The 56,318-nt window shown below is 65.0% G+C and carries 50 protein-coding genes, 10 pseudogenes and 1 other annotated feature (1 of these 61 cut by a window edge); of the genes and pseudogenes, 38 read left to right on the forward strand and 22 right to left on the reverse strand.

The genetic code is table 11. The features are described 5' to 3' along the window. Together LH62_RS25800 and LH62_RS25805 are read left to right on the forward strand one after the other, a co-directional pair. Window positions 1-219 carry the end of a hypothetical protein gene (locus tag LH62_RS25800; protein WP_144404698.1) on the forward strand. It extends 375 nt beyond the left edge of the window, so only the last 219 of its 594 coding nucleotides appear in the window; its start codon lies beyond the left edge, outside the window; the stop codon is at window positions 217-219. A gap of 388 nt (window positions 220-607) precedes the next feature. After that, on the forward strand, window positions 608-1,510 hold the full coding sequence (locus LH62_RS25805; RefSeq protein WP_201445659.1) for an IS5 family transposase: 903 nt from the start codon (window positions 608-610) through the stop codon (window positions 1,508-1,510). Between the two features lie 14 nt (window positions 1,511-1,524). Here the strand turns inward: LH62_RS25805 and LH62_RS25810 are convergent, their stop codons facing one another. Next, window positions 1,525-1,794 (reverse strand): hypothetical protein, encoded by a 270-nt coding sequence (locus LH62_RS25810; protein WP_160299894.1) that lies wholly within the window; start codon window positions 1,792-1,794, stop codon window positions 1,525-1,527. 47 nt (window positions 1,795-1,841) lie between these two features. Between LH62_RS25810 and LH62_RS25815 the strand changes: the two genes are divergently transcribed. Continuing rightward, entirely contained in the window at window positions 1,842-2,552 is a 711-nt protein-coding gene (locus tag LH62_RS25815) for an IS6 family transposase (RefSeq protein WP_043366669.1), read from the forward strand. Between the two features lie 101 nt (window positions 2,553-2,653). On the opposite strand, the gene LH62_RS32475 is transcribed toward LH62_RS25815, so the two are convergent. Both LH62_RS32475 and LH62_RS25820 read right to left on the reverse strand, forming a co-directional pair. Then, entirely contained in the window at window positions 2,654-2,779 is a 126-nt protein-coding gene (locus LH62_RS32475; protein ID WP_255360032.1) for a hypothetical protein, read from the reverse strand. Window positions 2,780-3,166: 387 nt separating this feature from the next. Further along, window positions 3,167-4,474 (reverse strand): annotated as a pseudogene (locus tag LH62_RS25820) (IS701 family transposase). A 163-nt stretch (window positions 4,475-4,637) separates the two neighbouring features. On the opposite strand from LH62_RS25820, the pseudogene LH62_RS25825 reads away from it, so the two are divergent. Both LH62_RS25825 and LH62_RS25835 read left to right on the forward strand, forming a co-directional pair. Next, window positions 4,638-4,793 (forward strand): annotated as a pseudogene (locus tag LH62_RS25825) (IS6 family transposase); the annotation flags it as partial. A 98-nt stretch (window positions 4,794-4,891) separates the two neighbouring features. Further along, window positions 4,892-5,703 (forward strand): annotated as a pseudogene (locus LH62_RS25835) (IS3 family transposase); the annotation flags it as partial. Continuing rightward, window positions 5,119-5,235 (forward strand) — a sequence feature (AL1L pseudoknot). It overlaps the preceding pseudogene by 117 nt. A gap of 85 nt (window positions 5,704-5,788) precedes the next feature. Here LH62_RS25835 and LH62_RS30625 read toward each other — a convergent pair. Continuing rightward, window positions 5,789-5,902: pseudogene (locus tag LH62_RS30625) on the reverse strand (transposase); the annotation flags it as partial. A 55-nt stretch (window positions 5,903-5,957) separates the two neighbouring features. Then, window positions 5,958-6,612: pseudogene (locus LH62_RS25840) on the reverse strand (IS6 family transposase). Between the two features lie 1,051 nt (window positions 6,613-7,663). Here LH62_RS25840 and LH62_RS25845 point away from each other — a divergent pair. From LH62_RS25845 to LH62_RS25910, 13 genes and pseudogenes are all read left to right on the forward strand, one after another. Beyond that, window positions 7,664-7,933 (forward strand): hypothetical protein, encoded by a 270-nt coding sequence (locus tag LH62_RS25845; RefSeq protein WP_043366672.1) that lies wholly within the window; start codon window positions 7,664-7,666, stop codon window positions 7,931-7,933. 203 nt (window positions 7,934-8,136) lie between these two features. Further along, window positions 8,137-8,550, forward strand: coding sequence for a hypothetical protein (locus LH62_RS25850; protein ID WP_043366673.1), 414 nt, complete (start codon window positions 8,137-8,139; stop codon window positions 8,548-8,550). Between the two features lie 36 nt (window positions 8,551-8,586). Then, a complete protein-coding gene (locus LH62_RS25855; RefSeq protein ID WP_043366675.1) occupies window positions 8,587-9,198 on the forward strand; it encodes a TrfB-related DNA-binding protein in 612 nt (203 codons plus the stop codon). 106 nt (window positions 9,199-9,304) lie between these two features. Beyond that, window positions 9,305-9,628, forward strand: a complete 324-nt coding sequence (locus LH62_RS25860) for a hypothetical protein (RefSeq protein ID WP_043366676.1) — start codon at window positions 9,305-9,307, stop codon at window positions 9,626-9,628. Window positions 9,629-9,730: 102 nt separating this feature from the next. After that, a complete protein-coding gene (locus tag LH62_RS25865) occupies window positions 9,731-10,171 on the forward strand; it encodes a hypothetical protein (protein ID WP_043366678.1) in 441 nt (146 codons plus the stop codon). Window positions 10,172-10,278: 107 nt separating this feature from the next. Continuing rightward, window positions 10,279-10,770, forward strand: coding sequence for a hypothetical protein (locus LH62_RS25870; protein ID WP_144404700.1), 492 nt, complete (start codon window positions 10,279-10,281; stop codon window positions 10,768-10,770). Window positions 10,771-10,868: 98 nt separating this feature from the next. Beyond that, window positions 10,869-11,327, forward strand: a complete 459-nt coding sequence (locus LH62_RS30630; protein ID WP_144404701.1) for a hypothetical protein — start codon at window positions 10,869-10,871, stop codon at window positions 11,325-11,327. Window positions 11,328-11,437: 110 nt separating this feature from the next. After that, complete coding sequence (locus LH62_RS25880) at window positions 11,438-11,707, forward strand: hypothetical protein (RefSeq protein WP_043366684.1); 270 nt, start codon at window positions 11,438-11,440, stop codon at window positions 11,705-11,707. A 110-nt stretch (window positions 11,708-11,817) separates the two neighbouring features. Then, a complete protein-coding gene (locus LH62_RS25885; RefSeq protein ID WP_043366686.1) occupies window positions 11,818-12,135 on the forward strand; it encodes a hypothetical protein in 318 nt (105 codons plus the stop codon). A 486-nt stretch (window positions 12,136-12,621) separates the two neighbouring features. After that, window positions 12,622-13,221 carry a hypothetical protein gene (locus tag LH62_RS25895; protein ID WP_043366687.1) on the forward strand — a complete coding sequence of 200 codons (600 nt, stop codon included), beginning with the start codon at window positions 12,622-12,624 and terminating at the stop codon, window positions 13,219-13,221. A gap of 101 nt (window positions 13,222-13,322) precedes the next feature. Next, on the forward strand, window positions 13,323-13,511 hold the full coding sequence (locus LH62_RS25900) for a hypothetical protein (RefSeq protein WP_043366689.1): 189 nt from the start codon (window positions 13,323-13,325) through the stop codon (window positions 13,509-13,511). 77 nt (window positions 13,512-13,588) lie between these two features. Then, window positions 13,589-14,038: a hypothetical protein gene (locus LH62_RS25905; RefSeq protein ID WP_043366691.1), complete on the forward strand. Its 450-nt coding sequence runs from the start codon at window positions 13,589-13,591 to the stop codon at window positions 14,036-14,038. A 47-nt stretch (window positions 14,039-14,085) separates the two neighbouring features. Continuing rightward, a pseudogene (locus LH62_RS25910) lies at window positions 14,086-14,280 on the forward strand (GNAT family N-acetyltransferase); the annotation flags it as partial. A gap of 5 nt (window positions 14,281-14,285) precedes the next feature. Here the strand turns inward: LH62_RS25910 and hfq are convergent. Next, window positions 14,286-14,600, reverse strand: a complete 315-nt coding sequence (gene hfq / locus LH62_RS25915) for an RNA chaperone Hfq (RefSeq protein ID WP_043366695.1) — start codon at window positions 14,598-14,600, stop codon at window positions 14,286-14,288. Between the two features lie 770 nt (window positions 14,601-15,370). On the opposite strand from hfq, the gene LH62_RS31660 reads away from it, so the two are divergent. Together LH62_RS31660 and LH62_RS25920 are read left to right on the forward strand one after the other, a co-directional pair. After that, window positions 15,371-17,599: a hypothetical protein gene (locus LH62_RS31660; protein WP_201445660.1), complete on the forward strand. Its 2,229-nt coding sequence runs from the start codon at window positions 15,371-15,373 to the stop codon at window positions 17,597-17,599. A gap of 341 nt (window positions 17,600-17,940) precedes the next feature. Next, window positions 17,941-19,308: an ISKra4 family transposase gene (locus LH62_RS25920; RefSeq protein ID WP_043366696.1), complete on the forward strand. Its 1,368-nt coding sequence runs from the start codon at window positions 17,941-17,943 to the stop codon at window positions 19,306-19,308. Between the two features lie 106 nt (window positions 19,309-19,414). Here LH62_RS25920 and tnpC read toward each other — a convergent pair whose 3' ends face one another. From tnpC to tnpA, 3 genes are read right to left on the reverse strand one after another with little or no spacing between them, the layout of a single operon-like run. Then, complete coding sequence (gene tnpC / locus LH62_RS25925; protein WP_043366697.1) at window positions 19,415-21,031, reverse strand: IS66 family transposase; 1,617 nt, start codon at window positions 21,029-21,031, stop codon at window positions 19,415-19,417. Window positions 21,032-21,079: 48 nt separating this feature from the next. After that, window positions 21,080-21,427, reverse strand: a complete 348-nt coding sequence (gene tnpB, locus LH62_RS25930; RefSeq protein WP_043366699.1) for an IS66 family insertion sequence element accessory protein TnpB — start codon at window positions 21,425-21,427, stop codon at window positions 21,080-21,082. Then, complete coding sequence (gene tnpA / locus LH62_RS25935) at window positions 21,427-21,816, reverse strand: IS66-like element accessory protein TnpA (RefSeq protein ID WP_043361366.1); 390 nt, start codon at window positions 21,814-21,816, stop codon at window positions 21,427-21,429. Before tnpA ends, tnpB begins: the two co-directional genes overlap by 1 nt. 192 nt (window positions 21,817-22,008) lie before the next feature. On the opposite strand from tnpA, the pseudogene LH62_RS25940 reads away from it, so the two are divergent. Then, window positions 22,009-23,354, forward strand: a pseudogene (locus LH62_RS25940) (IS5 family transposase). Window positions 23,355-23,776: 422 nt separating this feature from the next. Here LH62_RS25940 and LH62_RS25945 read toward each other — a convergent pair. Both LH62_RS25945 and LH62_RS25950 read right to left on the reverse strand, forming a co-directional pair. Beyond that, window positions 23,777-24,028 (reverse strand): hypothetical protein, encoded by a 252-nt coding sequence (locus tag LH62_RS25945; protein ID WP_043366700.1) that lies wholly within the window; start codon window positions 24,026-24,028, stop codon window positions 23,777-23,779. 13 nt (window positions 24,029-24,041) lie between these two features. After that, entirely contained in the window at window positions 24,042-25,028 is a 987-nt protein-coding gene (locus LH62_RS25950) for a DNA/RNA non-specific endonuclease (RefSeq protein ID WP_082012924.1), read from the reverse strand. A gap of 159 nt (window positions 25,029-25,187) precedes the next feature. Here LH62_RS25950 and LH62_RS25955 point away from each other — a divergent pair, with 159 nt between their 5' ends. Both LH62_RS25955 and LH62_RS30640 read left to right on the forward strand, forming a co-directional pair. After that, window positions 25,188-25,892: a hypothetical protein gene (locus LH62_RS25955; protein ID WP_043366701.1), complete on the forward strand. Its 705-nt coding sequence runs from the start codon at window positions 25,188-25,190 to the stop codon at window positions 25,890-25,892. A 57-nt stretch (window positions 25,893-25,949) separates the two neighbouring features. Next, the gene (locus LH62_RS30640; RefSeq protein ID WP_144404702.1) at window positions 25,950-26,456 is read left to right on the forward strand and encodes a hypothetical protein; all 507 of its coding nucleotides are present in this window, start codon (window positions 25,950-25,952) and stop codon (window positions 26,454-26,456) included. 913 nt (window positions 26,457-27,369) lie between these two features. On the opposite strand, the gene LH62_RS25960 is transcribed toward LH62_RS30640, so the two are convergent. Then, window positions 27,370-28,230 (reverse strand): alpha/beta fold hydrolase, encoded by an 861-nt coding sequence (locus tag LH62_RS25960; RefSeq protein WP_043366703.1) that lies wholly within the window; start codon window positions 28,228-28,230, stop codon window positions 27,370-27,372. Between the two features lie 165 nt (window positions 28,231-28,395). After that, the gene (locus tag LH62_RS25965) at window positions 28,396-29,133 is read right to left on the reverse strand and encodes an MOSC domain-containing protein (RefSeq protein ID WP_043366705.1); all 738 of its coding nucleotides are present in this window, start codon (window positions 29,131-29,133) and stop codon (window positions 28,396-28,398) included. Between the two features lie 525 nt (window positions 29,134-29,658). Between LH62_RS25965 and LH62_RS25970 the strand changes: the two genes are divergently transcribed. The 3 genes from LH62_RS25970 to LH62_RS25975 all read left to right on the forward strand — a co-directional run bounded on the left by LH62_RS25970 (window position 29,659) and on the right by LH62_RS25975 (window position 33,051). Next, on the forward strand, window positions 29,659-30,558 hold the full coding sequence (locus LH62_RS25970) for a tripartite tricarboxylate transporter substrate binding protein (protein ID WP_160299895.1): 900 nt from the start codon (window positions 29,659-29,661) through the stop codon (window positions 30,556-30,558). Between the two features lie 217 nt (window positions 30,559-30,775). After that, window positions 30,776-30,943 carry a hypothetical protein gene (locus LH62_RS31320; RefSeq protein ID WP_160299896.1) on the forward strand — a complete coding sequence of 56 codons (168 nt, stop codon included), beginning with the start codon at window positions 30,776-30,778 and terminating at the stop codon, window positions 30,941-30,943. Between the two features lie 56 nt (window positions 30,944-30,999). Then, window positions 31,000-33,051, forward strand: coding sequence for an ATP-dependent helicase (locus LH62_RS25975; RefSeq protein WP_255360034.1), 2,052 nt, complete (start codon window positions 31,000-31,002; stop codon window positions 33,049-33,051). A gap of 126 nt (window positions 33,052-33,177) precedes the next feature. Here LH62_RS25975 and LH62_RS32790 read toward each other — a convergent pair. The 6 genes and pseudogenes from LH62_RS32790 to LH62_RS26000 all read right to left on the reverse strand — a co-directional run bounded on the left by LH62_RS32790 (window position 33,178) and on the right by LH62_RS26000 (window position 38,252). Continuing rightward, window positions 33,178-33,668 (reverse strand): annotated as a pseudogene (locus LH62_RS32790) (DUF72 domain-containing protein). Window positions 33,669-34,260: 592 nt separating this feature from the next. Continuing rightward, window positions 34,261-35,235, reverse strand: a complete 975-nt coding sequence (locus tag LH62_RS25980; protein ID WP_043366793.1) for a replication protein RepA — start codon at window positions 35,233-35,235, stop codon at window positions 34,261-34,263. Window positions 35,236-35,672: 437 nt separating this feature from the next. Further along, window positions 35,673-36,398, reverse strand: coding sequence for a hypothetical protein (locus tag LH62_RS25985; protein ID WP_043366708.1), 726 nt, complete (start codon window positions 36,396-36,398; stop codon window positions 35,673-35,675). Then, window positions 36,395-37,087 (reverse strand): ParA family protein, encoded by a 693-nt coding sequence (locus LH62_RS29625; protein ID WP_082012927.1) that lies wholly within the window; start codon window positions 37,085-37,087, stop codon window positions 36,395-36,397. Before LH62_RS29625 ends, LH62_RS25985 begins: the two co-directional genes overlap by 4 nt. Before the next feature lie 67 nt (window positions 37,088-37,154). Next, a complete protein-coding gene (locus LH62_RS31665) occupies window positions 37,155-37,700 on the reverse strand; it encodes a hypothetical protein (protein WP_201445661.1) in 546 nt (181 codons plus the stop codon). A gap of 84 nt (window positions 37,701-37,784) precedes the next feature. After that, window positions 37,785-38,252: a hypothetical protein gene (locus LH62_RS26000; protein WP_201445662.1), complete on the reverse strand. Its 468-nt coding sequence runs from the start codon at window positions 38,250-38,252 to the stop codon at window positions 37,785-37,787. A gap of 263 nt (window positions 38,253-38,515) precedes the next feature. Here LH62_RS26000 and LH62_RS26005 point away from each other — a divergent pair, with 263 nt between their 5' ends. From LH62_RS26005 to LH62_RS26015, 3 genes are all read left to right on the forward strand, one after another. Further along, the gene (locus LH62_RS26005) at window positions 38,516-38,746 is read left to right on the forward strand and encodes a hypothetical protein (protein ID WP_043366710.1); all 231 of its coding nucleotides are present in this window, start codon (window positions 38,516-38,518) and stop codon (window positions 38,744-38,746) included. Between the two features lie 136 nt (window positions 38,747-38,882). Beyond that, window positions 38,883-39,932, forward strand: coding sequence for a GlxA family transcriptional regulator (locus LH62_RS26010; RefSeq protein WP_052215102.1), 1,050 nt, complete (start codon window positions 38,883-38,885; stop codon window positions 39,930-39,932). Then, the gene (locus LH62_RS26015; RefSeq protein WP_043366711.1) at window positions 39,929-40,645 is read left to right on the forward strand and encodes a DJ-1/PfpI family protein; all 717 of its coding nucleotides are present in this window, start codon (window positions 39,929-39,931) and stop codon (window positions 40,643-40,645) included. The genes LH62_RS26010 and LH62_RS26015 overlap by 4 nt, the downstream gene beginning before the upstream one ends. Window positions 40,646-40,757: 112 nt before the next feature. On the opposite strand, the gene LH62_RS26020 is transcribed toward LH62_RS26015, so the two are convergent. Next, complete coding sequence (locus LH62_RS26020) at window positions 40,758-41,375, reverse strand: TetR/AcrR family transcriptional regulator (RefSeq protein ID WP_236552700.1); 618 nt, start codon at window positions 41,373-41,375, stop codon at window positions 40,758-40,760. Window positions 41,376-41,466: 91 nt separating this feature from the next. Here LH62_RS26020 and LH62_RS26025 point away from each other — a divergent pair, with 91 nt between their 5' ends. From LH62_RS26025 to LH62_RS29630, 3 genes are all read left to right on the forward strand, one after another. Next, on the forward strand, window positions 41,467-42,474 hold the full coding sequence (locus LH62_RS26025) for a hypothetical protein (RefSeq protein ID WP_043366712.1): 1,008 nt from the start codon (window positions 41,467-41,469) through the stop codon (window positions 42,472-42,474). Continuing rightward, a complete protein-coding gene (locus LH62_RS26030; RefSeq protein WP_052215079.1) occupies window positions 42,474-43,664 on the forward strand; it encodes an alpha/beta fold hydrolase in 1,191 nt (396 codons plus the stop codon). Before LH62_RS26025 ends, LH62_RS26030 begins: the two co-directional genes overlap by 1 nt. A gap of 386 nt (window positions 43,665-44,050) precedes the next feature. Beyond that, window positions 44,051-44,671: a LysE family translocator gene (locus LH62_RS29630; RefSeq protein ID WP_082012928.1), complete on the forward strand. Its 621-nt coding sequence runs from the start codon at window positions 44,051-44,053 to the stop codon at window positions 44,669-44,671. A 41-nt stretch (window positions 44,672-44,712) separates the two neighbouring features. Here LH62_RS29630 and LH62_RS26035 read toward each other — a convergent pair whose 3' ends face one another. Next, window positions 44,713-45,522 carry a type 1 glutamine amidotransferase domain-containing protein gene (locus LH62_RS26035; protein WP_043366713.1) on the reverse strand — a complete coding sequence of 270 codons (810 nt, stop codon included), beginning with the start codon at window positions 45,520-45,522 and terminating at the stop codon, window positions 44,713-44,715. 115 nt (window positions 45,523-45,637) lie between these two features. On the opposite strand from LH62_RS26035, the gene LH62_RS26040 reads away from it, so the two are divergent. The 5 genes and pseudogenes from LH62_RS26040 (at window position 45,638) to LH62_RS29640 (ending at window position 54,277) form a co-directional block, all read left to right on the forward strand. Beyond that, the gene (locus LH62_RS26040; RefSeq protein ID WP_043366715.1) at window positions 45,638-46,597 is read left to right on the forward strand and encodes a LysR family transcriptional regulator; all 960 of its coding nucleotides are present in this window, start codon (window positions 45,638-45,640) and stop codon (window positions 46,595-46,597) included. A 367-nt stretch (window positions 46,598-46,964) separates the two neighbouring features. Further along, window positions 46,965-47,900, forward strand: a pseudogene (locus tag LH62_RS26045) (IS3 family transposase); the annotation flags it as partial. Between the two features lie 67 nt (window positions 47,901-47,967). Further along, a complete protein-coding gene (locus LH62_RS26050; RefSeq protein ID WP_043366656.1) occupies window positions 47,968-49,002 on the forward strand; it encodes an IS110 family transposase in 1,035 nt (344 codons plus the stop codon). Between the two features lie 249 nt (window positions 49,003-49,251). Continuing rightward, window positions 49,252-49,515, forward strand: a pseudogene (locus LH62_RS26055) (transposase); the annotation flags it as partial. 118 nt (window positions 49,516-49,633) lie between these two features. Beyond that, window positions 49,634-54,277, forward strand: coding sequence for a methyltransferase domain-containing protein (locus tag LH62_RS29640; protein WP_160299900.1), 4,644 nt, complete (start codon window positions 49,634-49,636; stop codon window positions 54,275-54,277). A gap of 178 nt (window positions 54,278-54,455) precedes the next feature. Here LH62_RS29640 and LH62_RS32795 read toward each other — a convergent pair whose 3' ends face one another. Then, window positions 54,456-55,235, reverse strand: a complete 780-nt coding sequence (locus LH62_RS32795; RefSeq protein WP_369796836.1) for an IS6 family transposase — start codon at window positions 55,233-55,235, stop codon at window positions 54,456-54,458. On the opposite strand from LH62_RS32795, the gene LH62_RS29650 reads away from it, so the two are divergent. Further along, window positions 55,154-56,211, forward strand: a protein-coding gene (locus tag LH62_RS29650; protein WP_369796837.1) for an IS630 family transposase whose coding sequence is annotated in 2 segments (ribosomal slippage) — window positions 55,154-55,640 and window positions 55,640-56,211 — 1,059 coding nt in all. Because the reading frame shifts where the segments join, the coding sequence is not laid out codon by codon here. The two genes, LH62_RS32795 and LH62_RS29650, sit on opposite strands and share 82 nt — an antisense overlap. Window positions 56,212-56,318: the final 107 nt, after the last annotated feature.

Consider the following 56,318-nt stretch of genomic DNA (forward strand, 5'->3'; position numbering starts at 1 on the left):
TGGGACATGGCGGCCGGCGAAGCGCGAGGCACTTCGTGCATCACCGACGATGGTGTGCTGCTGCGCACAGTTTCCACGGCACCAAACGGCGCTGTTGTGAGGATGGAAGCCACGCAGATCACCTATGGCCCGGTGGAGGCGGCCAAGCTGACCGTGCCGCCTGGCTACACGGCCATGCAGGCACCTGCAGGCGTACCGGGCGCAGCGGCGCCGCGCTAAGCGAAGCTCAATGACGTCGCACTGGTAAGCTATCACCGCGATCGTCAAGGCCATCGGCCGGATTTTCACGAATGACGGACCTGCGTGGATCGATAAGCGCGTCAGAGCCTTAAATGCCAAGAGTCCCGTGACCTCGGGCTGAGGCCATGGAGCTCTTGGTCAGCGAATACCATGCCGATCGCCTCTCATCTGCGTGCGACGCCCGGCCATCCTGCTGAAATCGTTGAGCCGCCCGGTCCGCCGCAAGGCCACCGGAAGCGGCTATCGACATTCCGGTATGGGAGGCTTCAAGAGCCCGGTTAAGAGTCTGAACGCGAAATAAGCCGGGCGCTTCGGCGGCTTCGATACGTAGGGCAGTGCGTCGGCATCGCCTCACCATGTTGGGCCGATGTCTCGCACCAGCCTACGCAGCAATGTCGACCTGCCTCCGCCTTCGGCTCGCCGTGTTCCCCGACCCAGCCGTGGCGACGGCTGGAACGCCCTGACCGACATCGAAGTCTTCGTCTTCGCGGTCGAGGCGGAACTGGAGGCCATGGACCGCGAGCGGGTCGGCGTGCATCGCCGCGGCCGTAAGCCGGACCTGACGCTGCGGCGGCGCCTGATCGGGCTGATCTGGACCCTGACCTTCGGCGGCCTGCAGTGGCGCATCGCCGGCTGGCTCTCTGGTGTTCCCTTCACCACCCTGCACAGCAGCTTCGCGCGCTGGACCCGCCTGGGCCTGTGGCGACGGCTGGGCCAACGTCTCGCGCTCGATTGGCGACTGGCCTGCGGCGACGAGGTGCTGCCCTCGGCAGTGGTGGCCGACAGCCGCTCCCTGCGGTCAGCCCCAACCGCCTGGGTACGCGGCATCGATGGTAGCAAGCTGGTCAAAGGCGTGAAGCTGTTCGCGGTCTGCGACAAGCATGGATCGCTGCTCGATCTCGAACTGCAGCCGGCCAACACAGACGACCGCGCGGGCGTTCTGCCGATGCTGCCGCGGCTGGCCGCGCTCGGCTTCGAAGGTGACCTACTCGGCGATAGTGGCTTCAAAGGCGCGCCCTTCGCCGCGGCAGCGCTCGAGCATGACATCCATGTCTCGGTCTCGCCCGGCGGCACGCGCGACGGGCGCTTCCTGCCGAACGGGATCAGATGGGTTGTGGAGCGGTTGTTCGCCTGGCTCAGCCGCTACCGGCGGCTCAATATCGTGTACGACCGCGCCGCGGATCTCTTTGCCGGGCACATCTGGAATGCGATGATCTCCATCATCGCATGCCGTCTCGTCGCCCAAACCCAGGCGCAGCAAGGAGTTTAATCGCGTACAGCTTCTTAAGGGCGTGCCAACCGCTTTGCCACCGAGCAACCCAGGTTGTCGATCAAGATGCCCGCCCGCTGCACCTCGACCAGGTCACGGCTGTTGAGCAGCGCATCAACGGCCCGGTCGCAAGCTTTGATTTTCTCGCTGGCGGTGGGGGAGGGCTCGGCTTGGATGACGAAAATCATCAGTAAGAACGCGGGGACGAACACGAACGGGAAGATGCCGTGGGAATGCCACAGCCACCTCCACCCCCGAAAGATCTGAGCCACTGGCATTGGCAACTTGATGGCTCCTGGCACCGCCGAGGGGAACGGGCCAGGATGGCGGGATGACGTCCGAGCCTGCGACCTACCCTGGTTACCGCTTCCCGGCCGCGATCATCAGCTACGCCGTCTGGCTCTACCATGTCTTCGGCTTGAGCCTGCGCGAGGTGGAGCTGATCCTGGCCGAGCGCGGCATCGGCGTCACCCACGAGAGCATCAGGCAGTGGTGCCGCAAGTTCGGCGCCGACTTTGCCCGCAAGCTCCGTCAGCGCAGACCGAAACCGGGCGACACCTGGCATTTTGATGAGGTGTTCCTGAAAATCGGCGGCGAGCTGCACTATCTCTGGCGCGCGATGGACCAGCACGGCGTCGTGCTCGACATTCTGGTGCATGACCGCCGGAATGCCACGGCGGCGAAGCGCTTTTTCAAGCGCCTGCTTGTCGGCCTGAAGTACATCCCGCGGCGCCTCGTCACCGACGGCCTGCGCAGCTATGGGGTGGCGCACCGTGAGGTGCTGCCCGAGGTGAAGCATCGAACCAGTCGGTACCTGAACAATCGCGCTGAGAACTCGCACCGGCCAACGCGGCGCCGAGAGCGGCAGATGCAGCGGTTCAAGTCGTCCGAGCAGACGCAGCGCTTCCTGTCGTGCCACTCGATGATCTACGGCCACTTCCGTCCACGGCGGCATCTGATGACCGCTGATCAATATCGTCGTGCTTGTGCTCAAGCCTTCCAGGTGTGGCGGGAGGAAACGCGCGTCCAGACCGCAGCGTGAAAGAGACGATAGCCATGGCCGTGCTCGGCGCGAGCGTCGGCTCAACAACCTGACAATGCCCGCAGGGCTTATCGTGCGCGGCATCCGGCCGCCTGCGGCGGTCAGGCCTTCGGCTGTCGCGTCAGATCCCGGATCGTCTTGGCCGACAGCACGGCCATGCCGCCCAAGGCGGTGCCTGCACTGAAATGCAGGGCGGCAAGGACCGGCAGGTAGAGCAGCGCGATCATGAGCGAGCCTTTCCCCTTAAGGCGCCGACCACAAGCGCCGCGCTGGCCAAGCCCGCGCCGAAGGCGACGCCGCCGGCCACGGATAGCATCACCACAAGCCCGGTGACGATGCCGGGTGGCGAGAGCAAGCGGACCATGAGCGATCTCCATCCAAATCAGCTCATAGATGGCGGGACGCGGCCATCCTGTAAGTAGTCCGACCTCACCTTGGCCAAAGACCGCCGCGGCGGCACAGCTAGAGGCTGTTATGAACCGCGGATAAGTTATTGAGACTCAAGGCTTTTCTGACCCAATCTCTTGAGCAAAAGCTGAACGAAATCAGTGGGTTGGGTTGAGGTCCATAACAGCCTCTAGCACTACCTGGGCAGTCTGAAGTCAGGTGGGGGCCTAAGCTTGCGCCGGCGGTGCGGACATCGGATAGGGGTGACGAGGTCGGCGAACAGCCGCGTCATGATGGCGCGACGCACTGCTGGCAGGCTCGGCGATGGTGGCGGTCCCGGAACCTGACCTGGCATTTTTCCCCGGCCCCGCCGAGCGCTGCCCGGCGAGGCGGAGGTGCTGCAGCCAAGCAAAGGCGATGCAGGTCATCAGCGCGTGTCGGTGCAGCCCAGTCCAGGACCGCCCTTCGAAGTGGCCCAAGCCCAGCTCTTGCTTCAGCTGCTGGTGAGCCTGCTCGCAAACCCAACGCGCCTTGATGGCTGCGGCCAGGGCGCGGAGCGAGGTTCGGGGTGGCAGGTTGGAGAGGTAGTACTTGCGCTCGCCGCTCGAGCGCCACTCGCCCACCAGCCAGACCTCGTCGCCCGGCAAGTGCCGGTTGTTGGCCCAGACCGCGCCATCGCCGACCCGCACGCGCGCAGCCGCGAACTGGGCAGCGAGTGGGCCCTTGGTGCCGTGCCGCCAGGTCACCCGGCGCCGGGGCAGCCCAGCCAGCACCGCCTCCGTGTCCCGGGGCTCCTAGTCCGGCACCAAGCGCCGTTTGCGTCCGCCGGGCGGGACCAGCCGGACGTCGGCACCGTAGACCTTCTGGTTGGGCAGGATGCCCACCGCCCAGGTCAGGCCCCGCTCGCTCAAGCCGGCCCGGAACGCCGCGCTCGCGCCATAGCCCGCATCCGCCAGCACCATGCCGAACCGCACCCGGGCGACAAGTAGCCGGTCCAACTCGGCCAGTGCGATCTCGCCCTTGCTGCGGGCCACCACCTCCGCCTCCGGCACGCCAGCCGCTGTGCAGCGCTCTCGGTCGCCGACCCACTTCTCCGGCAAGAACAGCCGCAGCCCCACGGGCACCGGCACTTCCCTACCGGCCAGCGTCAGCGAGACCAGCGCCTGGCAGTTCGCCCGCTTGCCCAGCTGGCCGCAGTATTGCCGCTCCACCCCGACCGAGAGCGTGCCCTTCTTCGGCAGCGCCGTGTCGTCGATCACCAGCGCCGACTTCGCCCCACCCACCAGCCGATCCGCTTGCCCCGCCAGCACCCGCCAGAGCGGGGCGTCGTCCCAAGCCGGGCTGGCGATGAAGTGCTGCAGCTGGTCATGCCCGCTCAGCCCCAGGCGCGCCGCCATCGGCTGCAGGCTCTTGCGTTCGCTCGGACCCAGCAGCCCGCGCAGGTAGAGCGGCGCCCAAAGCCGCCGCTTCTTATGCCCGAGCGCGGCCAGGAACGGCTCCAGCCAGCTGTCCAGATCCGACATCGTGAGGCCCATCGCACGCCTCCCTAAACCAAGCCGTCTCAGCCCAGCTCAGACAACGCAAGTCAGCCAAAACAGTGCCCAGGTAGTGCTAGGTCGGGCATGGCTTGGCGGGCTGGGGGCCTTGCCAACTTTGTGGTCTGTGGCCGGAATGAAGTGGCTGGGGCATGCTGGCGGTATGACGTCCGAGTTCGCCACCTATCCCGGATACCGCTTCCCGATTGAGATCATCAGCCACGCGATCTGGCTGTACCACGTCTTCGGCCTGAGTTTCCGGGACGTTGAACTGCTCCTGGCCGAGCGGGGCATCGCGGTCACCCACGAGATGAACCGCCCCGGGTTTGCCGGAGGCCCCAACCGTTGAGAGGATGGGGCAATGACCAAGAGACGTCGAACCGATATTCGCCTGAAGTCCGGCAGCGTGCGGTGCGGATGGTGCTGGACCATGGAGGCGACCACGCCTCTCAGTGGGCCGCGATTGGGTCGATCGCGGCCAAGATCGGCTGCACGGCGGAGACGCTGCGGAAGTGGGTGCGGCAGGCCGAGCGCGATGCGGGCCAGAGGTCTGGCGCATCGACGGAGGAGCGAGAGCGCATCAAGGGGCTGGAGCGCGAGGTCCGCGAGCTACGGCAGGCCAATGAGATCTTACGCAAGGTTTCGGCGTATTTTGCGATGGCGGAGCTCGACCGCCGGTCGAAGCCATGATCGCCTTCATCGACGCTCACCGCGAGGTCTACGGTGTCGAGCCGATCTGCAGGGTGCTGCGGATCGCTCCGTCGACCTACCATGCCTATGTCGCGCAGCGTGCTGATCCGACGCGGGCCTCGCCTCGCGCTCGGTAGGACCTGGTGCTCATGGCGCAGATCCGGCGGGTGCATGCGGCCAACTTCGGAGTCTACGGCGCCCGCAAGGTCTGGCGGCAGCTGGGCCGGGATGGCACCGTGGTAGCCCGCTGCACGGTGGAACGCCTGATGCGGCGGATGGGGCTCCGTGGCGTTGTCCGCCGCAAAGAGACCAGCACCACGATCGCCGACAAGGCCTCGCCTTGCCCAGCGGACAAGGTGAAGCGCCAGTTCCGGGCGCCGCACTCGAACGCCCTGTGGGTGTCGGATTTCACCTACGTGGCGACCTGGCAGGGCTTCGTGTATGTGGCTTTCGTCATCGACGTGTTCGCCCGCTGCATCGTTGGCTGGCGGGTGTCGAGGACGGCACATGCGGACTTCGTCCTCGATGCCCTTGAGCAGAGGGACTGTCAGGAATTCTGTGTAGGGCCGCGATGATCAGGTGATGGCAAAGCGGTCCTCGAAGAGGATGGCGAACTGGGCCTTGGCGGCGGTCCTTGTAGGAGACGTAGTCCAGCGAGGTGCGCAGCAGGTGGACAATACAGGCCTGCACCTGGGTCCGCGGGAACACGGCGGCGATCGCCTCGGGGAAGCCCTTCAGGCGGTTGTGTTGCAAAGTTTGGGATGGATTGCGAATAGCCCTGACAGGCCCCGGATCAGGCGGCGACCTGGAACAATTTGGCGACGAAGGTGGCTTGGGTCCGCATGTCTCGACCACCAACCTTTCGTACCTGCCCCTTCCTGATCATCGCCATCGCCTCGTAGCCTGCCAGTGTTCGCCGTGCCGTGTGGAAACCACCGAAGCCAAGCCCTGGTATGACCAGGCGTTTCAAGCGCCGGTGGTCTTGTTCCACAATGTTATTGAGGTACTTACATTGTCGTAGCCGCAAGCGTCGCCACAGCTCGGTGTCCGCCTTCATCTGCTCGACAGCGCAGGGATAGGCCGGGTTTCTGTCCACCGTGATGGTGCGCGGGTTCACCGTATGCGGCTGCCCAAGAGCCTTGCGGAAGAAGCGCTTTGCAGCCTCGGAATCCCGCTTGGCTGAGAGCAGAAAGTCGATCGTCTGGCCGCGGCTGTCCACTGCGCGATACAGGTACAAAGGTTTCATCCACGTGCCAGCGTCGGCCGCGGGCGCCGCCCTTGCCGTGCCGGCGTCGACGGAGCTCGTCGGCCAGCACCGATGCGAGCTTCGCCTCCCAGTCACGGACGGCTTCGTGGCTGAAGATGATGCCGCGCTGGAGAAACATCTCGGCCAGATCCCGCAGGGTCAGGCGGTAGCGCAGCCGCCATAGAACTACCAGCGCAATCACGTCGGACGGGTCTGGGCGTGGTTCAGCACGCCACCACTGCGCTCATTGTACTGCTTGCCGCAGTCTCGGCAGCGGAACCGACGGTAGCCCCGGGCGGTGCGCTGCGGCCGCTCCGTCATAGCAGCGGAGCTGCAGGCCACGCAGTCCATTTTCGGCTCCCATTCCGCTGACCCAGGAGCCTACCAGCCCCACGCCGGCCCGCCAAACGGACCTTCTGGCGCGAGATCTGACAAAACCCAGCCGAGCGCCAGCTTGGTACCTGCGATCGGCTGGCGGCGCTGATCTCCGACCCACGCGACCCGCTAAATTCCGGCCCAAGCCGCAGCGAGCTTGGACCTTCGGTTGCGCTGTAGGCTGACCACAGCATTCGAAAATCACGTTTCCGACAACGATGCAGCATTTTTGTCGCATTCAAAACATGAAATAGAATGCAAACACGAAGACTTGCGGAATTTGAAATCGCTCCGGAGATAAATATTGGAGATAAGTCCTATTTTTGGGTTTAGAGTCTCTAAGCTTCGCAAAGGCTTAATCAAAGCACGTATCAGCAGCTTAATTCCCCGCTGCACAATACTTTTCCGCTAGGCGCTAGCACATGTCGATAGGTCGGATTTAACGATTTCGCGCCAAGTATGGTTTCGCATCTTGATGCATTGGTGTGCTGTCCTTACTTTTCGCTACCCCCTGCTGTTTCGGAATTGTCGGGTTGCCGGGAGGCTGCGGCCGAGGTGCAGCCTCGCTGCCGGCACCCTGCGGGGCGCCTGGCGTCCGCCTGATGCCGCGAGGCTGCCAGATACATGCGTTGATATGCAATGGGAGTCTGCCGAGCGGCGTCAGCCGGATCTCGAAGTCAGTCCCCGTCACCCCCGGTGCGCCGGATCCGGTGCACCGCCATGGGAGCGATCAGCCTAGCACTCGCTGGCCGTCTCTCGCACGCCCAATCGACCGGCGGCGCCAGCCGCCTGCTTCCGTCAGCCCAGTCCATCCGCCCAGGTGACCCGACCTCCGGCCAGCCTGGCGCAGCCCCTTCCCCCAGCCCGAGACATCACCGATGCCCCACCCGAAAGACCCGACCGACCCGACCGACCCGACCACCGCGCTCCGCGAGGCCCACGCCCGCGCCATCCGCCATACCGGCCAGACGGCTGACATGGCCGAGCAGTGGGAGACCGTCCTCGGCCGCCACGCCGCCGCCGGCAACCTGTTCGCGCGCGCCCTGCTGGGGTTCGCGCGCTGGGCGCTGCGTCTGCATGAAGGGCACGAGGCCGAACTCCGCGCCGCGGCGCGAAAGACCTACGCGGTGCCAGCTCGCCGGGTCTGACCCGAGCTTGGACTCTGCTCACGCCAGGGCGCACCGCCGCATCGTGGATGCATGTCGCCGACCGGCTTCTTTCTGGAAAGTCGTCGAGCGGCGACACCCGACCAATCCCCGCACCGATGAGGCGAGCTCGCCGGACTTCGGGAGGCTGCGAATGGCCGGTACCGCCCCGCAAACCACCCCCATTTTGGAAACCACGCCAGCCAATGTCCGCCCAACACCCTGCCGCCACCGCCGACCTGGGCGATCCCGAAGCGGTTAACCCCGACGAACTGCTGCGCATCGCAGGCCGGATGATCGCCAACATCGACGTGCCCGCCAGGACCGCGCCGACACCCGAGGCAATCGCCGCCGCCATCGAGGCGTCCAAGCTCACCGCCGGCTCCGCCGCCATCGCCCGCGACGTCCTGATCGAGGGGCTCGACCATGACCTGGCGAAGCTCCGCCATGAAATCAGCTGGCCCGACCTCAAGCGCATCCTCGACAGCGTCGAGACCGCGGCGCGAATCCCGCCGGGCTGGGAGCGGGTCGAGCTCTACCTGCCGGCGGGCATCGCCGCCGAGGTCGAGCAGCTCGGCCGCCAAGCCGCGCGGGTTTTCGCCTGGATCGGCGAGGCCTGATCCTCCACACCTCGCCATCCGGAGTTCCCCCCCACCATGCCTGCCCGCTCATCCCCCTCCCGCCCGCCGCCGCCGCAATCCGAGGCGCCGCTCCGCGATGCCGCCGGGCTGATCGCCGACGTTGCCCCGCCCGCCACCGCCGAGCTCACGCCCGAGGCGATCGAGGCCGCGCTCGGCCGCGTCAAGCTGACCAAGCGCACCACCACAATCGCCCGCGAGGTCCTGATCGACGGCCTCGACCTCGAAACGGCGATGACGCGCCATGCGATCAAGCGCCCGGCGCTGCGGGTCATCCTCGACCTGGTGACGACCGAGGCGCGCACGCCGCCCGGCTGGCGCCGCGTCGAGCTGTGGCTACCCAATGAGGTCGCCAACCAAGTTGAGGATCTCGGCCGCCACGCCATCGGGCTGCCGCCAAAGATCCGCACCACCCGCGGCACTTGGCGCGCCGCCGACCGGACGATCGACTACGACGCCGCCGCGCTGGCCGAGCAGGTCAAAGCGAAGATGCGGGCCCGCAGCCTGACCTACCGGGCCCTCGCCGCCACGATCGGCCTGTCGAACAGCCAAGTGTGGCGGGTGAAGGATGGCGATCCGGTCGCCGACGACGCAGTCCTCCGGGTCCGCGCCTGGCTCGAGAAGGCCTGACCCGACACCCGCCCGGCTCCATTCGCGCCACCCAGTGACAGGGTTCGAGAACCCGAGCCGATTCGCACGCCCGCAAGGCGGCGATCCGGCCAGCACGGAGATCTGCATGCCGAGCCCTATCGTCCTCATCGATCCCCTCGCCACCACCACGGCGTTCAGCGAGGCGGTCCTGCACTATGCCTTGGCCACCGGCGTCGGCCTGCGCTGCCTGATGAGCAGCCTCGACGCCTGGACCGCCGATACCCCGGCCACGTCTCGCGGCGGCTCGGGCCCCTCCCACCGCCTCACCGCCTGGGCTCGCGCCGCGGGCCGCCCCCTCGCCCACACCGCCGTCGCCGCGGTCCTCGCCGGGATCATCGTCGCGTCCCTCGCCCCGCAGCTGCCGCCCCTGGCGGCCGGGATCGTCGCCGACCTGCCACTGACGGCCTGACCCCCGACCTCGCCGTTCGCGCAACCGGACGGCAGGCTGGCCCTGCTCCCGGCCCGGTCCCGCAATGCCGCGAACCGCTGGTCCTGGAGCCCGGATAGCCCCATGCCCGTGTCCGTCGACGCACTCCAAGCCGCACCTGATCTGGCCGTCATGGTCGCCACTGGCACCTTATTCGCTGGCTTCCTGGCCCGCCTGGTGCTGGACCTCCGAGAACTTTGGAAATCGAGGCTGAGACGAGTCCACCGCCCATTAGCGTCGACCGCCGTCGCTCTGCTCCTCGCTTTTGCCCTGAATGTCCCAGCGGTCCTCGCCTTGCGGTACCTCCTCACCGGCGGCGTCGCGATGCTCACATGGATGCATCCCATGGCCCGTGAAACCGTCGTCCAATCCATGGTGGAAACGGCGATCGCCGCTGGCGTCGGCGCCGGATTGTGTTTCACCGTTGTTGTGGGCAGCTGGTACCAGGGGCGTGGCTGCATGCTGACCAGTCGGCTACTGAGGCGGCTCTTCCGATCGCCCCGCCACCCCAGCGGTATCAACTAGTTCCTTCACCCGGCTCGCCGTTCGCGCAAGCGGACGGCAGGCTGGCCCGGCCACCGGCCCGGCCAGCAGTCCCGCTGATCGATGGTCCGGCGAGCTAGGACCTCCCCATGTCTGCAACCGCCCCTATCAATCCTGGCCTCGTTCTCGACACTTTCACGATGGTTGCCGGGAGTATGGCGCTTTTCGCGGCCCTCGGCGTCCAAACTGTCCGCCTACTTCGAGTGGCCATCGCCGAGCGCCGCAAGCAGGAATATGCCCGCGATAGACAATCCAACCATTGGCTGACGCTGGCCCTCACAGTCATTGTCGGCTTGCTGGTACTGCCCCTGGGCATGGTCATCGCCGTGTCAAAGCTCCGGACCTGGGCCGCTGATCTCTATGCCCACGGTGATCTCTATGGCCATTTCTCAACCACCACCACCGCCTATGATCCGGCACTCCAACTCATCTCTTATCAGCTGACGATGACGGCCACCGCGGTCGGCCTTTACCTCGGTTCCCTCTACCTCATTCGAACCGGCGGTGAACTCGCCACCAAAGCCGCCATCGACGGCTACCGGATTTCCACCAAGCTTCGGTGGGACCGCGCCAACCGGTAACTGCTCGCCGTTCGCGCAAACGGGCGGCAGGCTGTCTCGGCTACCGGCCCAGTTCCGCATCTCTGCGGGGCCAGGACCGGCAGGCCAGGAGCCAATTCATGTCCTTTCCCGCCACAATCAACACCGCCGAAGCACTCATCGCCATCGCCAACACCGCAAGCGTCGCCGCGGTGTTCGGTGCCGTCGGCTTGTCGATCGAGCGAGCCATCAGTTGCTGGCGGTGGAGTTCCAACACCGCCAGCCCGGCATCGTCTTCCCCCCGCGACAACGGCATCCGCCTATCCTGTCATCTTGCCTGCGCTGCGCTCGCCCTGGTGATTGGCGACGTCATCGTAGACCCAAAACTGCTGTATGCTCTCGCCACCGTCACAGTCGTTAATCTCGACGCCTTCGTCCCGGCCCTCCCCCCAGCACGCAGTTTCGTCGTGCCCGTGATAACGATCCTCCTTGGTGCTTACGGCCTAGGCTTGCTCCTCTCCAACGTCACCCGATGGGCAGGCGACGCACTAACCCGGATCGTCGGCAAGACCCGAGATCGCGGCGTCGCCGCGCGTTAGCCGCTAACCTGCCGCAGCGCCAGAGGCCGTTCGCGCGGTCTGGCCTTAGCCTCCGGCCCGGGACGATCCCCCGCCATCCCGGCGAGGACCGCCCGACCGGAGGCTTTTTCATGCTTACCTTTCGCGCCCTGCCCAACAGCGATCGTTCGGCCATGCAGCGGCACTTCCTCGACATCCAGACGCTCGACCGGATCGAGCCGCCGGCATCCCTCGACCCTCACACCGCGCTCGTTACTTCTTCGGCGCTAGTCCCCGTCGCATCACTGCCGAACCGCCCCGGTACGACCGCAGACCGTCCACGACTTCCCCACAACACGGTGATGTCGAAGCTGATCTGGGACGACACCGCATCCTTGTCCGACCCCAAAAGCCTGAGCTAAACTACTGAGATCAGGACGCATTCTGTCCCTCTCCCCCGTCTCAAACCGACCCCGCCCAGGGCCCTCTGCCTGGGCCTTTGGGATTCGCATCACAGAACGGAAAACGCCCCATGCCCGCCGATCCCCACCGCCACACCCACATCACCCTGCCGGTCGGACCAACTGCCGGCGACCATGCACCCAGGACCTCGACCACGGTGCTGGCGCGCCACATGCGGCGCCTCATCCTCGACGCCCTTCATGCCGCGTCGGTCACCGCCGCCATCGACCAGACTGTCTCCCTGCCGATGAGCGCCAGCCTCTCCGTCGTCTCGGACACCACCGATCGCGACCGCCGCAAACTCCTGGCACTGGCCGATCCGACCCCAGCCTCGGACATCGTCTGGCTCACCCTCACCCACCATTCCACGCAAAGGACTTCGCTATGACCACCAAGACCACCAGCAACAAGGCCCCGATCGTCGAGATCACCTGGCGCGACGAGAACTACGGCTCGGTCTATGCCGTCGCCGTCTTCCGCAATTACGCCGGCAGCTTCGACTAGAGCGCCAAGACCCAGCAGCGCTTTCGCGGCTGCCTGAAGCGCGCCGGCTTCGAGTTCCATTTAGGCCGGGCCAGCTTCATCGCCACCCAGGGCACCCGCGACGAACGCCGGCTGGCCCTCTGCACCGAGCTGGCCAAGCCCGGCTTCACGATCAGCCGCGGGGACGTCCGCCCGGGCGTGACGGCCGCCGTCGCACCAGCCGAAGCGCTCGCCGCCTAACCAGGCCATCACGGTCGGCGAATCCCCCTTCGCCGTTCGCGCGGATCGCATCCAGTCTCCGAGGGCGGCGGACCTCCCGTCAGCACGGTCGACGGCATCCCATCGCCACACCGTCGTTCCGGCGCCGCGCCCCCATTCCCCGGAGCCCCTCGTGATCCCAACCCTCCCCATCACCGATGCCGATCTCGCCAACCGCAGCGCGAGGGAAGTCGTCGCCTTGCTGCAGGCCGCCGTCGTTCCCCCCGAGGTGGCCGGCACAGGGTCACTCGTGGCCCGCTTCGTGGCCAACAATGCCGTCGACCTGGTGACGGTCGCCGCAGCCGTCGCCACCGCACAGGCAGAACTCCACCAGCACCCGATCCGACTGGCCGCCATCGAGGCCGCCTGCCAACTCGATTTGGTCGTCAGCATCGCCCAGGCCGGTGACGGCATTCCCGGCGATCTTTGCGGCCGGGCGACACGCCTGCTCGCCACCCTTAAGGTCACGCCGGACTGGCTACGGACGCCGGAAGCCGAGCGTGACAGCTACCCCTGGATCGAGTTCGACAATACCGCGATGTACCTGCAGCCGACCTTCCGCGGCGGCCTGACCGGATTGCACTTCGTCCGGCGGGAGAGCGAGATCAGCGGGGTCCGACCAACCGGGAGGCCCAGTTCCACCATCGCGCCCTGCCCCCATTGCGGAACCGCGCATGCCGCCTGGGGCTGGCTCGCACCACGGGCCCCGCGAGGCGTGTCGATCGCGGCCTGATGCCAGGGCGTTTCGCCATTCGCGCAAATCGCAGCCAATGTCTGAGAACCGCGCAAGCCCCATCGCCATCCTGGCCAGGGTCGCGGTCTGGAGACCTCACCATGGATGTTCGCCACCTGCCTCGCCGCGCCGCCGACGATGCCGCGCCGCATGTGCACAGCCATCTGCAGATCCCCACGGAGATCCTGCATGATGGCCCCATCGCCCCGGTCGACCGGGAGGCCATCGCGCGCAGCTTCGCCGAGGCCTTGCGTCGCGGCATCGAGAACCGCCCCGCGAAGCTCGACTGATCGGGCCGTCCGTGGCCGCAGCGGTTCACGCCGCCCGGCCATGGTCGCACCACCCCTCCATGCAAAGGATAATAGCCATGCAGCTGCTCAAGCTCGATGACGCGACGCTCGCCGGCCTCGATGCCAAGGAGGCGACCGCCCTGGTTCTCGCGGCATGCGACCTCGACCAGGACCTCGCCAAGTCTCCGTTCGGGGAGATGGCCCGCCGCCTGGCGGAGTTGATTATTCCCATCCAATGGGCCATCGCCGCTGCGGCGGGGCAGCCACTGACGCGCGACCAGCTGCAGTCCATCTTCCGGCTCCAGCCGACCTACGACCTCGCCTCGGGCACGACCGCACTGCCCGCGAGTGCCGCCAGCCTTCGGGCAGACTTGCAGCACCTCCTCGACGGCCTTGGCGCCGATGCCGCGTGGACTGCCATGCCGCCCGACCGGCGCCGTCCCGAACCGGAACAGCTCTACGGCTTCCTCACCATGCACTTCAGCCGCGGCTTCCAGCCAACCGAGCGACCTGACGTCGCAGCCTAGCCTCGACCTGCCGCCGACGGCGAGGCGCTACTGGGCTTCGCCGTCCTGGCGTTGCCCGTGCCTTGCTGGCGGGGATCGTCCGTGACGCCAGGGCCGCCGGTCGCAGGCGGATCGAGTGGTCGACCTCCCGGGAGAATGCGGCGGCGCGAGCCCTGTACGATGGCCTCGGCGCCCAGGGAGCGGACAAGGTCTCCTACGTGCTCGACGGCGCCGCTCTCGACCGACTGGCCGACGAGATCTGACCGGTCTAGCTGATTCGGCGTCCGAGCGAGAGTCGTGTCCCCGAGGCCGGCATGTCCCGTCTGATTTCGCTCCGGGTCGAAGCATCACTGGCTTCCATCAGACCAGGTCCACCGCCTGGCATCACCGTGCTGACCGCGTGCTTGTAGACCAGTTGGGTATAGCCACTGCGGGTGAGGGCCAAGGAAAAGCGGTCGAAGGCAACGACCTTGCCCTGCAGCTTGACCCCGTTTGCGAGGAACACAGTGACCTGAGCTCCGGTCTTGATAAGCTGGCTGAGGAAAAGATCTTGAACCGAAGGCGTGGCGTCTTGCGCGACCATTTTGAAAAGCTTCCGGGTAGGGCGATGCAGTTCTTCCGCCCAGCGTGTTGCCGTTCCGGCGGCTATCGCGGCCCGATTACCACATCATCTCCGGCGCTCGCCACCGATTATGATTTCGTTACAAACACCGAACCCGCTTGTCGCGCACGTCTGCGGCCGAACAAATTTTTGGCGTTTCGCCAAGCATATACGGCTTGCTGATCAAACGCAGTCTATCCCACCGCCTGGTGCCCACGCCCGCAATGTCGTTGAGTGTTCGCCGAGTCGTCGGACATCGCGCATAGAGCCAAGGCCTGCGAAACAACCCACCACGCGCTGTCATTAACGATCGACTGTGCGGTTTCATGACCGATCCCGAGAAGCTACTGCTAGTCCAGCTCGTTAGTCGCATCGTTTTTCGCTGAACACCAATAGCCTGTGGAGGTCAGAAATTTTTTGGCGTCCCGCTTCGCGGCGCGCCCTACTCGCTGGCGCTCACCGAGCCGCGCACGCGCGTCTCGGCCCTTCGGGTAACGGTCGCTGACGCAAAGAAAGTCGCAGGCAGGTCTTCGTTTGACAACGAAGGTTAGTGTACATTCTTCATTCTTCGCAAATTAGATGACAATGAGTCACGAACTCATACTCCCAGATATCGCAGATGGATGCAGAAGAAATCCTTCTAAATTTTTCGGTAAAATTTTTTGTGAGAACTGTCGGAATGCTTCTCCGCCTGTCGCTTGCAATGTTCGTAGTCATTGGCGTGAGGTGTCTCGGTACGAAGGAGGCATCCAATGACTCAAATCGACGGCGATGACTGGCAACGCTGGCCCCTGGGGTTTATGCCACCGACCGTCCGCCCAACCGTCTGTGTAGACGAAGGCAACATCAACCAAGCATCGAAAATTGTTTGGAGATATCTGATCGAATCGAATGCGTGCAGTCAGTGGCTATTCCGCTTCGATAACGGCTTTCAGTGGGTCGTGCATGACACCTGGAATCTGGTGAGCGCGCGTCCTGTAACCTGGGCAAATATGCGTCTAATGCTATCCGAAATGTTTATTTTTGAGCGTCAGGATAATCGGCGTCATCTAAAAACTGTTGACCCGCCGATGGTTTTGGTCGAAGCACTTTTTGCGAGACCCAATCCTCCGCTGCCGACCCTGACGGGTATAAGTCCTGTTCCGGTTGTGGGTCCAACTGGCGGGTTGGCGTGCGACTTCGGATATAATCAAGACACAAAAACTTTCTTTATCCCAAAAGAAGGGTTTGATCTACCGCCGATCAACGAAGCGCCGTCGGCACCCGAAATAGCAGCGGCCGTTGATCGTTTTAGAGATCTGTTATCCGATATGCCATTTTTGGATGATAGCGACTTTGCACATGCGATGGCAACGTTGTTGGTCGCAATCCTGCGCCCAGCCATAAATGGCCCAGTTCCTCTTTTGATTATTGGAAAACCCGCACCCGCCAATGGCGCAACGCTTTTAGCTAATATTATCGCGGAGATAGTGACTGGCGCTCCTGCTCCGGTTATGGTGGAGGGCGGCAATGAGAGCGAACTGCGTAAACGCATTACGGCCACATTGCTGCGTCTCCCGGTGTTCCAACTCATTGACAATTTGCACGGGCCGCTTCGGTCACCGGCACTTGCAGCTTTGTTGACTAGCACGGTCTGGGCGGATCGGATGCTAGGCCAATCTCACATCGTTGGACTCATGAATAAAACGATTTGGATGGTAACGGGCAATAATCCGGAGGTGTCCGATGAAATCGCCCGCCGAGCCATTTGGATACGTCTCGATGCTCAATGTGCGCGCCCATGGGAAGGCCGCAGTTTCCGATACCCCCAAATAATTAATACTGTTCGCCAGAACAGGCCGTGCCTAGTTGTGGCACTTTTAACAGTGATCCAAGCATGGATTGTGCGAGATCGGCCTCTGAGCAAACGTTGCCTCGCTGGATTCGAAGAGTGGTCTGCGATTGTTGGTGGTGTTCTCGATGTCGCCGGGATCACTGGGTTTCTGCAGCAACATCATGCGCCGATTAGCGATCCCAACGAAGCTGCGTGGCGACAGTTAGTGGCCATGTGGCTCAGTGAGTATGGATATGCTGAGGTTGGAGTACACGAGCTTTACGATATTGCGCGTCAAATGGATATTCCACCGAATATAGGCGATGGGAATGAACGCTCGCAGCGGACGCGACTGGGTTTAGGCCTCCAAAAGCTGCGCGACCGCACATTTGAATTTGACAGGCATTCTGTGGCGGTGAGAGCTGAAGACTCGCATCAGAACGCGGCTCGATGGCGACTTGCAGACATCCGCATACAACCAAACAGCCCATACAACGGCGGGAACTCAACGCATGACGATCGAGTGAACCCTGGTGAGCGGGCGGTGAACAGTGAACCTAGTGAACCTAGAATTGCCCCTAGGGAGGATCATCGGAGCACAGAAGGGACGAACGTGTCGCCTGAAGGTTCACTACGTTCACCTGCCTGCACCGACGCTTCAAACGATGGTCCGTCAACCTCATCAAAGAACATTGTCCAGCGAAATCGAGTCTCGTCGATCGTGGCATTGGACCTCGGAAATCAAACAGGATGGGCTGTCCGTCTGCGGACAGGGGCGATCGTGTCAGACAGCAAATCGCTGGTCATCGGCCACCACATGGGCGCCGGTGCGAAATTTTTGGAACTTTCCAGGTTACTAGCGCAACTTGAAACGCTTTGTGGCGAAATTGACCTGCTCGTTCTGGAGAAGGTTATGTCTCAAAGTGGAACTGTGGCTGCTCAGGTGTACGGAGGGTTCTTGGCGACTATTGCCGCATGGTGCGACACTCGCGGGATCAGCTATGTTGGCGTTCCAGTTGGAACAATAAAAAAGTTCGCAACTGGTCACGGTAATGCCAGCAAAGCTATGATGATGGAATTCGCTCGCTCAAAAGGCGTTTCTGTCAAAGATCACAACCAAGCAGATGCGATCGCTTTGCTTTTTTGGACCATAGAGCACTATAAATGAGAGTCCGTATTCATACTAGTTACACCGTGAATTAGCTACTGTTACATGGCACCTTGCTGCAACGGTCGGCGGCTTGGGTCGCTTCGGATAGGATGGGGTCGGGGCGAGTCCCCCCACCCTCCAGCGACCGCCCTCTTGCCCTTCCAAGCGAACGCCGCTCGGCGGCACCACATTTCCAGACAGAAGCGTAGGGTCACCAACCGAGCAGAGTACGATGCAGGCCTGCGCGTCTGCGGCAGTCTGAACCAACTTCAACACCTCGGAGGGACTGCCGCATGATTGGGGGTGCGAGGCCGGAAGAGGTATTTTCGGGTCTGTATCCCCGTTGAGGTAGAGGCGCCGTGGCCTGGATTGTGAAGCTGGTCAGCATCGGGGCTGAGGGCGAAGAACACAGCACCGATGTCATGCGAATCGCCAGGACCAATACGCTTGCCGATCTGGGCACCCTGGGTTTGAGCCTGGCCGAAGGCAAACGGCTCCTGGCCAGCATCCAGCGGGAGGTCGTCGCCGCGCAGGCGCGGGTTCATGCCGTGCACCGTCTGGCGTGCCGCGATTGTAGTGCGTCCTGCCGAATCAAGGACTACCGCCAGCACGCCATCACCACGCTGTTCGGCCAAGTTGCCGTGCGGCTGCCCCGTTTCCGCTGCGCCAGATGTGCCACGACCGAGGCGGGCGTGGGATGGCCGCCGCACGTCCGCTCGACCCCGGAGCTGGATCGGCTGCGGGCGCAGCTTTCCGCCTTGATGCCCTATCGGGCGGCGGCCGAGGTGTTGGGGCAGCTGTTCCCGGTGGACGCCGGCGCCGATCCGGAGAGCTTGCGCCGGCATACCTTCAAAGTTGCTGAGAGCCTACCGATGCCGGTGATAGCCAAACCGACGCCTCCTGCCGAGGCCCTCGTAGTGACCCTGGACTCCACCTTCATCCGGAGTTGCGAGGACGGCGAGCGGCACTTGGAGGTCCGGATCGGCAATTTCGAGACGATGGCCGGAAGACGGCAGGTCTTCGGTGCTGTCACCAAGATCGACACGGATCCCGCAGCGTTAATCCGCCATAGCCTTGATGCGGTCGGGCGCACTGAGGGCACGGGACTGACGGCGTTCACCGACAGCTGTCCCGGACTGCGACGCATCCTTCTCAGAGCGGGCGTCGATGAGCTTCCAATGTTGGATTGGTTTCATATCGCCATGCGGCTGCAGCACCTGACGCAGGTTACCGGAGCCCTGTCCTCCGACAGTTCAGAGCGCGCGGCTGCGAAGGCGGTGATCGTCGAGGAGGTTGAGCGCCTGCGCTGGCGGCTATGGAACGGCAAGGCCAAGGATGCAAAGGTCAGCCTCGATCGCATCCGTGCGGTCATGCACTACTTCCGGGGCGAGCCGGGCAGCCGGAGATCCATCGCACCCTCGCGCAAGCTGTGGACCGCGCTGCAGGCGCTGGACAGCTACCTCGTCGGGCAGAGCGACCGGTTGGCCGACTACGGTGAGCGGCATCGGGCCGGGTTGCGGGTCGGCACGGCGCTGACCGAGGGCACGATCAACTTCCTGATGAACCGCCGGATGGCCAAATCGCAGCAGATGCACTGGTCACGGCGCGGCGCCGACCGGCTGCTCAAGATCCGCTGTGCCGTCTACAACGGCACGCTCGGCAGCGGCTTCGGGCAGCGCTTCTACCCCGCCAAGGACTTTCCCCCGCTTATGGCCGCCGCAGCCTGACCTCCAATCTCGCGGCAGTCCCCAACGTAACCAGTCGGCCCTGAACAACTCCTAACCCACTGATCTGCCTGGAAGCTTCGCCGGTTTGGAGTAAGCGTCAGCCCATTCAGGCAGGTTGACGCTGCGCCGTGAAGTTCCAGGGCAGGAGTTCGTCGAGACGGCTGATGGGATGACCATGCGCCAGGCGGTCGAGAACGGCGGCGATGTAGGCCTCTGGATCCAGACCGTTCAGCTTTGCGGTTTCGGCGATGGTGTAGATAATCGCGGCGCGTTGCCCACCTGCGTCGCTACCGACGAATAGATAGTTTTTCCGCGTCACGGCAATGCCTCTCAGCTGCCGCTCGGCGAGGTTGTTATCGATCGAGAGCTTGCCATCTTCGACATAGCGCGACAGCGCATCCCAACGGTTCAGCGCATACTGCAGCGCCTTGCCGATCGTTGACTTGCCCGACAGCCGGCGCCGCTGCTCCAGCATCCAGGCATGTAGGGTATCCAGCAGCGGCTTGCATTGTATCTGGCGCGCCGCGCGGCGCTGCTCGGGCGACTGGCCGTTGAGCGCCGCCTCGATGGCGTAGAGCTCGCCGATCCGACGCAAGGCCTCCTCGGCGATCGGTGACCTGGTGCTCTCGTAGACCTTGAACAGCTCGCGCCGCGCATGGGCCATGCAGGCGACATGCGTGATCTGCGGCGGCCTGCCGCCCTTGGCCCCGGTCAGCGCGTCGTAGCCGGCGTACGCATCGGCATGTAGCCAGCCCTGATAGCCGGCCAGGTGTTCGCGGGGCCGCTCGCCCTTGCGGTCCGGCGAGTAGTAGTAGATCGCCGCCGGCGGGCCAGTGCCGCCCCAGGGTCTGGGGTCAAAGGCATAGACCCAAAACCGACCGATGCGGGTTCGGCCGCGCCCCGGGGCGAGGACGCGAATGGTGGTGTCATCGGTCCAGATCACGCCCTGCGCCAGAGCATAGGTGCCGATCGCCTCGGCCAGCGGCCGCAGCCACCAGGCGCCGTGGCCCACCCAGTCGGCCAAGGTTTGGCGCTCGACCTCCACCCCCTCGCGCGCCAGGATGCCTGAGAGACGGTAGAGGGGCAGGCCGTCGAGATACTTCGAGACCAGCACATGGGCCACCAAGCCGGGCCCGGGCCGGCCCCGTTCAATGGGCAGGGCTGGCGCAGGTGCCTGCAGCATGGCCTCGCAGGCCCGGCAGGCATAGCGCGGCCGGATATGCCGGATCACCTTCAGCCTGGCCGGAAGCTTCTCCAGCACCTCCGTGATACTCTCGCCGAGCCGCGTCAGGCGGGCGGGATCGGTGCAGCCGCAGCGGCAGGCCAGGACGGGCTCGTGCACTACTATTTCGCGCGGCAGGTGCTCGGGCAGTGGCCGGCGCGTGGCAGGCTTGCGCTGATTGCCGGACCTGCCTTTGGTTTGGCGCTCCTTCTCCGCCGCAGCCTCGCGCTCAGCCTGGTTCTCCTCGAGGTCGCCGATCAGCATCTCAAGCTGGTCGGCCTCGGCCGCCAGCTTCTCGGAGGACCGGCCATAACGATCGTGCCGCAATGCCGCCAGCTGGACCTTCAGCTTCTCGATCTCAAAGCCTGCATTGCGCAGCTCGGCGTCACGTTCAGCCAGGGCAGCGTCGCGCTCGGCAAGGAGCGTATCGCGCTGCGCCAGCAGGGCGCGCAGCGTCTCCACATCGTCCGGGAATGCCGCGGTGTCGAGGTCGGAGGTCACGCGTACAGCGTCGCTGACCGCAGCGCGTCGCCGCAAATAAGAGGAGCGTTACCCCACAACCTCGGGCCGAGCCGTCCAGGCCGGCATGCGCCAGTCAATCCCCTCCAAAAGCATCGAGAGCATGGCTGGCGTGAGTGAAACAACACCGCTCGTCGCCTGCGGCCACACGAAGCGACCTTTCTCTAACCTCTTGGCCACGAGAACCAGGCCTTGGCCGTCCCAAACCAAAATCTTCAGCAGGTCACCGCGGCGCCCACGAAAGCAAAATACCGCGCCGCTGTACGGATCCTGCGCCAGCACCGTCTGCACCTGGGCTGCCAAACCATCGAAGCCCTTCCGCATATCCGTCGCGCCGCAAGCCAAGTAGACGCGCGTGCCAGGCGGCGGGCCAAACATCACCGGCCACCCAGTTCGGCCAGCACGCCCCGCAGTACCACCATGTCCACCCGGCCGCTGGCACGCACCGTCACACCGGAGGCAAAGCCAATCTCAATCACGCCAGGCGCCTCAACCACACCCTCCCGCGCCGGCCTCGGTCCTTCCACACGCGGCGCCTCCGGCACCACCGCCACCGGCATGAACCCCGACACCGCCGCCGCTAGTATCTCCTTGCGCCAGGTATAGATCTGCCCCGTGCTCACCCCGTTCCGGTCCGCCACCGCCTGCACCACCGCACCCGGCTGCAGGCTCTCGCGCACTACTCGCAGCTTGTCCTCGTCCGGCCACTCTCGCCGCCGCACCGAGTGGACCTCGACCCGAACGCCCCGCTCCGGGCGCGCTCGCATCGTGCCATTCCGACCGTCGTAAGAACCCGCTCCGAGCGGTTCCGCCACTTCAGCTGCGTCCGTCATGCCCACCATCTCGGCAGGCACGCCCCGTCATCTCAAGGCCGCTGACGGCTGACGCTTACGGTTTGGACGCTGTGGGATTGCAAGCTTTGATTGGAATGGGTGGCAAAGCCTGCGATTCTGGCGGGCATGAAGCATCGCCCGCGCCCACCGGAACAGGCTGACCTTCTGCGGCCGCGCCTCGTCGACATCGTCGACGGGCGGCATGAGCTGGTTCGACTGGCGGCGCTGATCGACTGGGACTGGTTCGAGCGAGAATGGGTCAGCTTCTTCCCTGCCCAGGAGGGACGGCCTGCCACTATCCCCGCTTGGTGGCGGGGCTACTTTACCTGCAGCACGCCTATGGCCTGTCCGATGAGGCGGTGCTCGCCCGCTGGGTCGAGAACCCGTACTTCCAGCATTTCACCGGCGAGGTCTTCTTCCAGCACCGCTCGCCCATCCACCCCTCGTCGCTCAGCCGCTGGCGTGGCCGCATCGGCGAGGAGGGGGTGGAGTGGCTGCTGACCAAGACGATCGAGGCGGGCCGGGCCGCGGGTGCCGTGACGCCGCGCAGCCTGGCCGAGATCGCGGTGGACACCACGGTGATGGAGAAGGCCATCGCGCATCCGACCGACAGCCGCCTCTACGAGAGGGCGCGCCGCTCCCTGGTGGCGCTGGCCAGCAAAGCTGGGATCACCTTGCGGCAGAACTACAACCGCAAGGCTCCGCGCCTGGCGGCGCAGGCCGGGCGGCACGCCCATGCCCGGCAGTTCCGCCGCATGCGCCAGGTGCTGCGCACGCTCAAGGGCTACACCGGGCGTGTCCTGCGTGACATCGGCCGCAAGCTGGGCGCCGTCACCGAAGAGGGGCTGCGGACACGGATCGAGCAGCGTATCGCGCTCGTCACCCGCCTGCTGCGGCAGACGCCGAAAAGCAAGGACAAGATCTACGCCCTGCATGAGCCGGAGGTGGACTGCATCTCCAAGGGCAAGGCGCGGGTGCGCTATGAGTTCGGCTGCAAGGTCAACATCGCCACCACGCTCACCGGCGGCTTTGTTGTCGGCATGCGCTCCATGCCCGGCAACCCCTACGATGGGCACACCCTTCCCGAGGCCCTCCAGCAGGTGGAGACCCTCACCGGATCCTGCCCAAGCCTTGCCGTGGTCGATCGCGGCTACCGCGGCCATGGCGCCCACGGCACGACGGTGCTCGTCAGTGGTACGCGCCGCGGCCTTACCCCACGCCTGCGCAAGCTCCTGCGGCGACGCAGCGCCATCGAGCCCGAGATCGGCCACATGAAGACCGACGGCCGCCTCGCCCGATGCGCCCTCAAAGGCACGATCGGTGACGCCCTCTACGCCGTCCTCTGCGGCTGCGGCCACAACATCCGCAAGATCCTCGCCCACCTGAGAGCCCTTTTGCTCGCCCTCCTCAGCAGCCTCATCCACGCAATCGCCCAGCCGGACCATCTCCCAATTACAGCCCGTGCGGCCTAACGGGGTTATTCAGGGCCGACTAACCAGCATGCGAGGGCACTGCCGATCCCTGCAACACGGTCACCTTGCGCTTGACTTCGCTTCCAGCGCCTGGGCCATCGTCAGTGGCGATGCCGGCCTGCTTGTGCTGCGCCCTTGGCGTGGCGTTCGGATCCTGCAGTCGGCGAACTAACTTGCGAGTGCCACCGAAGACGCATTGCCTGATCCGTCCTGATACCGGCCTCCTGCCCTGCCCGACCTTGTCGCTTCCGCGCGAGAACACGGCCAAGGCCCTTCAGCGCGACCGCCGTATCGTGCGTGGTAATGGCCCTAACCGCCCATGATCGTGCCGCCTCCTGACACTCTGTGCCGGGCCGGCGGCGTCAGGCAGATGCTTATCATAGCAGCTGACCCGACGGGGCTCGAAGCGCGATCAGAAGCACTTATCCGAAAGGGTTCTTGACGGTGTCGATGCTGGCTGTCTTGGTCGCCTCAGGCAACTCAGTGCCCGGTCGCTCCAACTCCGTCACCACCGCGGCGAGCAGGTCTCGCAGCGTCTTGGCATGCTGCAGACCGGCCTTGTCACGTGTCAGGTCCAGGCTGCCGAACAGCGCAACTCGGTTGAGGCGGTTCTCAATGGTGAGGTCCCCGATCTGCAGCGCGGAGGCCTCGTCGGCATAGGGCGTGAAGCTCATGGTCGTCCTCCCGTCAGCGGCGCCCCAAGACGCGATAGAGTAGATAACAGGCGATGCTTGCCGCCAACGCTGCGACGATCAGGACAAGGTTGCCGCTCCAGCCCGAGCCGGCGCTCCTCGTCGCCGGTGGTGTGACCGGGCCTGGGCTTGGGCCTCTGGTGGTGGTGGCCGGTCGATGATCTGCCGTGACCGCCGTTCCTGCTTCGCCGCAGCCACCGCGTGGGTTCTGGGGTCTTGGCTCGGGCAGCCGCATGGCGCGGGCTCGCACATCTGGGGCAAGCGTGGGGAAGGCGTCGAGGCCAGCCAAGTCGCGTAGCTCGGCTAAAGAGACGGTACGCCACGCGGTCCCAGGCGCATTCGGGGCGATGTAGGCCGCCGCCTCCCGCCGAGATGGCAGGTAAACCGCTTTGTAGAGGCTGGTCGGCACCAGCACCCGGCGGTTAAGCCGTTCAAGCTCCTTCCCCTGGAAGATCGGTCCCGTCAGCACCCAGACCTCGCCCTCCTTGAAGGCAAGATCGCGCACGGCGCTCTCGATGCGCTCCCACAGGCAGCGGTTCGAGCCAGGGTCCTGCGGCACTATGTTCGCCAGCGAGAAGCTCTCTGCCTGGCCCTCGGGCGTGGCCATGTCGCCTGCGGGAGCCATATGGCCGCGGTCGAAGCCCGAGCGGGCGTAGTCGCCGAGGCGGGCCCGCTGGTCGGGCGGCAGGCGCTCCTCCTCGTGGAAGGCACCTTCCCGCCGCAGGTCCTGAGCCTCCTTGATCCGTGCGTGGGTAAGGTGTTCGGCCGCGGCCAGTGGCGTGCGGGAGATGCCGCTGTAGAGGACGCTGTACTCCTTGAAGCACAGCTCCCGCGTCTCGGCCGCCAGCGCCGGGCGCAGGATGTCCGGCGCCACGCCCCCGGCGTGATGCTGTGGACAGGCCGAGGCCGCCGCCTGCTCAGCGCCGGGGATGGCGCAGGCCAGCAATGCGACGGTCAATAACAGCGGTCTGAAGCGGCTCATTGGTGGTCCCGGTCCGGCTCGGGCAACGCCGGGTGCCGGCGGGTCCACGGGCGCCGCTCATGCCCGGCTTCCCCGACGCCGGCAAGCCCACGCCGGTGTCCGCGACGCCCACCATGGACGGGCGATCGCTGCGCTCCCGCTTGTGCTACGGTCCTGGTCATGCAGCCTGCCGACCCGCCCTCGCCCCCCTCCCCCTCGCGCCTGCCCTGGGACTTCCACCCGGCGCTGACCGAGGAGCGGCTGCGGATCTGCGGCCGCATGCTGGCCAATGCCCGACGCGACGCCCTGGCCATGGCCAGCTACGAGTTGGGCGACGACCCATGGTCGGTCGGCTGCCGCGCCTTTGCCTTCGGCCGGCACCGGCTGGAGCGGGCCGCGAGCTCGGGCGACTACCCCTGGCTCGAGGTGCTCGACGACAGCGCCCACTTCGTCTTCGTCATCGGCGGGAACGGCAATGGCGTGCCGGTGCGCTTCTACCGCGGCGCGGCGGAGAGCCGACCGAGCGCACCCTCAAGCGGCAGGAGGTCGAGGTTCAACAGCTCTCCCTGGCGCTGGGCGAGGCGGCAGCTGAGGGGCTGGCCTTCCGCCTGGCGGTCGAGCACCGACGGTGCTGGCCGGGTGGACCGGGTGGTGTTCCTGGCGCTGCGCGGCGAGGACCGTGTCGAGTGCTTCTGGCCAGTGCCGCTGGAGCTGCCGGCTGCGGCCGCGGCGGCGGCTGGTGCTGGGGTGCAGCTGCAGCTGATCGCCGACGACGGCTATGCCGGGCCCGACGAGACTGCCAGCCGTCCGTCCCCCCTGCCCCCTGCCCTACCCCGCCGCAAGCCAGCCGCCGGCCCGCAGCGGCCGCAGACCACCCTGTTCTAGCCAAGCTTGCCGAGACCCTCCCCATGTCCACGCATCTCGCGTCCCTGAACCCGGCGAATGATGGTCGGTATCCGGATAGGCCGGTCGTTGCATCGAAGAAAATCGCAGTGCTGCAAGGCCGCGCTTAGCTTCGGTGTCTGGCGCCAGAATATGCGTAGAGCCAGTTCGATGAGCCGATGGAGGCAACAGTCGCTCCTGCTGATCTATGTCGCCACCCTCGCCGTGCTCGTCTGGCAGCGTGCTTACAACGCAGCGCAGCTCCTCGGTGGCACGGTGCTCATCGGGCAAGGAGCATGGGCCCTATGGCGGCACTCCACGCGGCGTGAGGTGGCCGGCACCAAGAGGGTTGTCTGGGGCGGATGGATCAACCTTGCCTGCGGCATCATGTTTGTCGGCTTGGCTCTGGGCCATCTCGATAACCAGCAGCAGGTCGCTACCGAACCCAAGATCATGTGCGGCGGCAAGGAATGGCGCGGCTCTGGGCGCCCGCCGGACGAGTGTGGGCTTGATGCTCTCCGACCCATGCCACTTGGACAGCCCGCAAGAGATCAGCGTGCATTATGATCTGGTGCGGATCGGCGGAGACGGCGAGGCCAAGCGTGAGTTTGCGGTACTGTCCAGAGCGCGCATGCTGTCGCTGCTGCAAGGCTGTTCTGAGCCTAAAGAGCGAACGCCCCACGTCAGCCGCATTTCGAACATGTCCACAGGCCACGCTTCTCTCGTGCCGGCTCGATGAGATAGCCACAACGGGTGCAGTTGGCGCCATCATCATCCGCCGCGAAGGGGTCCGCAAAGCGCCGCGTCACAGTTCTGGGCGAGCTAGACGCGGCGTCATGCTGCGCGTCGTGTTCCATGGTCTGGGTGCTTCTCAATACCTGAGTGAGTGGCTCCTCCGTGAAAGCAGCTTGCAGCGCTGATGGCTCCCAGGCCGGCATGACATGCACCACCGGCGATATGGGCTTGGGCGCTATCGGTTGCGCATCTGGCACTGGGACAGGTGAAGCGGACTTCGCACGAAACCCATTGGGCCAACTCTCCGCTTGACCATCGCGTCGCACTGGATGCGGGGGATTCTTCCGTAGTCCCGGCGTCCCATGCGCCACATGCACAACCTCAACAACCCGGTTCGTCACAGTTCCCGAGCGGTTCTTTCGAGGTGCGGTGACAATGTGCCGCGTTTCATTGAATGATGTAATCGGCTTCGGAATGCGTGAGAAAACGCGATCTGCTTCTGACATGTGTGTCCAATGTTAATGATGGCCGCCTCACTATGCGGGCCAATCCAAATACAATCCCGTCTAGCACATTAGAACGCTGCGCCCCAGACTTAGTTCATGCCCCCAAGTGGTCGTGTCGAGTTGCACTTACCAATATGCCCTGCACCTTGATTCTCAGCCCATACGCCCGACGTGCCTATTGCCGGGCAGCCAGCGTCATCCCACGGACACCATCATCGGTTTGCCTGTCACTCAACGCCTCAGCTTGAGACAAAACGAAGGATCTCGCCGTACAGCCGCTCTGGTGCATCGACACGCATGGAATGGCTGGAATCATCGACAATGACCAAGCGTGAGCCGCGGATGAGCGCATGGACCTCCTCGGAAAACTCCGGCGGGCAGATCCAGTCCAGCTGACCGCCGAGGATCAGTGTAGGCGCGGTGATGCGTGCCAGCTCTGGCCTGAGATCAAAGCTGCGGAGGAAGCCACCTGGCCGGAAGGCACGGTTCAGCGCCTCCGGGCTATGGATGGCGCGGTCGATGCCGTGTTCGGCCTTCTCCGGGTCATGCTTCGCTGCATAGAGCGGGCCCATGACACGGTAGTACCGCTTCAGCTCCGCTTCGTCCTCGAAACCGCCTTCCCACACCTTTGCACAGAGCGCCTTCTGCTCCTCCGTGCCGCACGCCGCGAGGATCTCTTGAGCGCGTGGAATGAAACCGCCATGGGAGGCCGTTACGACCAGGACCAGATGCGACACCGCCTCGGGGTAGCGCGCGGCATGTGCCATGGCCACCATGCCGCCATAGCTGGTGCCGATTGAGACGATGGGACCGAGGCCGAGATGTCGGCGCAGTGCCTCCATGTCCTCGACATTCTCGTCCAGCGTCCAACTGGAAGCGTCACCGCGCGCCGAGCGCCCCTGGCCGCGGTGGTCAAAGTAGACGACCTGCATGGCATCCGTGAGCGCGGTGTAGCCGGGTTTGAAGCCGGTATGGTCGCCACCCGGGCCACCATGGATGGCGAAGGCGGTGGGGCGCTCGCGCATCTCGGGGCCGTCCGGGACGAGGCTTAGGCCCTCCACATCGAAATAGAGCTCGGTGTCACGGATCCTGGCGCGCATGCTCAATCCTTGCTGGTCCTCGCAGCCTAGCCACATAAAGCCAGTCATGCGATCGGCTTGCTGACGCGCTCCGGGTATTCCCGTCGATTGGCGAGCAGGGATACCCGGAGCGAATCAGCAGGCGACAATGCGTACCGCTCTGCTCAACAGTCCTCTGACGCACGCCTACACGCTTGGGCCTGCCGGGAAGAAGCGCACGCGGTCGCCCAAGCGGATCGACCCGCACTGGAGCGTTGCACAGTAAGAGCCGACGTTGTTGGCGAAGCGCCCGGCTACGGTGCGGAGGACGGAGGGGTCACGCGCCGCGGTGTCCGGATCGATCGTAACCATGGCGCAGCGCGGGATGGCGTCGTTGACCAGTAACCGGGCACCGCCTCCACCCTCACCGAAGGCCAGCACGCCGCCGTGCCAGGTAGAGTCAGATGCCTCGCTCTCGATGACGATGTTCATGCGGAAACGCCGTGGGTCGAGCGGCAAGGCGTGTGCCGTGTCGACCGCGGCGAGGAATGCGGACGTGGTGAGGGACACCGGCATGCTGTCGAAGATGCCGCGGCCAACCTGGATGAGCTCGACATCCGTGCCGGCCGCCTCCGACAGGCTGGTGGCCAGCGCCGGGTGATCCAGAGGCAGGCGCTCGCCTGCGGGGGTGACCACGTCCACGGGGGAGTGCCGCGGGTCGGCCGGGTCGCGGAAGAGGGGGCGGTGGAGGACGAGCGACGGCGCGTTGCGCGCTGTCAGCCAGGGAAAACGCGACCGGTTGCCGCGTCGCACGAAGGCGTATTGGCGGTCGCCATGGGCGCCCGTCCAGCGCAGGTCCAACTCGGCAACCGGCTCGCCTGCCATGGACTTCACTGGGTAGCGGGCAACCCGCGAGACCTTCCCGACGACAACGCCGTCACTCATTTCGGGCCGCCTCCCCTTTGCTGACGCTTACCGTATGAGCCAGGAAGTGCTGAGCCAAGCAGGTATGGCCAGTGGTGTTTCGATTTCAAACGGGGGAGTGGCCGCTCGTGGCACGGCCGAGCCTGCCTTCAAGCCGTCGGACAGTCGTTTGAAGGTATGTAGGACTTTCTTGCACATGGCCGACCTCACACCTTCGGCCCAACCGATGAGTGGAAACTTCGTCCTTTACCCAAGCTGACGCGCGGCGACGCTTGGGCGTGGAAGGGCTTTGGTCTTCACCCGTTTAGCATACCCATATGCTGTCAGCTGTTCGGTGAGTGCTTCGGCTCACGCCAGCCGTATCGAGCAGGAACAAGTCAGCATCAAGCTGCGCGTGGGAGGAACCACATGAGAAAGCCGCGGGACCATAACGCCATCAAACCCGGATCCAGGCCAATGTCGCGCCGTACTACGCTGGGCATGATTACTGGAGGGCTCGTTGCCCCGGTTGTTGGCTTGTCTAGACAGACGCATGCACAGCCAGGCATGGACTGGCCCAACCGGTCAGTTCGCTACATTAATATCTTTCCGCCCGGTGGCGCTACTGACACGCTGTCGCGACTCTATTGTGCCAAGATGAGCGAGATCACTGGCCAGCAGTTTGTGGTGGAGAACCGCTCAGGCTCTGGTGGCAATGTCGGGGTCGACGCGATCGCCAAGTCACAGCCTGACGGGTACACGGTCGGCCTGGGCAGCATTGCGTCCCATGCCATCGCGCCGACGCTCTATGCCAGCCTGCCTTTCAATCCGGCGCAAGACTTCACCTTCATCTCCGGCCTCTGGCAGTTGCCGAATCTACTGGTGGTCAACAACGACCTGCCGGCACGCAGCGTGCCGGAGCTGATCGCCCTACTGAAGGCGAACCCGGGCAAGTACGCCTATGGCTCCTCCGGCATCGGCACCACGCCACATCTCTCGGGCGAGCTGCTGAGGCAGATGGTCGGGACGAACATCCTACACGTGCCCTATCGTGGTGGCGCACCGGCGCTCCTCGACCTGCTGGCCGGGCGGGTACACCTGATCATGGACAACATCCCGGGTCTTCTGCCCACCGCCCGCGAGGGGAGAATACGGCCTCTGGCCGTCACCGGCCCGCAGCGCAGTGCGGCGGCGCCGGAACTGCCAACGATGTCGGAATTCCTGCCAGGCTTCGAGATCACCTCCTGGGGTGCGGTCTGCAGCCCCGCTGGCATCCCAGAACCGGTGGTGAAGCGCCATTCGGCCTTTGCGAAACAGGCACTCGAGAGCCCAGACCTAGTCCGCAGCTTCCAGGAACTCGGTGCCAAATCCTGGTGGACGACGCCGGAGGAACTCGCCGCCTTCCGCGCTAGTGAGGAAACCCGATTGGCACCGCTGATCCGGGCAAGTGGCGCGCGGGTGGAGTAAGCAAAAGCCTTTACCCAGCACGATCGTGCCACGTTCACCCAACACCAGACACGTCATAAGCTCCGTTCATGCGCGGTAGTGGCAGTTACCGCGCATGGTCGACGCGCATCCAGATGCTGTGCGGCAGGGCGGCGTTAGTCAGATGCCTATTGCAACAGCCAATCCGGTGATGCCCCACCACGCGATCAGAAGCCTTTAACTGAGAGGGCTTTTGCCGATGTCGGTACTGGCTATTTTGGTCGTCTCGGGCAACGCGGCGCCCGATCTCTCCAACTCTGTCACCACCGTTGCGAGCAGGTCTCGCAGCCTCGTGGAGGGCATTCTCCCGCCGCAGGCCACGGGCATCTTCGATCCGCTCGCGGGTCAGGTGTTCGGCCGCGGCTAGCGGCGTGCAGGATAGACCACTGTCGAGAACGCTGTACTCCTCGAAGCACAGCTCTCCTGAACCCGGCGCAGCGCGCCGCAGCAACTGCGCCGGCGCCCGTGCTGGTGCTGGCCGGTGCCGGCTCGGGCAAGACCGAGACGCTGATCCGGCGGGTGGCGGACCTCATCCTCGGCGGCGAGCCGCCTGACCGGTTGCTCTGCATCACCTTCACCGCCAAGGCGGCCAGCGAGATGCGCCGCCGGCTTGCGGCGCTGCTCGGGCCGGAGCGGACACCGCGCTGGGTCGGCACCTTCCACGCGGTCATGGCCCGGCTGCTGATCGAGGACGGCGCCGGCATCCCCGGTCTGCCCCGTGGCTTTGCCATCCTGGGCCAGAGCGACGCCCGGGAGCTGCTGATGCAGGCCGCCGGCACCCAGGACCGGAAGGCAGCCGGCTTGCTGCAGGAAGCGGTGTCGCTGCTGAAGAACGGTCTCGTGACCAATCCCCGCCGGCTGCCCCGCTCCGCGGCGCTGAGTCGGTTCGAGCCGGAGGTGCTGGCCCAGGCGGCGGCCGTGCTTCCGGCTTATCGGTCGGCCTTGGCGGGACGGCAGGCGCTGGACTTCGACGACCTGATCGCCCTGCCGGTCGCCGCCATGCGGGCCGATCCGGCGCTGGCTGCGCACTGGTCCGCGCGCTGGGCCGAGATCTTGGTCGACGAGTACCAGGACACCAATCACGCCCAGCATGCGCTGGTGCGCCTGCTGGCCGGCAAGCCCGGCCGGGTCTTCGCCGTGGGCGACGACCTGCAGGCGATCTATGGGTGGCGCGGTGCCGACGTCGCCCATATCCGGCGCTTCGGGAAGGACTACCGGACCGCTCCCCCTGCCCTCAAGCTGGAGACCAACTACCGCTCGAGCCCGACGATCCTCCGCGCCGCCAACGCCATCGCAGCGGAGGATCCGGAGGCGCTGCCGAAGCTCCTGCGCCCGGCTGACCCGAAGGCGCCGCCCGGACCCTCGATCACCATCCGGGAGGCACTGACCCCCGAGGATGAGGGCCGCGGTGCCGTGGCTTGGCTGAAGGCGCTGCGGCGACGACAGCCGGAACTGCCCTGGCGCGCGTGCGCGGTGCTGGTCTGGGCCGGCTTCGTGGCGGAGCCGATCCTGGCCGCGCTGCGCCAGGCGGGTGTGCCGGCGCGGCTGGTCACCGACCGGGAGCCCGAGCCGCCGAAGGAGGTCCTGGCCGTCATAGCCTGGCTGCGGCTGGCGATGAGCCGTAGCCGCGGCAGCAAGCCCGGCGCCGATGTTTGGGAGCCCACCGCCGATGATGCCTTCCGCCGTGCCTGCGCCTTTCCGGCCCGTGGCATCGGCGGGGCGTTGTTCGGGCGGTTGCGTGAGCACGCCGCCGAACGGGATCTCGCCCTGGCAGCCGCCGTGGCGACGCTGCCTGCCACACCGGCAGAGCGACAAGGGCTCGAGGCCGTGCTGGGCGTGGCTGGCGAGATCGCGGATGGCGTGGCTCGGCAGACGCTCGGCCCGGCGGATGCGCTGCGGCTGGCGGCCGAGGCCAGCGAGATAGCGGAGCGGCTGGGCCCCGACGGCAAGCTTGGTCATGCCTGGGCGGCCGCGCTGCGGGCCGCCGAGCATGCCGGTAGCGTGGCGGTTTACTGCGACGGGGCCGCGTTGGGAGCCATGCCCGGCGAAGCCGAGCCCGCCGACGCCGTGCAAGTGCTGACGCTGCACCGGGCTAAGGGGCTGGAGTTCGACCATGTGCTGCTGGCGGGGCTCGAGGAGGGCGTCTGGCCGAACTGGCAGGCCGAGCAGCAAGGCGCGATCGCCGAGGAACGCCGGCTTTTCTATGTCGGCGTCACCCGCGCCCGGCACTCGCTGCAGTTGAGCTGGGTGCGGCATCGCCGCGACTGGGCCAGCAAGCCATCACGCTTTCTCGCTGAGATCCCGAAGGCGTTGACCGAGGCCGGCGTAGTGTCAGGACGAGTCAAAGTTTCCAGGCCGGCCAGCCGCACGACGGCCGTGCAACCGGCGCGGCCGGTGAAGCCACCGACCCAAGCCGAGACGGACCGATTGGTCGCTGAGTTCACGGCCCGCAAGGCGGCGAAGGCGCCGCGGTGACGTCTTGCATGCCGGCGCTCGTGCTCGGCCCATCATACGGCCGGTTCGGGTCATGTTGGCGACGGTTTGATATCGTAGCGAGAAGCCTCGGCTGCCACCGCCACCGCATCGTGGGTGGCCACCCCTTCAACAGTGTTGTCGAACAGGCACCAGACCTCTCCGTAGAGGCTGCAGAATCGGTGCCGCGTCGGCGGCGACACTCGCCACGCAGTGCTCAACCAGCATCGCATCGACCTCGTTGGTGAACCAGCTTGGGTGTCGCGGCTCGCAGGCCAGATTACCGGCGAAGCGATGGCGCAGATGCCGAAGGAAATTGGCTACGAGATCTTGGTGGAAGACCAAGCTGGGCGGGAGTTCGATCAGCAGAGGCCCAAGCTTGGGTCCAAGCAGGCAGACCTCTCCAGAAACCGCGCCAGCGGCTCCGCTGGTGTTGGCGAGCCTTCGGGTGCGAGTGACTTCATTCGGGATCTTCGTGGCAAACCAGAGTCCGGCGGAACGCTGGCGGCCCAAGGCCCATAGATGCTGGGCCGATGTGGCCTATAGAAGGACGAGTTGATCTCGACGGCCAGTGCGTGGCTCGACCTTTTCAGGCCTCTGTCGCCTTCGGCGCGAACCACACGGTGAGGCTACGGTCAGTCCTCAAGCCAACGTCGTACTCGGCCCAGTTGGTCACCCGGTGCTTCTGCTTCGGGATGTGATGGCGTTCAGCTTGAACAGCACGAGGGATGCCTCCGCGGGATGATGCGGCCTCCTCCTACCTGGACCTATCGGGCCCGGCGATTGCTGCAACAAGGCATCACACGGCATGACTGCTGACCTCAGCCGGAAAGCGGTAGCCGGAACAGCGCGCTTTGAAAGCCAAAGAGTTCGTCCCAGGTGTCTTTGGAACCGAGCTCGGACCGCCGGCCCCCTAAGCTGACGATACCGGATCGACAGCGATGCGAGCAGCGCTGGGTGAGCGATTGCCCCGCCGAGGGTCTGCTCCTCAACTACTTGCGGTATTGAAACGCATTGACGGAGTGGCCGCCTACGCCATCGGTAGACGTGAACCTCAACCGGACGCTGCAGGCTTCAAAGTCTGCGATACCGAAGACCAATGTTGTCCCAATCTGAAGGGTCGGCATCACAGCCAGCGGTAGATAGCTTCCTGCGATCGTCCGCGGTCTCGCCTGTGGGGCAATCACTCACCGGCCCGGATGGGGCAATCACTCACCCGATTTTGCGGTTAGGCAGGGTTGGGATGGCAACGATGCGTTTTGCTACCGGCGGTGGCGAGGGATGCAGCACGACCCCCTCATCCGCAAGGCGGACGTTCGCCTCAGGATAAGCGGCAATGGCAGGTGCAAGCGCCTTAATGAAGTCGCGCTTGAACGCGCCAATTTTGGCGTAGCCGCTCCCGAACTGCTCACGCAGGGCACCCCACCGGATGGGAGTAGCCTTCGAGAGGGACTGCAGCCGATAGGCCAGCCAGATGTAGAGATCGAGGCTTGTCGAGCGATCCGAAAGCTGCCTCAAAGCCGCTTCCCTAAGCGGGACCGGATGTTTCTGGAGAGCTTCGTAGAACACCTCGTCCAAGACGACGCGGTCCTGCCAAAGATCATCCTGCTCTCCATCTCCATTCAGATGAAAACGGAGACCAGAGCGAACGAACCCGCCTTTATCAAACCCGCTGGTGTCTTCACCTTCCCAAAAAAAGCGAAGGGAGCATGCGGCGATACGGGTGGCTTGCTCTCGCAGGATCTTTCCGGTCGTGCCCCCATGTGTCATGCCCATTCGGCCGAGCCAATCGCGCATAGACCGGCCAAGCTCGATTTCCCGTCCGCCTGTTCGAACGGCTTCTGTCTGCAGATAAAGGAGGATCATGCGAGCGCGGGCACCGTAGGGGACGCCAAACAAGCGAGGTTGCCCACGACCGATTTTCATGTGCCCTGGCTGCACCAGGAGGGTCACCCGATGGCCAACCTTTTTCCAAACCTCATCGTCGGGCAGACGCTTGTGCGGGAGGGCAGTAAGGCAAAAGCCGGTGTAAGTGATGCCTATCTTGCCGGCGTCATCGCCCATGACTTCGGCAGCGATGTCCACAAGCTTCTTTCGCTCTGGCTCCACCATCTGCCTGGCTTGATCCCGGCCGTGCACGAGCACAAGGCGCCGGACGCCATAGTCGGGCTCCTCGTCATCGCTCATGGACTTGATCTTTCGCAGCGCCATCGTCGACCAGGAAGACGACCTGAGCAGGCCAGGTCAACGGGGCAATCACTCACCGGACTAGTTGGAAGTAGTAGAACTTGAATCTAGTTGAAGAGGTGAGCGGATGCCCTGTGGATAACACCGATTCGGTGAGCCGTTGCCCCAAATGGATGAGTATTTGCCCCGGGATCCATAACCGATCTGTGGATCCTGGGGCCGGTGAGTGATTGCCCCACCCGTCGAGAATCGAGCCCGGACGATCTTCCCGCCCTCACTGCTGCTATTGCCTTGCACTTGAGACTATGCCGTGCCCCACAGCATGATGTCTGCAGAAGCGACAGGCAGCGCTGGCGTGGGACGGATCGGACTACGTGGGCGCAAGCCACCGGCGAAACCTGGAGCGTCGTCTGTGACCCAGCGACCTGAGCGCCTAGTCAATCCTCATCCTTCAAAGCCAACAACTCACGAATCTCACGGATCCGCTTACGTACACTATCCAATGCTCGCGCAAGCTTCGCCTCTGACCGCTCAAGACGTCCCAACTCCGCTCGCATCTTGGCGGGGTCTGGTCCCCGGGACATGCGTGGGACCACACCGTCGTGCAGCTTGCGGAACTCGATCAACGCGTTGCGGCTGACGGTAGGCCGAATCAAACCTTCCTTTTCCGCGATCCGACGTTGCTCACTGTTCAGCAGCGCCATCTGATAAGCGGTCCCGTAGCTACCGGGCAGCACCTCCTTAGTAATATGGCCTGCATCGACGGCGCGAGCGATTACCCGAAACTGGCTCGCTACCGTTTCAGAAAACGGAAAAAGCTTGCGAAAGCCTCGTTTGAGGCTCTCTTGCTCGGTTTCATCCAATACAGCGTCTACCTCGTTCAGCGCCCTACCGATTTCGAGGAAGGCGTCACGGGTTTGCTGCCAAGCGACGTCGACTTGACCGCGAAGGGTGATCACTGCACGGACTTTGCGCTGGTCACTCATCAGGCCGGTGCCGGCAAAGATGTCCTGTAATGTTGCGAGCAGCGCTTCATCAACATGGACGAGCGGGGCCATCTCAATCTGCCGCTTGTCGGACAGGTTCATCGCAGACAGGTCGGCATCCGTATCAACCTGGAGCATGGCGCGGCGGGAAAAGCCGCGAGCGCGAGCAGTCTTCATGCGGCGGGTGCCTCGACGGAGACTTTCATACCGGCGGCGCGGGAAACATACGCCCACAGCGCTTCAAAGGTTTCATTTGTCTTCTTGTTGGAAAGATCCAGAACGGCAAGCCCTTTCCCGGCGCTGACGTGGATGTCCTCGAGCATCGGGATCTCCACCGGACAAAGCGCGCCAGCTTTGAGGAGCTTGGTGCGTACAGCCTCGTAGCTTTTGACGCGACGGTTTGCCTTGTTGAGCACGAAGCTTGCTGGAACCCCAGCCTCGGTCAGTGTGCGCATCCAAGGTGTTACGCTATCGACATCGTCTTGCGTCGCGCCAGTCGGGACCAAGACGTGATGCGCGGCCTGACATAGGGCAACCGCAGCCCCATACTGCACCTCAATGCTGGGCGGTGTGTCGATGACGGTCAGGTCGAACCGGGGAGCTTCGCGCAGAGCTGCCCGCCAGTCCGAAAGCGCAAGACCGACGACCGGTACTTCCGGCGTCTCGGGATAGGTCTTCCGCACAAGTTCCCGGCGCTGGTGCCATTTAACTAGAGTTTGCTGTGCGTCTAGGTCGACCCCTTGCACCCGCGCACCTGCAATCGCGGCGGCCACAAGAATGTTGCGGCACATGCTACTCTTTCCAACGCCGCCCTTAGGGCTGGCGATGAGAAGCACCCGGCCGCCTGCAGTTGCCTTCGTGCGCATGAGTACCCCCTTTGAAAGATCCCCTGTCCGAAAATGCAGGGATGTGTTCGACCTCACAAGCGCAGTTTTACAAGGGAAAACGGATTGCGCCGCCATCATGCATCGGACTAGGCAAAGGGTTAGGCCCGAGGGTGGCGACCAGTTTTACAAGGGAAAACCGGTCTGCGTTCAAGTGCAGACGATCGAGACAAGCGATTGCTCGGAAGAGTCTGCCGATTGTCAAGCGCCGTTCACGGCGTCTTGGCGCGACGCGTCGCCCTTGCACGCTCAAGGGACGCAGCCCTATGGCGCTCTTCCCGAAGTACGTCACGAAGCCATCGGCGACTTCCAGGTAGGGGCTGTAGATCGGGTCGAAGGCTAAGGCGTCGCGGCCACGCTGGTCGGCATGGGCCAGGACGCCCGACCACTCGCGGCCTATCCAGGCCGTCAGGCGGCGCTCCGCCCGCGCGCCGGGCACGAACCAAGCGTTCAGGTCGTCGCGCCAGCGCGCGCGCGGGAAGGCCTCACGGAAGCGCTCGATGGTCATGCGGTCATAGGGAAAGGCGGCCGTCGCCCCGGATGCGCCGTCGCCATCGCCTTGCGGCGCCACGCGGATTTCTGGCGCCTCCTCCATCACCAGCTCCTCCGCCCGCGTTATCCCAGCAGCGGCCTGTGCCGCCGCCCCTGCACCAGCAACGGCCAGCAACCTTGCCCTGGCTCAGCTCGGCCGCGCCAATGACCGGACCAGCGCCACGGCAAGGCCAGCCGCCACAGCATCCTCGGTGAGGCCGCGCGCCCAGTCACCACCGGATCGGGTGCCGGCACCTCGCGCTGCGCGGCCGAGCAGGGTGCCAGCCACGGCGCCGGCGATGCCGGCCATGGCGCCCTCCATCCTCGGCACGCCGCGCCCGGCCAGCACCGAGCCGCCGGCCGCGCCGAGGGCGAGACGCAGGAGGAAGGAGGGCGCGATGCGGCGATCAGGCGCGAAGGGCATCTTGTCACCCGCCATTTCGGCCAACGCCGCCAGCGTAGTAAGCCTGCGCGCCCCGGGGCCGAGCGGCATCCATCCTGCCCTTATGCGTCCGAGCGAAGTTGCCCAGCTCAGCGCCGCCACGGCCGACATGCTGCGCAGCCCGGTCAGGACGCCGATGCCGAAGGGCCGCCAAAGGCCACTCACAGCGTCCACCCTGCCTGGCCTAACCGATCGTCCGCTCATCCATCCACGCCTCCCGCTACTGCCAGACTCAAACCCTGAGGGCAGGGCGGGTTGCGGCGTTGGCGAGACCAGTAGCGGCCTCGGACACTATGAGTTCAGCCGCATGTGGGGGCGACGACAGACCGCACCCGCCCAGCCACCTGCTGAAGAACCTGCTGATGCCTGAGAGGCCTCGCTTGTCCGGCCGCAAGACAGCCGCTCTCCTGGGGGCACCTTGGCTGGGACGCGGCCCGGTGTCGAGCGCGACTGAGCCCGGCGCCGAGGGCTTCCTTGGCGTGCTGGAGCGGATGCAGGCAGACCAAGCACTGGACGGCGACCGATACGGCACCCGAGGCGAGGACGGCCGTGACATGCCAAATGGTGGCTCCGCGCTTGAGCGCCTCACCGAGCAACGCTTTTCCGTTGAGCGAGACGTGGTCATCGAGCGTGCAATCAGACAGTCGTTCGTGAATCCCTCCACGTGAGGTCGCGCGGTACCTGCTTCGGGCTGGGAACAGCCGCAATGACGTTGTTCCCACTGATCCTGCCGTGGCTACGGTGGCAGGATTGTTGGGGAAATTGGCATTGCTGCCACGGCAGCGCCCCATCAGCATGGCCCGCATGGAAAGAGCCACCCCCGCACCTCGCCGCGTCGTCATCCTCGGCGTGGCCCCAGTACAGTTGCTGGATCTGGTTGGCCCTGCGGAGGTGCTGGCGCAGGCAGGCAGGCTGCACGCGGCGGGACAGGGACAGCCCGTGCCCGTGCCGCTCTACGACATCGCCTGCCACGTGGTGGCCGGGCCAGGTCTCGTGCAAACCTCGGCCGGCCTCGCCTTCTCGCCGATGGCGAGCGAAGCCTCTCTCCTCGGCCTGGAGGCGCTCGACACACTCATCGTGGTTGGCGGGGAGGGTGCGAGGGAACGTACCAGCGACCCGCGCTTGCAAAAGTTGGTGCGGCACCTCGCACCAAAGGCAGAACGCCTCGTCGGTGTCTGCACGGGAACCTTCATCCTTGCCGCTGCCGGCTTACTCGACGGACGGCGAGTGACTACCCACTGGCGCTTCTGCGCGGAACTCTCGCGGCGCCATCCCGGCCTGCAGGTGGACCCGGAGCCAATCTTCATCCGCGATGGCCATGTTTGGACCTCCGCCGGGGTGACGGCGGGCATGGACCTCGTGCTGGCACTCGTCGAGGAAGATCACCGCCATGCGCTGGCGCTGGCGGTCGCACGGGAACTGGTGCTCTTCCTCCGCCGCCCTGGCGACCAGAAGCAGTTCAGCAGCGTGCTAGCCACGCAGAGCCAAGGCGGGTCTCGGTTCGGCGCGCTGATCGCCTGGCTCGCCGAAAACCTGCACCGTCCGCTCTCGGTCGAGGCGATGGCCGGGCGCGCCTGCCTCAGCCCGCGGCAGTTCGCCCGCGTCTTCCGCGAGGAGACCGGCTTAACGCCGGCTCGCTTCCTCGAGCGCATGCGCGTCGAAGCGGCGAGGCAGCGGCTAGAGGCCGGGCGCGGCGAATTGGCCGCCGTTGTCGAGAGCTGCGGCTTCGGCACCGAGGAAACGATGCGCCGCGCCTTCATTCGTCAGCTCGGCGCCTCGCCGGGCAATTACCGCGACCGCTTCCGCCGCAACGCGGTGCGTCACACAACCCCGGCCATGGACCTCCACACATGATCGACCCCGACCGCCACCTCAACATCGGCTCGCTGATCTTCGACGGCATCGATCAGATCGACCTGACCGGTCCGTTCGAAGTGTTGGCGCGCATCCCGAACTCCACCTACCGGCTTTACGGAAAGACCGATGGCATGATCCGCGACGTGAAGGGGCTGCGCATCAGCCCTGACGGGGCGATCGCCGATGCGCCGCAGCTCGACGTGCTGCACATCCCCGGCGGCTTCGGGCAGGAAGTGCTGATGGAGGACCAGGAGGTGCTGGGCTGGATTAGTCAGCAGGCGGAAGGGGCACACAGCATCTTCTCGGTCTGCACCGGCGCGCTGATTTGCGGCGCGGCAGGGCTCCTGAAGAGGCGGCGCGCAACGACCCATTGGGCTTCCTTCCACTTGCTCCCGTATTTCGGCGCCTTCCCGGTGGATGAGCGGGTGGTAGTGGACGGCAACTGGGTGTTTGCCGCGGGCGTGACCGCCGGCATTGACGGCGCGCTGCGGCTGGTGGCGGAGTTGCGCGGAGATGCGGCAGCGCAAGCCATCCAGCTCAGCATGGTTTATGCGCCGGAACCGCCGTTCGACGCGGGCACGCCGGCCAGCGCGCCTCCCGAGATCGTGGCCGCGATGCGGGAAAGTGTCAGTGCGATCACCGCGCAGCGCGAGGCTACGGCGCGGAAGGTAGCGGAACGGCTTGCCGTCAGCGCATCCGCTAGCCTGTAGCTGTCTGGATCATGTGCAGCAGTGGAGGCGCCGTGGGGCCTACTGTCCTTGTCCAGCCGAGGAACGCGGGAACAGCCACCCTGACTGAAGCATGCTCGGCACGACGCCTGCCTCATCCCGCGCGTGCGCGCAATCCGCCCTCGATCAACGATGCGAAGACGCCGGCAGCTTCTGCCTCGTCAAGGTTGCCACGCACCAACGCGGCCGAAAGCGCCTCGCCCGCGCCGACCAGGCCGATGCAGCGGCGCTCCAGCTCGGCAGCCGGCAGGGTGCTGTGAGGCTGCAGGACCGATACGAACATCCGGACGGAGTTGTCGAGTAGCTCCTGGAAGACCTTGGCTTTCTCCTCGCTGCCCGCCAACGCGGCGCCCACCGCGTGGAACTCGTCGGTCTTGTCGGCCGCACAATGGATGTAGGCGGCCGCCAGGGCTGTGACGCACTCCTTGAAGCTCCGCTTACCGATGGCCATCGCGTCCCGAAACGCATTCACCCGCTCGACGTCGATCCATCGGTAGAGCTCGATCAGCAGGCCCGACCGGGTGCCGAAATGGTCGTAGGCCACTGGTTTGGAGATACCGGCGCGAGCGGCCAAGTGCCCCAGCGTCAGCCGGTCCGCACCCTCCTCCCTGACGATCAGCAGCGCCGTGTCGAGCAGCTGACGCCGCCGCTGGTCCTTCGAGAGCCTGCGCGGCGTCCCGTGCCCGTCTCCCTCTCGCGGATCCTTCTTCACTTCACCGGCCGCCTTGCGGAACCTACCAACGGTAGCCAAGTTAGCTTCCCTACTAAAGGTAGGTTAATAGCCCGAAACAAGGAGGCTTGCAATGTCATCAGCTCCCATCCTGCTCATGGGAGGCTCCGGCGCCATCGGTCGCTGGACCACACGGTTCCTGCGCGACGCCCATCCCGACCTGCCGCTGCTGATAGGCGGCCGTGACCTTGCCAAAGCCAGGGAAGCCGCGGCTCGGCTCGGCAATGCGGACGGTGCGGTGCTTGACCTAGCCGCCGCCGACCTTGGCCTCCGGGCCCAACCAGTCAGTGCCGTCGCCGTCCTCTTTCCCGACGATCGGGTCGTGGGGCTCCACTTCGCGCAGGCGCGCGGAGTCCCGCACCTCAGCATCTCGTCCGGCATCTACGAGATCGCTCCCGAAATTGCGGCCTTCATGCACAAGCCTGGCGCCGCACCGGTCGTCCTTGGCTACGAATGGCTTGTGGGCGCCACGACGATCCCGACGCTTGAGTTCGCCAAGGCGTTCGGCCGGGTCCGCGACATCACCATCGGTGCTCTGGTCGACGAGCAGGATACCGGTGGTCCGGCGGTTGCCGAAGACTTCGAGCGCCTGAACAGCACCTTGCCCGCCGCGCTCACACGCCGCGACAGCCACTACATCTGGCGCGCCGGCGAGGATGCGAAGGCCGCGTTCCGCGCCGTGGACGGCACCTGGATGGACGCCTCCGGCTTCTCGTCGATCGACGTCGTCGGGCTGGCGACGGCGACCGGCGCGCCGAGCGTCCAGTTCAACATCTCGAGCGGGGTCAGTTCCTCTCGCCGCCGCGGCGAGCCGATGTCGACCGAAATCATCATCGAGCTCGTTGGAGAAGATCATGCGGGCCAGCCGCTACTCACCCGCCACGCGGTCGTCCACCCCAAGGGTTCGGCGCCGCTGACCGGGCTCGGGGTCGCCATGCTCCTCGAACGGCTTGTCGGGCTCGACGGCAACCCGCCCACGCCAGCCGGGCTCTACTTCCCCTACCAATTGCTCGATCCCGCCGCTTACTTCGCCCGCCTGAAGCAGATCGGTGGCGAGGTTCTGACCTTGGAGGCACTGTGATGCGCAAGGATATGCTTCCATCCGCCAGTGCCGAGGATGGCATCCGATCGTCTGCGCCCGATGCCGATGGCACGAGAAGCGCAACCGGTCCTTCCCGCAGGGCGCTGCTCTTCGGCTCCGTCGCAGCTGCCGCGGCCGCCGTGCTGCCCGCCGCCGCGCAAACGGCGGTCATGCCCGGCATGCGCATGGTCAGGACCAACGGCATCAATCTGGCAGTTTACGAGGCGGGTTCCGGCCCACCCGTCGTTCTGCTGCACGGCTTTCCGGGGCTGGCGTTCACGTGGCGCCACCAGATTCCGGCTCTCGCCACCGCGGGCTACCGCGTCATCGCCCCCGATCTGCGCGGCTACGGATGGAGCGACACGCCAACGGCAGTCGAGGATTACGACATCGCTCACCTGACGGGGGACCTCGTCGGCCTGCTCGACGCACTCGGCATCGAGAAAGCGGTCTTCATGGGACATGACTGGGGAGGACTGCTTGCCTGGCAGATGGCGCTCCTCTACGGGGAGCGCGTCGCCGGGGTGATCGGCGTCAACACACCGCACATCCCCCACTGGATGCTGTGGTTGCATCCCGACCTCGTCAAGGCTGCGCAGCCCAGCGGCCTGACCTTCGTCGCCGATCCGATGGTCGATCCAGTCTCACAGATGCGGCGGGTCTACAGCCCCGACATGTACGTCCTGATGTTTCAGGACGGCAGTATGGCAGACGAGGCAATGGACCGGAATCCACGCGGTGCGCTGCGAAACGCCTTCCGCAAAAATCTCATGACATCCGCCGAATGGAATAGGCTGCCCTCGGCAGTCGCACACATGGAGTATTACGGACGGCCCCCGCCGGAAAGCTTTCCTGGCGCGAACGTGCTGAGCGTGCAGGAGTTGAATTTCTACGCCAGCCATTTCGAGCGCACCGGCTTCACGCCGGCCATCAACTGGTACCGCAACCTGTCGAGGAACTGGCAGGCGGGGCTTGGCACCGACCAGACCGTCCGCGTGCCGTCCATGATGGTGTCGGCTGCCCATGACGTGGTTCTCCGTCCGAGTATGGCAAACGGCATGGATGCCCACGTGCCAGACCTCGAGAAGCACGTTGTCGCCGATTGCTGGCATTGGACACCGGAGGAAAAGCCGGACGAGCTGAACCGGCTGGCCATTTCCTGGCTCACGAGACGCTTCCCGTCGAGGTAGCCTTTTGAAAATTCGTCGGTCCACGAGGCGAGCACCTGGGGAACTAATCGCGCTGCAGGTCGTGCGGCGACCGACGCGCCGGGGATTCCGCATCGCCATCAATGCGTCAGCCTTAGCTTTGCTGCATCAATCCCAGCGACTGGCAATTATCCGGCCCATCAGATTTTAGACTGCCGATTGGCTGGAGCGGTTTCCTGCCGGACTGAATCGCTTGTGACTGCCAAAGTGACCTTAAGGTGATGCAGCCGCTGTTCGGCAAGGAGGTGATGAGGACGTCGAAGGGGCATCGTTAACCTGCCAGGCTTTCGGTTGCAGCACTTCCTCCTCACTGTAGCAAGCCGCGTCGAGGCAATAGCAACTATGCTTAGTCCAAGGTAGCTTTCAGCATGTCGAACCTCGCACTCCTCGCCACCTTCTGGGCAGCTTTCTTCCTCGCCCTCATCAGTCCAGGCCCGAGCTTCGCCCTCGTCGCCGGCACAGCCCTGCGCGAAGGTCGCCGCCGTGCCCTTCGCATAGCGATAGGGCTCGCGGCTGGCGAAGCAGCCTGGGCCTGCGCGGCAGTCTTTGGCGTTTCTGCGCTTGCCGCCCAACATCCCTCCCTCGCCACCGCCTTGAAAATCAGCGGCGGAGCCTTCCTGCTCTTCCTCGGCCTCTCCGCTCTTTGGACAGTTCTCCGCAACCCCGCCCGCGCCGAAGTGGTCCAGGCTGCATCCACAGATGGTACCAGCTTCTGGCGAGGTTTCGGCCTAATGCTACTCAATCCCAAAGCTGGCGTGTTCTGGGTATCCCTCTCAAGTCTTTTCCTCGGTCCTGATATCACGGCCGGTCTCGCGGCCGCGGCGGTGGCAGGCGCTGTCTTGCTTTCCATGCTTTGGCACTGCGCGCTCGCCTGGGTGCTTTCAGCCGGTTACGTCGCGCGTCTCTTCCGCCGCATTCGCCGAGGCATCGACGCCGTATTCGGAGTGGTCATGGCCGCCCTCGGCGTGCGGCTGATCCTCTCAAACTAAAGCAGAAGCCGAACATTCACGCTCGTAGCCTGCGTGCCGCCTCAGGGTGTTGCGGCATCGGCGAGCGGACGGTCGAGCGCCTCGACCATTTGGGCGGCGAGATGATGATCCGAGCTCGGGTTCTGACCGGTGATCAGGTCGCGATCGACAACTACATAGGGCGCGAAGTCGACCGGGTTGTTGGTCACTCTGCCCCCCGCCACCTCCAGCGCCTCAGGCATGTCGAAGTACACCTTACCGTGCAGAAGCGCGCCCTCTGCGGTCCTCTCCTCGCTGGCCGAGAAGACGGTCATCCGATAGTCCGCATAGACCCAGCCCTTGGCATACTCGGCCGCCCTGGCCTTGTCCCCGGCGATCAGCGCCGCACGGAACTCGCGGGCACGCGGCATCGCCGCGGCGACGGCGACCGGGCCATGGCACAGCAGCGCCGTCGGCTTCCCGGTCGCGTGGAAGTGGCGTAGGATCGTGCCCAGCTCGGCGCTTTGCATCAGGTCGACCACAGGCGCATGGCCGCCGGGCACGAACAGGCCAGCATAGCCATCCAGCCCCTCCGCGACCACCGAGCGTAACGTGCGCACCTGGTTCATCGAGGGATCCTCGGCGTAGAACTGCTTGGCTCGCGCATAGGCGGCCTCGTCGCCTCCGAAGTGCTGCGGCGAGTCCGACGCCTCGTCGATCATCGGCTTGGTCCCGTCCGGTGTGGCGAGCACGACCGCGTAGCCGGCCTCGATCAGGGCCATCGCCGGCACGACCGTCTCGTTGAGATATTGCCCGATCGCGACCGAGCCGCCGCCTTGAAGCTCAATCCGGGTGGCGTTGGAGCCGGCCACGAGCACTGTTCCCTTGGTCATTACTGCCTCCGTTGCAATGTCCGCATTCCCAGCGAACAAGCCAACTTTGGCGCCAGCCGAGATATTTCAGAAGTTTATTGTATTGATTTCAGATATGCCGTTGGCATTATAAATCATGCGGTACGACCTCAACCTTCTTCCGATCTTCATCGCTTTGATGGAGGAGCGCAGCGTCACACGCGCCGCGGAGCGCCTCGGCATGACCCAGCCGGCGCTGTCGAACGCGCTCGCACGTCTGCGGGTCATGCTGCGGGACCAGCTCTTCGTCCGCGAGCGCTACGGCATCCAGCCGACCCAAGTCGCCTCAGACCTGGCGCCCGACGTTGCCGAGGCGCTGGCGAGGCTGGACGGCGCAGTGCTCGGCCAGCAGGAGTTCGACCCCGCCAGAACCGAGCGGCTGCTGACCATCGCGCCCAACGGTTATGTCGAGTTCGTGCTCGTACCCGCCATCGTGGCGAGGCTACGCCAGATCGCTCCCGGTATCAGACTGCGCCTCACCCCATTCAGCAACGACCTGGCGGAGACCGGAGTCACTTCCGGGACTACTGCCTTGGTGCTCGGCCGCATCGTCGATCCGCCCGACAACCTCATCGTGCAGCATCTGATGAATGAGGGACTGGCTTGCGTCGTTCGGGCCGATCATCCTGAGATAGACTACAGCATCAGCCGCGATCAGTTCGAGCGGCTCAAGCATGTCAACGTCGTGCCATCCGGCCGCATGCGGGCCGGACTCTTCCAGGTCCTCGCACAGCAGCAGCTCAAGCGAGAGGTCGCCATCTCCGTCACCAACTTCTTCGCCGTCGCGGAGATGGTGGCCGTCACCGACTATTGCGCAACACTGCCCAAGCTGATCTGCCGTCGGCTGGCGCATGACCCCCGGCTGAAGGTCCTGCCATCACCGGTGGACCTCGGGACCTTCCCAGTCGAGATGGCCTGGCATGGCCGGTACCGCCACGATCCAGTCCATCGCTGGCTGATACCATGTCCCGTTGATCCCAACCTATCGGCGGCAGAGGACCGTCCCGACGTAGCCCGCTCCGGCCTCGGCGGAGCCGCTTTACTGCATGGGTTCTGATCAGCGGGATTTGGTATGAGATCCGTCATCGGCGAGGTGGCGGTGGATCTGTCAAACCACCTATCCTGATCGAGTCGGCCCAGCCGCCTCTCGCCGTGGAGCAGCGGACTCTTGGGTAGCGCATGGGCCCAACCGCGAGGTCGCCCCTCAGCGTCCATCCGGGAACAGATCGAGTGATTTGAATCGGTTGTGACTGGCTCCCGGCGGCGATTGCTGGAAGAAGAGTGTGCATGTGGACGTCCGAGAACCGGTCGAAATACGACCACAACAAGCTGCGCTACCCAAGTGATCTGACCGACGATGACCTTTCCCCCTGACTGGGATCCGGCCTGGATGAGAGAGTTGGCCTCCTTGGAAGGAGGCAGGGATGCCGAGGAAGCGTCACGCGGCGGAGCAGATCATTGGTCTGTTGCGGCAGGCTAAGGTGGAATTGGCGCAGGGCCGGACGGTGGGGGATCTGCCGAGGGCTCGAGGTCTCGGAGGCGACGTTCTACCGCTGGCGATCCGAGTATGGTGGCCTGAAGGTGGACCAGGCGCGCCGACTGAGAGACCTTGAGCGGGAGAACGTGCGGCTGAAGCGGGCGGTGGCGGAGTTGACGCTCGACAAGCAGATCCTGAAGGCTGCGGCGCATGCGCCGCAGGCGGAGGGAAACTACTAGGCCCTGAGCGCCGTCGAGCGGGGGTGCGACATGTGCGGACGGTGCTCGGGGTGTCCGAGCGCCGCGCGTGTCGCGCGCTGGGCCAGTCGCGCTCGACGCAGCGCAAGGCGCGGATGGTGCGGTCCGATGAGACCGCGCTGACCGAGGCGACGGTTGCCCTGGCGGCGGAGTATGGCCGCTACGGCTACCGCCGGATCACTGCGTTGCTGCGGGCCGAGGGCTGGCGGGTGAACGCCAAACGCGTGGAGCGGATCTGGCGGCGGGAGAGGCTGAAGGTGCCGCGACGACAGCCGAAGCGTGGTCGTCTGTGGCTGAACGACGGCTTCTGCGTACGGCTGCGGCCATGCTGGCCGGGGCACGTCTGGGCCTACGACTTTGTACAGGACCGGACGCATAACGGGCGGCGGTTCCGCATGCTGACGGTGATTGACGAGTACACGCGCGAATGCCTGGCGATCGTGGTGGCGCGGCGGCTCAGCTCGGATGATGTGTTGCAGGCATTGACAGATCTATTCGTCGAGCGCGGACCGCCCGGATACATTCGCTCTGACAACGGGCCGGAGTTCGTGGCGAAGGAGGTCGGTGGCTGGCTTGGCCGGGTCGGGGTGATGACGCTGTTCATCGAGCCCGGCAGCCCGTGGGAGATGGCGTAATCGGTCTGGAGGCGGGCAACCTCTCCGGACTGCTCCACTCACCCGAAAGGCTTCCAGGATGAACCAGCACTATGTTGGCCTCGACGTCTCTCTGGACCAGACGAGCCTGTGCGTCCTCGACGGCGCTGGCCAGGTTGTCTGCGAGACGAAAGTAGACACCGATCCGGCCGCGATCGCAGCCTGCCTTTGTCGGGCAGGTGTTTCCGTCGCACGGCTCGGCCTGGAGGCGGGCCCGCTCTCGCAGTGGCTCTACGCCGGGCTGATGGCCTCAGGCCTGCCTGCCATCTGCATCGAGACACGCCATACCAAGGCGGTGATTGGGGCGATGCCGGTCAAGACCGACCGCGGCGATGCGCGTGGAATCGCCCAGCTCATGCGCACGGGATGGTTCCGCGCCGTGCACGTCAAGACGCGGCAGGCCCAGGAGTGGCGCCTGCTGCTGACCCAGCGCCGCCTGCTTGTGAGCAAGCTGATCGACGTCGAGGCCGAGATCCGCGGCACACTGCGCGGCTTTGGGATCCGGATCGGGCGTGTCGGTCGCGCCGGGTTCGCGGGCCGCATCCGCGAGCTGCTCGCTGACCAGCCCAAGCTGCTGCAGGTCATCGAGCCCGTGCTGGTGGTCCAAGCCGCACTCCTGGCGCAGCGAGACGTTCTGCATCGCCTGGTGCTGCAGGCTGTCCGAGAGGAGGAGGTCTGTCGCAGGCTGATGACAGTGCCGGGGGTGGGACCGATCACGGCACTGGCCTTCCGGGCCACGGTCGACAGGGCCGACCGGTTCACCCGCTCCAAGGACGTGGGGGCCCACTTCGGCCTGACACCACGCCGGTACCAGTCAGGCGAGACAGACCGCTCGGGTGCGATTGCCAAGACCGGGGACGTCCTCACCAGGCACGCCCTATACGAGGCTGCCACCAGCATGCTGGTGCACGCGAGCAAGCCCTCGGCTCTGCGCAGTTGGGCCCTGGCGATCGCGCAGCGTCGTGGTCTGCAGAAGGCCCGTGTGGCGCTCGCGCGTCGCCTGGCTGTGGTCCTGCACCGCATGTGGTCCGACGGGACCACGTTCCAGCCGCTCGGGAGGGCCGCCGCCGCGTAATCGGACCAGCCGCTCCAACGAGATCCGCGCGCGTCGCGGAGTGGTGTCCCCGTGGGGACGAGGGTGAAGCGAGGACGAAGCCGTTCCTGCTCCGGGCATCCCTGGGTGCCGAGGGCGCGTAAGGGAGATTGGTCCCGCCCCCCCCCTTTAGAACCCCATCCTGGGGCGGCCGGTGCGCCGACCCCGAAGAGAAGCGTGAAACCCACGCGCGACAGCACCACTGCTTGACGCACGTGCCCACGATTAGAGAAGAACGGCTATGTGGAGTCGTTCAACGCGCGTCTGCGCGACGAATTGCTGGATGGCGAGATCTTCTACAGCCTGCGGGAGGCCGAGGTGGTGATTGAGAGCTGGCGCGAGCACTACAACACCGTCCGCCCACACGCATCGCTCGGCTTCAGGCCGCCCGCACCGGAGGTGGTGCTGCCTACCTTCGCTGCCTGGCCCGCCGCGCTACGCCGGCTGGCGCCGCCATCCACACAGGTCGTGGCGCCCAGGCCAACGCTGAACTAACATTCACAGCGGACCACCCGATGGGGGCCGATCACCTACCGACAGGGTAGTCCGCAGCTTGCCTCCCGAACTGTCCAAAATTGCATCAGCCTCGATGTTATCTAGTAAAGGCGTAAAAATGGGTGAGTTGTTTGAGCAGGTCGTGCCCGAGATCTCTCTGGAGTGGACTGGTGAACGGCTGACCGGAGGGGCGGGTGCGCAAGTTGAGATCGAGCACCTTCATCGTTACCTGCTCGCGCGCCAGCTCGCCCGTGGCTTGGATGTCCTCGACGTCGCCTCCGGCGAAGGCTACGGCAGCGCGTTCATTGCCCAGACCGCGCGGTCGGTTGTCGGCGTAGAACTCGATCCTGCCTCTGTTGCCCATGCCGCGCGGTCGTACCGTGCTCCAAACCTCCGCTTCGTCGAAGGAGATGCCCGCGTCCTACCGGTACAAGATGCGAGCGTAGACCTCGTCGTCTCGTTCGAAACGATTGAGCATTTTTACGAGCACGAGCGTTTCCTGTCCGAGATCCGCCGCGTTCTTCGACCGGGGGGACAGCTGCTTATCAGCTCGCCCGAGCGAGACGTATACTCTCCCGCTGGCACACCGCCGAATCCCTTCCACATCCATGAGCTGACACGGCAGGAATTCGCCACGCTTCTCGGTCGGCACTTTCGCCACATCCAAATTCAAGGACAGAGAACTGTAGTCGGCTCGGCCCTTATCTCCGAGGGTCAGGGAACGAACGGTCATCTCACCTTTGAGCGGCGCGGGACACGTTTCGAAGCGAACGACGGACTACCGCGTCCTGTATACCTTGTCGCGCTTGCGTCAGACGTCTCCGAGCACGACCTCCCGAATAGCCTGTTTGTCGAAACCAGCGCGATCGAGGTCTTGCTGACCGAAATACCGGCGCTACGCGAATTGAGTAAGCAGCGATCAACGGCCCTTGATGAAGCCGCCGCATACGTGCGGAAACTGGAAGCGGAAATCACCGAGCGCGACCGTGCTGCGGCGGAGACGGCGCTCGCGGCTCAGCGAACTCAGCGCGAGCTGAACGAGCAGTTGTCGGCGGCCCTCGATAAAGCCGACGCATACGCGCAGAAATTGGAGGCGGAAATCGCCGGGCGCGCGGCAGCGGCAGCGGCAGCAGCGACAACAGCGGCGACGACGGCGGCGGCGCTGGCGGCAGAACGAACTGCAGCGCGGAAGTCTCGTGAGACTGCTGAAACGGGACGACTTCGAGCGGAGCAGGGGCTCGTAGCGGCGCTTTCCGAAACCCAAAGGCTGAAAGAACTCATCGATGTACTTGCTGCCGAAAGCGAGGCGCGAAGAGTGGCTTTGGTAGCCGGAGCGCGCTGGGCTCGCGAGATGGAAGTTATAGCCTCACGCGTCCCGGAGCTGGAGGCGCAGCTCCAGACCATGGCTTCTCGTGTTCCAGGGCTCGAGGCGCAGCTCCAGACAGTTCTTTTCTCAGGAACCTGGCGCGCCACGCAACCGATCCGCAAGGCGCTCGAGCACAGCCCCGGAGTGCGCCGCGTCGCACGCCGCGCGGTAAAGGCCGTTTGGTGGACAGTCACGCTGCAGCTTCCAAGCCGTTTGGCCTCGCGGCGTGCAGCGGCCGCCTCGCTTGCCACACTTCACTCTCCTGTTCCTCCTGCGGACGAAGCCAGACCGCTCCAATTAGAAACTCATGGCACAGCAGTTTCGGACCACCAGCCGACCGACGCGGTGTCGCCAGAGCCGCTGGAATCCTCTCAGCCCGTGCCCACTCCCAACGCTGCGCCTGAGGCCAAGGCGGTGCTGGGCGGCTTCGCGGCCGAGGAGCTGCGCGAGTTCCTCGCCAGCGGCGAAAAGCTTCGCTTCGAGCACTTCAACGAACCTGAGGTGTCGGTCCTCATTGCCGTTTGGAACAAGGCGTACTTTACCCTCCGCTGCCTTCGAGCGCTGCTCGCCGCGCAAGAGCGACTTGAAGTGATCGTCGTCGATAACGACTCGACGGACGAGACAGCCGCCCTACTTGCTCAGGTAGAGGGCATCCAGGTCATCAGAAACAAGGTGAACGAAGGATTTCTGCTGGCGACGAATCGTGCCGCTGCCGCTGCGCGAGGGCGCGACCTCCTGCTCCTCAACAGCGACGCTTTCGTCAGGCCTGACGCGATCAGCGCCGCTGTTGCAACCCTACGCTCCGCCCCCGACATTGGTGCCGTAGGCGGCCGCCTCGTGCTTCCGGACGGGAAGCTTCAGGAGGCTGGCTCCATCATTTGGTCGGATGGCAGCACGCAAGGATATGCCCGCGACGCGGTGCCCGAAGCAGGCGAGGCGATGTTCCAACGTGACGTGGATTACTGCTCCGGCGCCTTCCTGCTCACGCCGCGCGCTACCTGGGAGCGGCTTGGTGGCTTCGACCAGATCTACGCGCCCGCTTACTACGAGGAGGTAGACTACTGCCTACGGCTACGCGAGATAGGCCTTCGCACCGTCTTCGAGCCGGACGCGGTCGTAGACCACTTCGAGTTCGGCAGCGAAGGTAAGCGAGGTGACGCCGTCGCACTCTCGATGCGGAACCGCAGGACGTTCCGCCATCGGCACGCGACTCGCCTCCTGACTCATCATTTCCCGCCCGCGCCGGGCAACGTCCTCATCGGGCGTCATGCTACCCCGGCACGCGCCCGCCGCCGTCTCCTTGTGATGGATGATTTCGTCCCGCTGAACTCGCTTGGCTCAGGCTTCCCGCGCCTCCGGGAGATTCTTGCCGCCATCGCTGCAGCGGGTTGGTCGGTGACTTTCTATCCAACGAACCAGGCAGAGGTGGACTGGGCCGCAACACGCCGCGAGATCCCGCGGGAGATTGAGATCGTCGTCAATGGCGGCAGCCCGGGATTGGCTTCCTTCCTCGCAGCGCGCGCGGGCTATTTCGACGCGGTTCTCGTCAGCCGCCCTCACAATATGGCCACCTTGAAGCAGACCGGTGGGGCGGACATCCTTGCGCAAAGCGGCACACGCGTGATCTATGACGCGGAAGCATTGTTCTCGTTGCGGGAGATTGAGCAGGCTAGGGTCCTGGGCACGCCCCTGTCACGGGAGGAAGCCGACGGGCTGATCCGCTCCGAACTAGCACTCTGCGCAGGGTCGGACGCCGTGGTGTGCGTTTCCGAGGAGGAGGCGAAGGTCTTCCGTGAACACTTGCCGGAAACCGCGCCAGTGCCGATTTGCGTCCTCAGCCATCCGACAACGGCCCGGGTCGGGGCGCCGGGCTTCGACGCACGTCATGGTTTTCTTTTCGTAGGACGCCTGCTGGAGAAAACAGCCCCGAACTGGGACGGCCTCTTGTGGTTCATTCGGGAGTGTTGGCCGGCGGTCCGCGAAGCGTTGCCTGGGGTCACCCTTACCGTCGCAGGTCGCGTTCATCAGGAACACGAGGAACTTCTCCAGCCAGGGGTTCGCCTTCTCGGCTCTGTCGATGACCTTGGGCCTTTGTATGATGCTGCCCGCATTTTCGTCGCACCAATCCGCTTTGCTGCGGGCGTCCCGATAAAGATCTTGGAAGCCACAGCGGCCGGCTTGCCCTGCGCAGGCACGCGTTTGATGGCGCGCCAGATGAGCTTCGACGCGGGCGTTGAAATGGTGGCTGAGGACGATCCTGAAGCACTCGCCCGCGAAGTCGTTGCCCTGTACGGAGATGCATCGGCATGGACGAGCATGCGAGACGCGGCGGGGGGGCGTATAAGTCGTGAACACGGCGCCGACCACTTTCGGCAGGCGCTCCGGCGTGTACTCGACGAGCCGGTGCGCGCTCCTGCAGAGGCTGCCTTTACACAGCTCAGTGGGACATCTGCCGATCAAGCCCTCGAACCCCAAAACGATGCCCAGCGCATTGAGCGGGTCGCCGAGGTCTGGGGCGGTGCCCTCCCCCCAACCGAGGCGGAGCAATGGTCGCGCTTCCCACTTTCCCACCCGGTGGTGAAGGCAGCAATGAACAGAAGGGCAACAGGAAATCCGGAACACGACGGCTACTGGCTCCTGCGCAGCAACATCCTTGCGGCGGACGGAGCATTGCCTGTTCCGCGGGCCGTATCGCTCTGCTGCGGCGCAGGGGCCGTGGAGCGGGATCTGGTTCGGAGAGGGTTGATTTCCCGTTGCACCGGTTATGACCTCGCGCCGGATGCGATTAACACCGCCCGCATGGTGGCGGCTAGCGAGGGCCTTGAAGGTCTTGACTATGCTGTCCGCGATCTGGAGCGCGTTGGTCTAGACGAGAAGGGCCTCGACCTTGTCGTCGCGCATCAAGGCGTGCACCACCTCTCCCGGTTGGAGACAGTCTTTGACTCCGTGCATGCAGCCCTCCGTCCCGGCGGCCTCTTCCATGTTGACGAGTTCGTCGGACCAAACCGGTTTCAATGGACCGACCGACAATTGGAAGAAATGACAGCATGGGTGCGCTCCCTCCCAGAGCGCTACCGGGTAATGACTGGAGGCTCGATCAAGGACAGCGTGGGCCGCGCAACGGTCGCTGAAATGATCGCCTACGATCCGTCGGAGGCCGTGCGGTCCTCCGACATCGAGCGCCTCATTTCCGAAAGGTTTGAGATTCTTGAGCGTCGCCCTCTCGGCGGTACCCTCGCTATGATGGCCCTTGCCGACATCGGCCACAACTTCGACCCGAACTCGGTGGAAGCGGTTTCCTATCTCGATAAGCTTCTTTGCCGCGAAGAAGAATTGATGGCCGCAGGTGAAATAGGAAGCGATTTCGTGGTGCTGATTGCGCGGCGGCAAGCGTGACTGGGCATTGTTACGTTGATTGGCGGGCGGTCGAGCGGGTGCAAGCGATTGGGGCGTGGAACTATCTTGTTGCACGAGTCGCCCGTTTTGCTGCGGTGGAGTAGGCTGGCGTAGGGGTGAGCCCTTAAGCATCGAGGGACGCCCGCGCGGGCGTGTTGCAGGGATCAACACGGTTCTGTCAGCACTCGCGCCAAGCCTGGCGGCGTGAGATGCACGGCGCGTTCGCTCTATGCCGCCTCGAGAACAGCGAGCGCAATGGTGGCGCGACGGAGGTGGAGCAGGCGCGGGGACGGGCTGGTTGTGGCGGGTGCGGAGGCGGGAGGAAGTTGCGGAGCTCATCGTGGCTGCGACAGAACCTCTCCGCCGAGGCGAAGCTCTTGAAGCCCCGCATACATCGGATGCGCCCTTTAACGCCCCGATGATCTTGTTCCGGCCTGTTATTCTTATATGCACTGGTCCGGTGCACGACGCGCTGCCCGAGCGTGCTGCGGATCGCCCGCGGGTAAGAGCCGTGCCCGTCGGTGGTGACCTGGTCGGGCGTCACGCCGGTGGCGGCCGTGGCCGAGCGGAAGAAGGCCTGGGCCGCGGCTATGTCGCGGTGCTCGCTCAGCATGGTGTCGACGAGGTTGCCGTCACAGTCGACAGCCCGGTAGAGATAGCACCAGCGACCCCGCACCTTCAGGTAGGTTTCGTCGACATGCCAGCGGCGGCCGCGAGTGCCGCGCCTGCCGTGACGGCGCCCGCACAGTTCATCGGCCAGGGCGGGCGCGAGCTTCGCCTCCCAGTCCCTTATACCAAGTCTTGGAGAGCGTGACTCGCTGGGGATTCCCAGGACGACGGCGCTCTGATTCAACGTGGCGAACAGGGAGCTTCGCCATGCCCATCCCACTCCGAGCTGACTTTGACGCGGCTGGGCTCCGTAGTGCGGCTCGACGGACCAAGGATGCGGCCCAGGCACGTCGCCTGTTGGCCTTGGCAGCCATTTACGATGGCGCATCGCGCACGGAGGCCGCCCGGATCGGCGGGGTGACGGTGCAGATTGTCCGGGACTGGGTTGTTCGGTTCAATGCCGAGGGTCCGGCTGGGCTGATTGACCGTAAGGCGCCGGGCCAGGCATCGCGGTTGAGCAGCACGCATCGTGCGGCTCTGGCGGCGGTGCTCGAGAGCGGCCCGATACCGGCCATCCATGGCGTGGTGCGGTGGCGGCTGGTCGATCTCTGCCAGTGGCTGTGGGAGGAGCACCGGGTCACGGCCGCCAAGCAGACCATGAGCCGCGAGGTGCGGGCCCTTGGCTACCGCAAGCTCTCGGCACGTCCTCGCCATCATGCGCAGGCGGAAGACGCCATCGAGAATTTTAAAAAACCTTCCCCGCCCGCCTGGAGGAAGTTGCGCGTGAGAAGTGCGTCGCCGCCAGCGCCATAGAGATCTGGTTCGCCGACGAGGCCAGAGTGGGGCAGAAGAACAAGATCACCCGGCGCTGGGCCCGGCGCGGCACCAGGCCCGTGGCGCCAAATGACCAGCGCACGGCGTCGACCTACATCTTCGGCGCCATCTGCCCCAAGGAGGGCAAGGCGGCAGGCCTCGTCCTGCCCCACTGCAACACCGCAGCCATGAGCCTGCATCTCGCCGAGATCGCTGCCGCTGTGGCGCCGAACGCGCATGCCGTGTTGCTGCTCGACCAAGCCGGATGGCACCTATCGGACAGGCTCGAGGTACCGCCGAACATCACCCTCATCCCGCTGCCGCCCAAGTGTCCAGAATTGAACCCGGTCGAGAACACCTGGCAATTCCTGCGGGACAACTGGCTTTCGAACCGCGTATTCCGCTGCTACGACGACATCGTCGACCATTGCTGTCGCGCCTGGAACCGCCTCGTCGAGCAGCCCTGGACTATCATGTCCATCGGACTGCGCGATTGGGCGTATCGGTTTTGATCAGTGAGATTTGGTATTACCGCCTCATGGCTGAACACGATACCGCGCTGGAGGAACATCTCGGCCAGGTCGCGCAAGGTGAGCCGGTAGCGCAGGCGCCACAGCAC

The organism is Belnapia sp. F-4-1, from assembly GCF_000802185.1.
GTDB lineage: Bacteria > Pseudomonadota > Alphaproteobacteria > Acetobacterales > Acetobacteraceae > Belnapia.

Excerpts from the sequence above, each read along its gene's own strand:
- LH62_RS31665 (WP_201445661.1), bottom strand. The coding sequence starts at position 37,700 with ATGGAGGAGGCGCCAGAAATCCGCGTGGCGCCGCAAGGCGATGGCGAC.
- LH62_RS25900 (WP_043366689.1), top strand. The coding sequence starts at position 13,323 with ATGGATGTTCGCCACCTGCCTCGCCGCGCCGCCGACGATGCCGCGCCG.
- LH62_RS29640 (WP_160299900.1), top strand. The coding sequence starts at position 49,634 with ATGGGTGAGTTGTTTGAGCAGGTCGTGCCCGAGATCTCTCTGGAGTGG.
- LH62_RS25805 (WP_201445659.1), top strand. The coding sequence starts at position 608 with ATGTCTCGCACCAGCCTACGCAGCAATGTCGACCTGCCTCCGCCTTCG.
- LH62_RS25870 (WP_144404700.1), top strand. The coding sequence starts at position 10,279 with ATGTCTGCAACCGCCCCTATCAATCCTGGCCTCGTTCTCGACACTTTC.
- LH62_RS25880 (WP_043366684.1), top strand. The coding sequence starts at position 11,438 with ATGCTTACCTTTCGCGCCCTGCCCAACAGCGATCGTTCGGCCATGCAG.
- LH62_RS25985 (WP_043366708.1), bottom strand. The coding sequence starts at position 36,398 with ATGAAGACTGCTCGCGCTCGCGGCTTTTCCCGCCGCGCCATGCTCCAG.
- LH62_RS26035 (WP_043366713.1), bottom strand. The coding sequence starts at position 45,522 with ATGACCAAGGGAACAGTGCTCGTGGCCGGCTCCAACGCCACCCGGATT.
- LH62_RS25950 (WP_082012924.1), bottom strand. The coding sequence starts at position 25,028 with ATGAGCCGCTTCAGACCGCTGTTATTGACCGTCGCATTGCTGGCCTGC.
- LH62_RS25980 (WP_043366793.1), bottom strand. The coding sequence starts at position 35,235 with ATGAGCGATGACGAGGAGCCCGACTATGGCGTCCGGCGCCTTGTGCTC.
- LH62_RS26015 (WP_043366711.1), top strand. The coding sequence starts at position 39,929 with ATGATCGACCCCGACCGCCACCTCAACATCGGCTCGCTGATCTTCGAC.
- LH62_RS26030 (WP_052215079.1), top strand. The coding sequence starts at position 42,474 with ATGCGCAAGGATATGCTTCCATCCGCCAGTGCCGAGGATGGCATCCGA.
- LH62_RS26040 (WP_043366715.1), top strand. The coding sequence starts at position 45,638 with ATGCGGTACGACCTCAACCTTCTTCCGATCTTCATCGCTTTGATGGAG.
- LH62_RS25905 (WP_043366691.1), top strand. The coding sequence starts at position 13,589 with ATGCAGCTGCTCAAGCTCGATGACGCGACGCTCGCCGGCCTCGATGCC.
- hfq (WP_043366695.1), bottom strand. The coding sequence starts at position 14,600 with ATGGTCGCGCAAGACGCCACGCCTTCGGTTCAAGATCTTTTCCTCAGC.
- LH62_RS25955 (WP_043366701.1), top strand. The coding sequence starts at position 25,188 with ATGCAGCCTGCCGACCCGCCCTCGCCCCCCTCCCCCTCGCGCCTGCCC.
- LH62_RS26025 (WP_043366712.1), top strand. The coding sequence starts at position 41,467 with ATGTCATCAGCTCCCATCCTGCTCATGGGAGGCTCCGGCGCCATCGGT.
- LH62_RS25850 (WP_043366673.1), top strand. The coding sequence starts at position 8,137 with ATGTCCGCCCAACACCCTGCCGCCACCGCCGACCTGGGCGATCCCGAA.
- LH62_RS25815 (WP_043366669.1), top strand. The coding sequence starts at position 1,842 with ATGACGTCCGAGCCTGCGACCTACCCTGGTTACCGCTTCCCGGCCGCG.
- LH62_RS30640 (WP_144404702.1), top strand. The coding sequence starts at position 25,950 with ATGATGGTCGGTATCCGGATAGGCCGGTCGTTGCATCGAAGAAAATCG.
- LH62_RS32475 (WP_255360032.1), bottom strand. The coding sequence starts at position 2,779 with ATGATCGCGCTGCTCTACCTGCCGGTCCTTGCCGCCCTGCATTTCAGT.
- tnpA (WP_043361366.1), bottom strand. The coding sequence starts at position 21,816 with ATGCGAGCGCGCCCGGAGCGGGGCGTTCGGGTCGAGGTCCACTCGGTG.
- LH62_RS25970 (WP_160299895.1), top strand. The coding sequence starts at position 29,659 with ATGGACTGGCCCAACCGGTCAGTTCGCTACATTAATATCTTTCCGCCC.
- LH62_RS25845 (WP_043366672.1), top strand. The coding sequence starts at position 7,664 with ATGCCCCACCCGAAAGACCCGACCGACCCGACCGACCCGACCACCGCG.
- LH62_RS31320 (WP_160299896.1), top strand. The coding sequence starts at position 30,776 with ATGTCGGTACTGGCTATTTTGGTCGTCTCGGGCAACGCGGCGCCCGAT.
- LH62_RS25965 (WP_043366705.1), bottom strand. The coding sequence starts at position 29,133 with ATGAGTGACGGCGTTGTCGTCGGGAAGGTCTCGCGGGTTGCCCGCTAC.
- tnpB (WP_043366699.1), bottom strand. The coding sequence starts at position 21,427 with ATGTTTGGCCCGCCGCCTGGCACGCGCGTCTACTTGGCTTGCGGCGCG.
- LH62_RS25945 (WP_043366700.1), bottom strand. The coding sequence starts at position 24,028 with ATGAGCTTCACGCCCTATGCCGACGAGGCCTCCGCGCTGCAGATCGGG.
- LH62_RS25860 (WP_043366676.1), top strand. The coding sequence starts at position 9,305 with ATGCCGAGCCCTATCGTCCTCATCGATCCCCTCGCCACCACCACGGCG.
- LH62_RS25885 (WP_043366686.1), top strand. The coding sequence starts at position 11,818 with ATGCCCGCCGATCCCCACCGCCACACCCACATCACCCTGCCGGTCGGA.
- LH62_RS25855 (WP_043366675.1), top strand. The coding sequence starts at position 8,587 with ATGCCTGCCCGCTCATCCCCCTCCCGCCCGCCGCCGCCGCAATCCGAG.
- LH62_RS26010 (WP_052215102.1), top strand. The coding sequence starts at position 38,883 with ATGGAAAGAGCCACCCCCGCACCTCGCCGCGTCGTCATCCTCGGCGTG.
- LH62_RS25960 (WP_043366703.1), bottom strand. The coding sequence starts at position 28,230 with ATGCGCGCCAGGATCCGTGACACCGAGCTCTATTTCGATGTGGAGGGC.
- LH62_RS30630 (WP_144404701.1), top strand. The coding sequence starts at position 10,869 with ATGTCCTTTCCCGCCACAATCAACACCGCCGAAGCACTCATCGCCATC.
- LH62_RS31660 (WP_201445660.1), top strand. The coding sequence starts at position 15,371 with ATGACTCAAATCGACGGCGATGACTGGCAACGCTGGCCCCTGGGGTTT.
- LH62_RS25865 (WP_043366678.1), top strand. The coding sequence starts at position 9,731 with ATGCCCGTGTCCGTCGACGCACTCCAAGCCGCACCTGATCTGGCCGTC.
- LH62_RS29625 (WP_082012927.1), bottom strand. The coding sequence starts at position 37,087 with ATGCGCACGAAGGCAACTGCAGGCGGCCGGGTGCTTCTCATCGCCAGC.
- LH62_RS26050 (WP_043366656.1), top strand. The coding sequence starts at position 47,968 with ATGAACCAGCACTATGTTGGCCTCGACGTCTCTCTGGACCAGACGAGC.
- LH62_RS29630 (WP_082012928.1), top strand. The coding sequence starts at position 44,051 with ATGTCGAACCTCGCACTCCTCGCCACCTTCTGGGCAGCTTTCTTCCTC.